General features: G+C 45.6%; 59 protein-coding genes and 10 tRNA genes (1 of these 69 running past the window's edge). 21 read left to right on the forward strand and 48 right to left on the reverse strand.

Translation table 11 applies throughout. The features are described from left to right. Nucleotides 1-14 precede the first annotated feature (14 nt). Nucleotides 15-91, forward strand: a tRNA-Asp gene (locus tag AC5O63_RS14785). Nucleotides 92-478: 387 nt separating this feature from the next. Here AC5O63_RS14785 and AC5O63_RS14790 read toward each other — a convergent pair. Next, nucleotides 479-655 (reverse strand): hypothetical protein, encoded by a 177-nt coding sequence (locus AC5O63_RS14790; RefSeq protein ID WP_494505459.1) that lies wholly within the window; start codon nt 653-655, stop codon nt 479-481. Nucleotides 656-859: 204 nt separating this feature from the next. Next, nucleotides 860-2,167 (reverse strand): cation:proton antiporter, encoded by a 1,308-nt coding sequence (locus tag AC5O63_RS14795; protein WP_494505460.1) that lies wholly within the window; start codon nt 2,165-2,167, stop codon nt 860-862. Between the two features lie 169 nt (nt 2,168-2,336). Here AC5O63_RS14795 and metH point away from each other — a divergent pair, with 169 nt between their 5' ends. Then, on the forward strand, nt 2,337-6,014 hold the full coding sequence (metH, locus tag AC5O63_RS14800) for a methionine synthase (RefSeq protein ID WP_494505461.1): 3,678 nt from the start codon (nt 2,337-2,339) through the stop codon (nt 6,012-6,014). A gap of 62 nt (nt 6,015-6,076) precedes the next feature. On the opposite strand, the gene mgtE is transcribed toward metH, so the two are convergent. From mgtE to AC5O63_RS14860, 12 genes are all read right to left on the reverse strand, one after another. Beyond that, the gene (mgtE, locus tag AC5O63_RS14805) at nt 6,077-7,432 is read right to left on the reverse strand and encodes a magnesium transporter (RefSeq protein WP_494505462.1); all 1,356 of its coding nucleotides are present in this window, start codon (nt 7,430-7,432) and stop codon (nt 6,077-6,079) included. Between the two features lie 111 nt (nt 7,433-7,543). Next, nucleotides 7,544-7,822, reverse strand: a complete 279-nt coding sequence (locus tag AC5O63_RS14810; RefSeq protein ID WP_004409805.1) for an HPr family phosphocarrier protein — start codon at nt 7,820-7,822, stop codon at nt 7,544-7,546. Between the two features lie 3 nt (nt 7,823-7,825). Continuing rightward, complete coding sequence (gene rapZ / locus AC5O63_RS14815) at nt 7,826-8,689, reverse strand: RNase adapter RapZ (protein ID WP_171326057.1); 864 nt, start codon at nt 8,687-8,689, stop codon at nt 7,826-7,828. Then, entirely contained in the window at nt 8,689-9,135 is a 447-nt protein-coding gene (ptsN, locus tag AC5O63_RS14820; protein WP_004748606.1) for a PTS IIA-like nitrogen regulatory protein PtsN, read from the reverse strand. The genes rapZ and ptsN overlap by 1 nt, the downstream gene beginning before the upstream one ends. Nucleotides 9,136-9,139: 4 nt before the next feature. Then, nucleotides 9,140-9,427, reverse strand: a complete 288-nt coding sequence (hpf, locus tag AC5O63_RS14825; protein WP_004748604.1) for a ribosome hibernation promoting factor — start codon at nt 9,425-9,427, stop codon at nt 9,140-9,142. Between the two features lie 24 nt (nt 9,428-9,451). Next, a complete protein-coding gene (locus tag AC5O63_RS14830; protein ID WP_494505463.1) occupies nt 9,452-10,918 on the reverse strand; it encodes an RNA polymerase factor sigma-54 in 1,467 nt (488 codons plus the stop codon). Between the two features lie 50 nt (nt 10,919-10,968). Next, entirely contained in the window at nt 10,969-11,694 is a 726-nt protein-coding gene (lptB, locus tag AC5O63_RS14835) for an LPS export ABC transporter ATP-binding protein (protein WP_004748600.1), read from the reverse strand. Nucleotides 11,695-11,696: 2 nt separating this feature from the next. Beyond that, nucleotides 11,697-12,194: a lipopolysaccharide transport periplasmic protein LptA gene (gene lptA, locus AC5O63_RS14840; RefSeq protein WP_171382701.1), complete on the reverse strand. Its 498-nt coding sequence runs from the start codon at nt 12,192-12,194 to the stop codon at nt 11,697-11,699. Beyond that, nucleotides 12,175-12,738 carry an LPS export ABC transporter periplasmic protein LptC gene (gene lptC / locus AC5O63_RS14845; protein WP_494505464.1) on the reverse strand — a complete coding sequence of 188 codons (564 nt, stop codon included), beginning with the start codon at nt 12,736-12,738 and terminating at the stop codon, nt 12,175-12,177. The genes lptA and lptC overlap by 20 nt, the downstream gene beginning before the upstream one ends. After that, a complete protein-coding gene (gene kdsC / locus AC5O63_RS14850; protein WP_494505465.1) occupies nt 12,735-13,292 on the reverse strand; it encodes a 3-deoxy-manno-octulosonate-8-phosphatase KdsC in 558 nt (185 codons plus the stop codon). Before kdsC ends, lptC begins: the two co-directional genes overlap by 4 nt. Then, nucleotides 13,292-14,257, reverse strand: a complete 966-nt coding sequence (locus tag AC5O63_RS14855) for a KpsF/GutQ family sugar-phosphate isomerase (protein ID WP_494505466.1) — start codon at nt 14,255-14,257, stop codon at nt 13,292-13,294. The genes kdsC and AC5O63_RS14855 overlap by 1 nt, the downstream gene beginning before the upstream one ends. Nucleotides 14,258-14,275: 18 nt before the next feature. Continuing rightward, nucleotides 14,276-15,241, reverse strand: a complete 966-nt coding sequence (locus AC5O63_RS14860) for a calcium/sodium antiporter (protein WP_494505467.1) — start codon at nt 15,239-15,241, stop codon at nt 14,276-14,278. Between the two features lie 243 nt (nt 15,242-15,484). On the opposite strand from AC5O63_RS14860, the gene mlaF reads away from it, so the two are divergent. The 8 genes from mlaF to AC5O63_RS14900 all read left to right on the forward strand — a co-directional run bounded on the left by mlaF (nt 15,485) and on the right by AC5O63_RS14900 (nt 20,914). After that, on the forward strand, nt 15,485-16,282 hold the full coding sequence (mlaF, locus tag AC5O63_RS14865) for a phospholipid ABC transporter ATP-binding protein MlaF (RefSeq protein WP_171326073.1): 798 nt from the start codon (nt 15,485-15,487) through the stop codon (nt 16,280-16,282). Then, entirely contained in the window at nt 16,282-17,067 is a 786-nt protein-coding gene (gene mlaE, locus AC5O63_RS14870) for a lipid asymmetry maintenance ABC transporter permease subunit MlaE (protein WP_486794739.1), read from the forward strand. Before mlaF ends, mlaE begins: the two co-directional genes overlap by 1 nt. Before the next feature lie 20 nt (nt 17,068-17,087). After that, complete coding sequence (gene mlaD, locus AC5O63_RS14875) at nt 17,088-17,564, forward strand: outer membrane lipid asymmetry maintenance protein MlaD (RefSeq protein WP_004748590.1); 477 nt, start codon at nt 17,088-17,090, stop codon at nt 17,562-17,564. 10 nt (nt 17,565-17,574) lie between these two features. Continuing rightward, nucleotides 17,575-18,216, forward strand: coding sequence for a phospholipid-binding protein MlaC (gene mlaC / locus AC5O63_RS14880; protein WP_494505468.1), 642 nt, complete (start codon nt 17,575-17,577; stop codon nt 18,214-18,216). After that, the gene (locus AC5O63_RS14885; protein ID WP_494505469.1) at nt 18,213-18,542 is read left to right on the forward strand and encodes an STAS domain-containing protein; all 330 of its coding nucleotides are present in this window, start codon (nt 18,213-18,215) and stop codon (nt 18,540-18,542) included. Before mlaC ends, AC5O63_RS14885 begins: the two co-directional genes overlap by 4 nt. After that, the gene (gene ibaG, locus AC5O63_RS14890) at nt 18,535-18,789 is read left to right on the forward strand and encodes a BolA family iron metabolism protein IbaG (RefSeq protein WP_004748587.1); all 255 of its coding nucleotides are present in this window, start codon (nt 18,535-18,537) and stop codon (nt 18,787-18,789) included. The genes AC5O63_RS14885 and ibaG overlap by 8 nt, the downstream gene beginning before the upstream one ends. Before the next feature lie 9 nt (nt 18,790-18,798). Further along, nucleotides 18,799-20,058 (forward strand): UDP-N-acetylglucosamine 1-carboxyvinyltransferase, encoded by a 1,260-nt coding sequence (murA, locus tag AC5O63_RS14895; protein WP_004748585.1) that lies wholly within the window; start codon nt 18,799-18,801, stop codon nt 20,056-20,058. Between the two features lie 115 nt (nt 20,059-20,173). Continuing rightward, nucleotides 20,174-20,914 (forward strand): 1-acylglycerol-3-phosphate O-acyltransferase, encoded by a 741-nt coding sequence (locus AC5O63_RS14900; protein ID WP_494505470.1) that lies wholly within the window; start codon nt 20,174-20,176, stop codon nt 20,912-20,914. Between the two features lie 63 nt (nt 20,915-20,977). On the opposite strand, the gene AC5O63_RS14905 is transcribed toward AC5O63_RS14900, so the two are convergent. The 15 genes from AC5O63_RS14905 to mutY form a co-directional block, all read right to left on the reverse strand. After that, nucleotides 20,978-21,709 carry an oxygen-binding di-iron domain-containing protein gene (locus AC5O63_RS14905; protein WP_494505471.1) on the reverse strand — a complete coding sequence of 244 codons (732 nt, stop codon included), beginning with the start codon at nt 21,707-21,709 and terminating at the stop codon, nt 20,978-20,980. Between the two features lie 9 nt (nt 21,710-21,718). Next, nucleotides 21,719-22,318: a chemotaxis protein gene (locus tag AC5O63_RS14910; RefSeq protein ID WP_171326086.1), complete on the reverse strand. Its 600-nt coding sequence runs from the start codon at nt 22,316-22,318 to the stop codon at nt 21,719-21,721. A 145-nt stretch (nt 22,319-22,463) separates the two neighbouring features. Beyond that, a tRNA-Asn gene (locus AC5O63_RS14915) sits at nt 22,464-22,539 on the reverse strand. Between the two features lie 36 nt (nt 22,540-22,575). Then, nucleotides 22,576-22,651, reverse strand: a tRNA-Thr gene (locus AC5O63_RS14920). 10 nt (nt 22,652-22,661) lie between these two features. After that, nucleotides 22,662-22,737, reverse strand: a tRNA-Asn gene (locus AC5O63_RS14925). A 21-nt stretch (nt 22,738-22,758) separates the two neighbouring features. Further along, nucleotides 22,759-22,834: transfer RNA gene (locus tag AC5O63_RS14930), tRNA-Thr, on the reverse strand. Nucleotides 22,835-22,888: 54 nt separating this feature from the next. Further along, nucleotides 22,889-22,964 (reverse strand) — tRNA-Phe (locus AC5O63_RS14935). 221 nt (nt 22,965-23,185) lie between these two features. Beyond that, nucleotides 23,186-24,811, reverse strand: a complete 1,626-nt coding sequence (locus AC5O63_RS14940) for a methyl-accepting chemotaxis protein (RefSeq protein WP_494505472.1) — start codon at nt 24,809-24,811, stop codon at nt 23,186-23,188. 454 nt (nt 24,812-25,265) lie between these two features. Next, nucleotides 25,266-25,341, reverse strand: a tRNA-Asn gene (locus AC5O63_RS14945). Between the two features lie 55 nt (nt 25,342-25,396). After that, nucleotides 25,397-25,472: transfer RNA gene (locus tag AC5O63_RS14950), tRNA-Phe, on the reverse strand. Nucleotides 25,473-25,479: 7 nt separating this feature from the next. Beyond that, nucleotides 25,480-25,555: transfer RNA gene (locus AC5O63_RS14955), tRNA-Thr, on the reverse strand. A 56-nt stretch (nt 25,556-25,611) separates the two neighbouring features. Continuing rightward, nucleotides 25,612-25,687: transfer RNA gene (locus tag AC5O63_RS14960), tRNA-Phe, on the reverse strand. 103 nt (nt 25,688-25,790) lie between these two features. Next, on the reverse strand, nt 25,791-26,927 hold the full coding sequence (gene mltC / locus AC5O63_RS14965; protein ID WP_494505473.1) for a membrane-bound lytic murein transglycosylase MltC: 1,137 nt from the start codon (nt 26,925-26,927) through the stop codon (nt 25,791-25,793). 69 nt (nt 26,928-26,996) lie between these two features. Continuing rightward, nucleotides 26,997-27,269: an oxidative damage protection protein gene (locus tag AC5O63_RS14970; RefSeq protein ID WP_004742501.1), complete on the reverse strand. Its 273-nt coding sequence runs from the start codon at nt 27,267-27,269 to the stop codon at nt 26,997-26,999. Between the two features lie 19 nt (nt 27,270-27,288). Continuing rightward, on the reverse strand, nt 27,289-28,344 hold the full coding sequence (gene mutY, locus AC5O63_RS14975) for an A/G-specific adenine glycosylase (protein ID WP_494505474.1): 1,056 nt from the start codon (nt 28,342-28,344) through the stop codon (nt 27,289-27,291). Between the two features lie 189 nt (nt 28,345-28,533). Here mutY and trmB point away from each other — a divergent pair, with 189 nt between their 5' ends. Together trmB and glsB are read left to right on the forward strand one after the other, a co-directional pair. Then, nucleotides 28,534-29,253, forward strand: coding sequence for a tRNA (guanosine(46)-N7)-methyltransferase TrmB (trmB, locus tag AC5O63_RS14980; protein WP_367938072.1), 720 nt, complete (start codon nt 28,534-28,536; stop codon nt 29,251-29,253). A 135-nt stretch (nt 29,254-29,388) separates the two neighbouring features. Next, a complete protein-coding gene (gene glsB, locus AC5O63_RS14985) occupies nt 29,389-30,309 on the forward strand; it encodes a glutaminase B (protein WP_004742504.1) in 921 nt (306 codons plus the stop codon). 286 nt (nt 30,310-30,595) lie between these two features. Here glsB and hemW read toward each other — a convergent pair whose 3' ends face one another. From hemW to AC5O63_RS15020, 7 genes are read right to left on the reverse strand one after another with little or no spacing between them, the layout of a single operon-like run. Then, nucleotides 30,596-31,771 (reverse strand): radical SAM family heme chaperone HemW, encoded by a 1,176-nt coding sequence (hemW, locus tag AC5O63_RS14990; protein WP_494505475.1) that lies wholly within the window; start codon nt 31,769-31,771, stop codon nt 30,596-30,598. Nucleotides 31,772-31,789: 18 nt separating this feature from the next. Beyond that, nucleotides 31,790-32,395 (reverse strand): XTP/dITP diphosphatase, encoded by a 606-nt coding sequence (locus AC5O63_RS14995; protein ID WP_494505476.1) that lies wholly within the window; start codon nt 32,393-32,395, stop codon nt 31,790-31,792. 34 nt (nt 32,396-32,429) lie between these two features. Then, nucleotides 32,430-32,861: a DUF4426 domain-containing protein gene (locus tag AC5O63_RS15000; RefSeq protein ID WP_049845523.1), complete on the reverse strand. Its 432-nt coding sequence runs from the start codon at nt 32,859-32,861 to the stop codon at nt 32,430-32,432. A 53-nt stretch (nt 32,862-32,914) separates the two neighbouring features. Then, nucleotides 32,915-33,205: a DUF167 family protein YggU gene (gene yggU / locus AC5O63_RS15005; protein ID WP_004742508.1), complete on the reverse strand. Its 291-nt coding sequence runs from the start codon at nt 33,203-33,205 to the stop codon at nt 32,915-32,917. Next, entirely contained in the window at nt 33,205-33,762 is a 558-nt protein-coding gene (locus AC5O63_RS15010) for a YggT family protein (RefSeq protein WP_069667662.1), read from the reverse strand. The genes yggU and AC5O63_RS15010 overlap by 1 nt, the downstream gene beginning before the upstream one ends. A 39-nt stretch (nt 33,763-33,801) precedes the next feature. Next, nucleotides 33,802-34,620: a pyrroline-5-carboxylate reductase gene (gene proC / locus AC5O63_RS15015; RefSeq protein WP_494505477.1), complete on the reverse strand. Its 819-nt coding sequence runs from the start codon at nt 34,618-34,620 to the stop codon at nt 33,802-33,804. Between the two features lie 25 nt (nt 34,621-34,645). Further along, nucleotides 34,646-35,362 carry a YggS family pyridoxal phosphate-dependent enzyme gene (locus AC5O63_RS15020; protein WP_494505478.1) on the reverse strand — a complete coding sequence of 239 codons (717 nt, stop codon included), beginning with the start codon at nt 35,360-35,362 and terminating at the stop codon, nt 34,646-34,648. Nucleotides 35,363-35,387: 25 nt separating this feature from the next. Here AC5O63_RS15020 and AC5O63_RS15025 point away from each other — a divergent pair, with 25 nt between their 5' ends. Both AC5O63_RS15025 and AC5O63_RS15030 read left to right on the forward strand, forming a co-directional pair. Beyond that, nucleotides 35,388-36,425: a type IV pilus twitching motility protein PilT gene (locus AC5O63_RS15025; protein ID WP_004742512.1), complete on the forward strand. Its 1,038-nt coding sequence runs from the start codon at nt 35,388-35,390 to the stop codon at nt 36,423-36,425. Between the two features lie 10 nt (nt 36,426-36,435). Further along, nucleotides 36,436-37,542, forward strand: a complete 1,107-nt coding sequence (locus AC5O63_RS15030; RefSeq protein WP_239854254.1) for a PilT/PilU family type 4a pilus ATPase — start codon at nt 36,436-36,438, stop codon at nt 37,540-37,542. 87 nt (nt 37,543-37,629) lie between these two features. Here AC5O63_RS15030 and AC5O63_RS15035 read toward each other — a convergent pair whose 3' ends face one another. Genes AC5O63_RS15035 through AC5O63_RS15045 form a run of 3 tightly spaced genes read right to left on the reverse strand, consistent with a single transcriptional unit; the run spans nt 37,630 to nt 40,542 of the window. Beyond that, nucleotides 37,630-37,785, reverse strand: a complete 156-nt coding sequence (locus AC5O63_RS15035; RefSeq protein WP_494505479.1) for a FeoB-associated Cys-rich membrane protein — start codon at nt 37,783-37,785, stop codon at nt 37,630-37,632. Between the two features lie 2 nt (nt 37,786-37,787). Further along, nucleotides 37,788-40,289 carry a ferrous iron transport protein B gene (feoB, locus tag AC5O63_RS15040; protein ID WP_494505480.1) on the reverse strand — a complete coding sequence of 834 codons (2,502 nt, stop codon included), beginning with the start codon at nt 40,287-40,289 and terminating at the stop codon, nt 37,788-37,790. 22 nt (nt 40,290-40,311) lie between these two features. Further along, complete coding sequence (locus tag AC5O63_RS15045; protein ID WP_494505481.1) at nt 40,312-40,542, reverse strand: FeoA family protein; 231 nt, start codon at nt 40,540-40,542, stop codon at nt 40,312-40,314. Nucleotides 40,543-40,760: 218 nt separating this feature from the next. Between AC5O63_RS15045 and AC5O63_RS15050 the strand changes: the two genes are divergently transcribed. Together AC5O63_RS15050 and AC5O63_RS15055 are read left to right on the forward strand one after the other, a co-directional pair. Then, nucleotides 40,761-41,072, forward strand: a complete 312-nt coding sequence (locus AC5O63_RS15050) for a hypothetical protein (protein WP_494505482.1) — start codon at nt 40,761-40,763, stop codon at nt 41,070-41,072. Between the two features lie 25 nt (nt 41,073-41,097). Beyond that, a complete protein-coding gene (locus tag AC5O63_RS15055) occupies nt 41,098-41,883 on the forward strand; it encodes a DUF4198 domain-containing protein (protein WP_171326114.1) in 786 nt (261 codons plus the stop codon). Between the two features lie 72 nt (nt 41,884-41,955). On the opposite strand, the gene ruvX is transcribed toward AC5O63_RS15055, so the two are convergent. From ruvX to metK, 8 genes are all read right to left on the reverse strand, one after another. Then, a complete protein-coding gene (ruvX, locus tag AC5O63_RS15060; RefSeq protein WP_004742519.1) occupies nt 41,956-42,381 on the reverse strand; it encodes a Holliday junction resolvase RuvX in 426 nt (141 codons plus the stop codon). 18 nt (nt 42,382-42,399) lie between these two features. After that, a complete protein-coding gene (locus tag AC5O63_RS15065) occupies nt 42,400-42,963 on the reverse strand; it encodes a YqgE/AlgH family protein (RefSeq protein WP_004742520.1) in 564 nt (187 codons plus the stop codon). Between the two features lie 52 nt (nt 42,964-43,015). Further along, nucleotides 43,016-43,963, reverse strand: coding sequence for a glutathione synthase (gshB, locus tag AC5O63_RS15070; RefSeq protein WP_069667652.1), 948 nt, complete (start codon nt 43,961-43,963; stop codon nt 43,016-43,018). A 13-nt stretch (nt 43,964-43,976) separates the two neighbouring features. Next, on the reverse strand, nt 43,977-44,708 hold the full coding sequence (gene rsmE / locus AC5O63_RS15075; RefSeq protein ID WP_494505483.1) for a 16S rRNA (uracil(1498)-N(3))-methyltransferase: 732 nt from the start codon (nt 44,706-44,708) through the stop codon (nt 43,977-43,979). A gap of 92 nt (nt 44,709-44,800) precedes the next feature. Next, complete coding sequence (locus tag AC5O63_RS15080; protein ID WP_494505484.1) at nt 44,801-45,526, reverse strand: endonuclease; 726 nt, start codon at nt 45,524-45,526, stop codon at nt 44,801-44,803. A 77-nt stretch (nt 45,527-45,603) separates the two neighbouring features. Then, on the reverse strand, nt 45,604-46,101 hold the full coding sequence (locus tag AC5O63_RS15085; protein ID WP_494505485.1) for a SprT family zinc-dependent metalloprotease: 498 nt from the start codon (nt 46,099-46,101) through the stop codon (nt 45,604-45,606). Between the two features lie 69 nt (nt 46,102-46,170). Beyond that, nucleotides 46,171-46,968 carry a DUF2189 domain-containing protein gene (locus AC5O63_RS15090; RefSeq protein ID WP_171326131.1) on the reverse strand — a complete coding sequence of 266 codons (798 nt, stop codon included), beginning with the start codon at nt 46,966-46,968 and terminating at the stop codon, nt 46,171-46,173. 271 nt (nt 46,969-47,239) lie between these two features. Then, entirely contained in the window at nt 47,240-48,394 is a 1,155-nt protein-coding gene (metK, locus tag AC5O63_RS15095) for a methionine adenosyltransferase (protein ID WP_069667647.1), read from the reverse strand. A gap of 322 nt (nt 48,395-48,716) precedes the next feature. On the opposite strand from metK, the gene tkt reads away from it, so the two are divergent. After that, nucleotides 48,717-50,711, forward strand: a complete 1,995-nt coding sequence (gene tkt, locus AC5O63_RS15100) for a transketolase (RefSeq protein WP_494505486.1) — start codon at nt 48,717-48,719, stop codon at nt 50,709-50,711. 80 nt (nt 50,712-50,791) lie between these two features. Here tkt and AC5O63_RS15105 read toward each other — a convergent pair whose 3' ends face one another. Then, nucleotides 50,792-51,028 carry a hypothetical protein gene (locus AC5O63_RS15105; protein WP_171382726.1) on the reverse strand — a complete coding sequence of 79 codons (237 nt, stop codon included), beginning with the start codon at nt 51,026-51,028 and terminating at the stop codon, nt 50,792-50,794. A 198-nt stretch (nt 51,029-51,226) separates the two neighbouring features. On the opposite strand from AC5O63_RS15105, the gene epd reads away from it, so the two are divergent. The 4 genes from epd to mscS all read left to right on the forward strand — a co-directional run. Continuing rightward, nucleotides 51,227-52,267 (forward strand): erythrose-4-phosphate dehydrogenase, encoded by a 1,041-nt coding sequence (gene epd / locus AC5O63_RS15110; protein WP_171324795.1) that lies wholly within the window; start codon nt 51,227-51,229, stop codon nt 52,265-52,267. A gap of 150 nt (nt 52,268-52,417) precedes the next feature. Then, nucleotides 52,418-53,578, forward strand: a complete 1,161-nt coding sequence (locus tag AC5O63_RS15115; protein ID WP_171324792.1) for a phosphoglycerate kinase — start codon at nt 52,418-52,420, stop codon at nt 53,576-53,578. Nucleotides 53,579-53,731: 153 nt separating this feature from the next. Beyond that, nucleotides 53,732-54,808, forward strand: coding sequence for a class II fructose-bisphosphate aldolase (gene fbaA / locus AC5O63_RS15120; RefSeq protein ID WP_239854243.1), 1,077 nt, complete (start codon nt 53,732-53,734; stop codon nt 54,806-54,808). A gap of 325 nt (nt 54,809-55,133) precedes the next feature. Continuing rightward, on the forward strand, nt 55,134-55,796 hold the 5' portion of the coding sequence (gene mscS, locus AC5O63_RS15125; protein WP_272786227.1) for a small-conductance mechanosensitive channel MscS. It continues 204 nt past the right edge of the window; the window shows 663 of its 867 coding nt (coding positions 1-663); its start codon is at nt 55,134-55,136; its stop codon lies off the right edge, out of view.

A 55,796-nucleotide genomic window follows, 5' to 3' on the forward strand; every position in this document is an offset into this window, starting at 1 on the left:
AGTCTAACCAGTGCGGAGCGGTAGTTCAGTTGGTTAGAATACCGGCCTGTCACGCCGGGGGTCGCGGGTTCGAGTCCCGTCCGCTCCGCCACTTATTCCAGACCTCAGCAGCAATGCTGGGGTCTTTTTGTATCTGCGGCCTTATTTTGGTCCGCGACCAACGAGTCCCGCTTGAGCGCAAGCCCGGCCGACCCGCCACTTATTTAGAAAGCCCGTTGCTGACGCAACGGGCTTCTTTCGTTTAAGGGGGAGGTGGAACGGGCTATGCCCTATGGAACACTTCGTTTCGGGAAAACGGGAGTGGGCTTCGCCCTGCTGGAATGTTACGCGTTGAGAACCTTAGGTGGATAGCGTCCTTTGAGAGGTAAACTGTCATTCCATAGACTGACGAAGGAAGGAGTAGGGAATCTCATAGAGCCTTCGGCTTGCTGTAAGAGATCCCCAACTCGCTCGTGCCTCGCTCTCGGGGATGACAACGTTATGTATTGAAAACAATAAGGTTTGACACGATATGCCAACCCTCAAAAACTTTCCAGTTTTCCAGTTTTCCAGTTTTCCAGTTTTCCAGTTTTCCAGTTTTCCAGTTTTCTGCACGACGAAGTCCGTTTCCGCATCCTAGTATCGTTGTCCAACATAGCTGCTGCTCTTCTATCATTGCGACACCTGTTACTTCACAGCGGGGATCATGGCTGCATCACTGCACTTTCAAGCATTATTGTCATCAAGCTGCGTAAATCGATGATGAAACCTGTTACGGAAAATGCTCAAAAATAGCTTTAGGTTACCTATGATCCAAAAGCTTTAGATACTAAAAAGGCAGCTTGGTTAGCTGCCTTTGCGTTATAGATGTTTCCAACCCCTATTCTTGCTCTGCTTCTCTATTTTCAGAGTCCATCTCTTTTTGGGCAAGCTTAGCTTTTTCGATCATTGGCGTAATGGTAGAGCCTTGAATTAAGATTGAGAACACTACTACTGAGTAGGTCATGACTAGGACAATCTCTTTTACATCGATCAGTTTATCTTGAATAACCCAGATACCAGATGGAATTGACAGCGCCATGGCTAATGCCAATCCGCCTCTTAACCCACCCCAAGTAAGAATCTTGACTGACCAAGGGTTATATTGACGAAAGCGCTTAAAGCCAATGTAAGACAAGAAAACACTGAGGTAGCGGGCTGATAAGACTAGAGGTACTGAGAAAGCCATTAGAATCCAGTCTTCCTTATGGAATTCAAATAGTAGCATCGACATACCAATCAACAGGAATAGGACACCGTTAAGGAATTCGTCAACGAGTTCCCAGAAGTGATCGAGGTGATCTTCACTCTCTTTGGAGAAACCAATAAATCTGGTCCAGTTACCAATCATAATGCCAGATACGACCATAGCTAATGGTCCAGAAACATGCAGAACTTCGGCGAAGGCATAGCCTGCTGTTGGTATACCTATGGTTAGTAGGAGCTCCATTGAGTGATCGTCGGTAGCACTGATTAAATAGTGGAACAGTAACCCTAAAGCAAAACCATATAAGATGCCGCCAAGCGCTTCTTGGATAAACAGCATAGTAACACTGCCGACGGTAGGAGCTTCGGTACCAAAGGCGATGGTAAAGATAGTGACAAAGATAACGAGACCAAAGCCATCGTTAAATAGAGATTCACCTTCGATTTGAGTTGAGATTCGTTTAGGAGCGTCGAGCTTTTTAACGATGGCCAGTACAGCAATTGGATCGGTTGGTGAGATAAGTGCACCAAACAGTAAGCAGTAGACTAGGTCGAACTGAATGCCGATAAACTGACAGAAACCATAAAGGACAAAGCCAATAAAGAAAGTCGAGAATAGAGTCGCGCCCAGAGCTAAGGCAGTGATCTCCCATTTTTGATCTTTGAGGTTGGGCAGTTTGATACCAAGACCACCGGCAAAGAGAAGAAAACCCAATATCCCTTTTAGTAGGAAATCTTCAAAGTTAATGCTCGCCACTGTGTTTGAAGCGATTTCTGTTAAATGAAACCAATCGTTTTGACCTGCTACAAGAATCAACAGCGACAGCATCATCGAGCCTGCAGTAATCGCGATGGTGGTTTGCATTTTACCTATCTTGCTGTTTACAAACGCAATCAACATAGCGGCAGCTGATAGGAAACAGAGCGTGTAATAGACCGACATTAGAATCTCAACATGTAACAAATTATGAATGGGAATTTTCTGCCTACTATGTACAAATAGCAAACATTTTTTTGTCATAACTAAGTCATCAATTAAGTCTTTTAGACGTCTAGACTCCTTTTTAATGTGTGATAGGATGGAGTGATAACTAAAGGAATGAGGCTGTACCGTGGGAAGTAATGTAAGGCAACAGATTGAAGCTCAATTAAAACAACGTATCTTGCTGATCGATGGTGGTATGGGCACCATGATTCAAGATTACAAACTAGAAGAGCAAGACTATCGAGGTGAGCGCTTTGCTGACTGGCATTGCGATTTAAAAGGCAACAACGACTTACTTGTTCTTTCTCAGCCTCAACTTATTAAAGATATCCATTCTGCTTATCTAGAAGCAGGTGCAGATATCCTCGAAACCAACACCTTCAACGCAACCACTATTGCAATGGCTGACTATGAAATGGAAAGCCTAAGCGAAGAGATCAACTTCGCTGCTGCCAAACTCGCACGTGAAGCGGCTGATGAGTGGACGGCAAAAACGCCAGAAAAACCTCGTTACGTTGCAGGTGTATTGGGCCCAACTAACCGCACATGTTCTATTTCACCTGATGTAAACGATCCTGGTTATCGAAACGTTAGCTTTGATGAGCTTGTCGAAGCGTATTCAGAGTCGACGCGCGCTCTGATCAAAGGTGGCTCAGATTTAATTTTGATTGAGACCATCTTCGATACTTTGAACGCTAAAGCGTGTGCCTTTGCAGTTGAAACTGTATTTGAAGAATTGGGACTCAAACTGCCAGTGATGATATCGGGCACCATTACCGATGCGTCAGGTCGAACGCTTTCCGGTCAAACAACCGAAGCTTTCTACAACTCCCTTCGTCACGTTAATCCAATCTCATTTGGTTTGAACTGTGCGCTTGGCCCTGACGAGCTACGTCCGTATGTAGAAGAGCTCTCACGTATCTCAGAGACATTTGTTTCGACTCACCCTAATGCGGGTTTACCTAACGCCTTTGGTGAGTATGATTTATCACCTGAAGATATGGCGGTGCATGTTAAAGAGTGGGCTGAGAGTGGTTTCTTAAACCTGATTGGCGGTTGTTGTGGTACGACTCCAGAGCATATCCGCCAAATGGCTATCGCGGTAGAAGGAGTAAAACCGCGCGCATTACCAGAGCTTATTACGGCTTGTCGTCTATCTGGTCTTGAACCACTTACGATTGAAAAAGAAACCCTGTTTGTTAACGTTGGTGAACGAACTAACGTAACGGGTTCTGCGCGCTTTAAACGTCTGATCAAAGAAGAGCTTTATGATGAGGCGTTAGAGGTTGCACGCCAGCAAGTCGAGAATGGTGCGCAAATCATCGATATCAACATGGATGAAGGCATGCTTGATGCTGAAGCATGTATGGTGCGTTTCCTCAACCTGTGTGCCTCTGAGCCAGAAATTTCCAAAGTGCCTATCATGGTCGACTCCTCTAAGTGGGAGGTTATCGAAGCTGGCTTGAAGTGTATTCAGGGTAAAGGCATCGTGAATTCCATCTCACTCAAGGAAGGTAAAGAGAAGTTTGTTGAGCAAGCTAAGCTGATTCGTCGCTATGGTGCGGCTGTTATCGTGATGGCGTTTGATGAAGTTGGTCAGGCAGAAACGCGTGAACGAAAACTGGAAATCTGTACTAATGCCTACAATATCTTGGTTGATGAAATTGGTTTCCCACCTGAAGATATCATCTTCGACCCGAACATTTTTGCTGTTGCCACTGGTATCGAAGAACATAACAACTATGCAGTAGACTTTATTGAAGCGGTTGCGGACATCAAGCGTGACCTACCTTACGCAATGATCTCTGGCGGTGTCTCGAACGTTTCGTTCTCATTCCGCGGCAATAACTACGTCCGCGAAGCGATTCACGCGGTGTTCTTATACCACTGTTTCAAGAACGGTATGGACATGGGCATCGTTAACGCAGGTCAGCTTGAAATTTACGACAACGTACCCGACAAGTTGCGTGAAGCGGTAGAAGATGTCGTTCTCAACCGACGCGATGATGGGACGGAGCGACTGCTCGATATTGCCGCTGAATATGCAGGTAAAGGCGTCGGAAAAGAAGAAGATGCCTCGGCGCTTGAATGGCGTACTTGGTCAGTTGAGAAGCGTTTAGAGCATGCGCTAGTTAAAGGTATCACCGAGTTTATTGTTGAAGACACCGAAGAGGCGCGAGTTAATGCCAGCAAGCCGTTAGAGGTGATTGAAGGTCCACTAATGGACGGCATGAACGTGGTAGGTGACCTGTTTGGCGAAGGTAAGATGTTCTTACCTCAGGTGGTTAAGTCAGCTCGCGTGATGAAGCAGGCGGTTGCTCACTTAGAACCTTTTATTAATGCCTCTAAGCAAGCGGGTTCGTCGAACGGTAAAATTCTGCTAGCGACAGTAAAAGGTGATGTTCATGATATTGGTAAGAACATTGTTGGCGTTGTTCTACAGTGTAATAACTACGAGATCATCGATCTTGGTGTAATGGTGCCGTGTGAGCAGATCCTCAAAGTCGCCAAAGAAGAGAATGTCGATATTATTGGTCTGTCCGGCCTGATTACTCCTTCATTGGATGAAATGGTTCATGTGGCAAAAGAGATGGAGCGTCTCGACTTTGACTTGCCGCTGCTTATTGGTGGCGCGACGACATCGAAAGCCCACACTGCGGTTAAGATTGAGCAAAACTACAAACATCCCGTGGTGTATGTAAACAATGCTTCGAGAGCTGTAGGTGTGTGTACTTCACTACTGTCAGATGAGCTGCGTCCTGCTTTCGTCGAGAAGTTAGATGCTGACTACGTCCGTGTTCGTGACCAACACAATCGTAAGAAGCCAAGAACTAAGCCTGTGACTCTTGAACAAGCGCGTGCTAACAAAGTGGCGATTGACTGGGAGAGCTATACGCCTCCAGAGCCTGCTAAGCTGGGTGTCCATGTGTTCGATGATTTTGATGTTGCTACATTGCGTAACTACATTGACTGGACGCCTTTCTTTATGACTTGGTCGCTTGTCGGTAAGTACCCAACGATCTTAGACCATGAAGAAGTCGGCGAAGAGGCGAAGCGTCTATTTAAAGATGCCAATGATCTGCTAGACCGAGTAGAGAAAGAAGGGCTACTTAAAGCTCGCGGTATGTGTGCGCTGTTCCCTGCTGCAAGTGTTGGTGATGATATTGAAGTTTACACCGATGAGTCGCGTACAGAAGTGGCCAAAGTGTTGTATAACCTGCGTCAGCAAACAGAGAAACCAAAAGGCTTTAACTACTGTTTATCAGATTACATTGCTCCTAAACAGTCAGGTAAGAAGGACTGGATTGGTGCGTTTGCAGTCACGGGCGGTATAGGTGAGCGCGAACTTGCTGACCAATATAAAGCGGCCGGTGACGACTATAACGCCATCATGATTCAGGCGGTGGCCGATCGTTTAGCTGAAGCGTTTGCCGAGTACTTACATGAACAGGTACGTAAAGACATCTGGGGCTATTCTGCCGATGAGAACTTATCGAATGATGAGTTGATCCGTGAGAAATATCAGGGGATTCGTCCTGCTCCGGGTTACCCTGCTTGTCCTGAACATACTGAGAAAGGCTCTCTATGGGAGCTGCTTAAAGTTGAAGAGACCATCGATATGTCACTGACGACAAGTTATGCGATGTGGCCAGGCGCGTCTGTTTCCGGTTGGTATTTCTCTCACCCAGACTCCCGCTACTTTGCGATCGCTCAGATCCAACAGGATCAAGCGCAAAGCTACGCGGATCGCAAAGGTTGGGATATGCTTGAAGCAGAGAAATGGTTAGGGCCAAACCTTAACTAGTTCTAAATTAGCAACAAAAAGCGCAGCTTATAAGCTGCGCTTTTTAGTCTCTGAGAGTCTGATTAAATCATGATGGTTGCTAAGCCAAGGAAGACAGATAGGCCGATAACGTCGGTCACGGTTGTGAGCGCCATGCCTCCTGCCAGTGCAGGGTCGATGTTCATCTTCTTGAGCAGAATAGGGATGGTTACCCCAGCCACACCAGCGACCAGTAAATTGGTCAGCATTGAGGCGGAAATAATGCCACCTAACATCCAATTTCCTTTCCAAGCGACAACGATACCGCCAATAATCAATGCCCACATGATGCCATTGAGCAGGCCGATTGCAGCCTCTTTCATCAGCAGTTCACGTTTGTTGGCATCACCGATATGACCAAGGGCTAAACCACGGATCACAAGAGCGACAGTTTGGTTACCCGCCACACCGCCCATAGAAGGGACTATGGTCATCAAGACAGCAATTGCCGCCATTTGGTCAAGCGTCGCTTCAAACATGTTTGATACGGATGCGGCAGCAAGGGCGGCGAGAACGTTAGCACCTAGCCATATACTGCGTTTACGCGCTGATTTTACTACGGGGGCGAAAGTATCTTCGTCATCATCCATACCCGCCATACTCATCATGGAGTGCTCAGCGTCTTCACGGATAACATCGACCACGTCATCGATAGTGATGCGACCGACCAAGTGTTGGTTCTCATCGATAACAGGTGCTGAGACCCAGTTACGACGCTCAAATAGGCTGGCAATATCAGAGTCGCTCATGGTGACATCAATGGCTTCATCGGCATCTTCCATGACATCGCTGATTTTAACGTCAGGCTGAGTGGTCAGAAGGGTTGTGATCGGCAGTTCGCCAATCAGGCGGCTTTCTTCATCAATCACGTACAAAGCATCGGTGGCTTCAGGAAGCTCTCCTTTCATACGCAAATAACGAAGCACAACATCGACGTCGACATCACCACGAATGGTGATAACGTCAGTGTTCATCAAGCTACCAGCCGTGTCTTCCGGATAAGAAAGGGCCGTTTCAACCAATAGACGCTCAGCAGCATCCATTTGGGATAAAACTTCGCGAGAGACGTCATCAGGAAGGCTTCGGAGTACGTAAGCAACGTCATCCGTTTCCATACCTTCAGTGGCTTCAGCAAGCATCTCCGGCGCCATCTTAGACACCAGATCATCTTTAACGTCTTCGTTTAATTCATCAAGAATTTCACCGTAATCTTCCGGATCGGTGAGTTGCCAAAGGACTTCACGACTTTTACGTGGAGAGGCTTCTAAGAGATGGGCAATATCTTCTGGTTCCATGTCCTGAAGTTGGCGACGGACATGGACAAAACGACCATTTTCTAGAGCTTCGGTAACTTCTTGGAGGGCTTGGTGAGCTTGATCGAATTCTATTTGCTCTGCCATTCATTCCCCCTGACTCTCTATGCTTACAATGCTGTGAATAGTAACTTAATTTTAGAATGTATTTAATAAGTTATTGTGAAGGAGGGTTATTTAGTGCTAATTGGTCGCGAATTACTCGTCTTCGTCAAACTTGTCTTCAATAAGATGACAAACGGCTTCAAGTGCAGGGTGCGCATCGCTACCTTCAGCGCTGATTGTGACATGTTCGCCTTGCGCTGATTCGAGCATTAACAGTCCCATCACGCTGTCTGCTGTCGCTTCTTTGCCTTCATGATTTTGAATGGTAAGGATGGCATCAAAGGATTGAGCCAGTTCGACCAGTTTTACAGCAGCACGAGCGTGAAGACCTAAACGATTTTGGATTAAGACAGTACGGCTTTGCTGCTGCATAAACTATTCCTTATGGTTTTTCTCTAGTGAAGCGTGACGAATCTGAACTTGATGCCCCATTTGTGCAAAGTATTCGCCGATTTGCTGAGTAAGGTAGACGGAGCGATGTTTTCCGCCAGTACAACCAATCGCGACGGTGAGATAGCTACGATTGTTTTTCTCCAGCATTGGCAACCAGTGTTCAATGAACTTTTGAATTTGCTGCTTGAGTTCCATCACTTCATGATGACCTTCCAAGAAGGATTTGATTGGCGCATCTAAGCCAGTTAATGGCCTTAAATCAGGTTCCCAGTGCGGGTTGGGTAAGAAGCGCACATCAAACACATAGTCGGCATCGCTTGGCAGACCGTACTTGAAACCAAAGGACTGAAAAACCATGACAAGATCTTTGCGTTCTCGCCCTTCAACGCGCATACGTACTGTTTCACTCAGTTCATGCAGAGATTGATTACTACTGTCGATCACTAAGTCAGCATGCTCTTTGAGAGGAGAGAGGATACAGCGCTCTTTCTCAATCGCCTGCTCTAACGAGGTGTTTTCAATACTGAGTGACAAAGGATGAATACGACGAGTTTCGCTATAGCGCTTTAATAGCGTTTCTTTGTTGGCATCCAAAAATAGCACGCTGACGTCAGAGCTTTTCTTAAGCTTAGTTAACACGGCTTCGACTAAGTTTGGTTCAGTCGGTAGGTTACGGATATCGATGCTAACGGCGACATTTTGTTTGCTGGTTTGTACAGATTGAACAAAGACTTCAAGCAGGTCGACTGGCAGATTATCTACGCAGTAGTAACCTAAGTCCTCCAGTACGCGTAATGCAACGCTTTTACCTGCACCGGACTGACCGCTAACAACGATAAGGCGCATTATTGATTAACCATGATGTCGTAGAGCTCTTGGTCTGACTGAGCTTTACGCAGTTGTTTGAGGATCTGTTTGTCGTTTAGACGTTCTGCCATGCTCGAAAGTGTTTTTAGGTGCTCTTTACATTGTGCGTCTGGCACGAGTAGAGCAAAAAGTAGGTCGACAGGGCGATTGTCAATGGCGTCAAACTCAACAGGTGATTCACACTGCAGCAATACTGCGACAGCTTTATCGCTTGCTTGCATACGAGCATGGGGAATGGCTATTCCATTTCCAATGCCAGTACTGCCCATTTTCTCGCGACTGAGCATACATTCAAAAAGTTCGGTTGAGTTTTGCCCCGTTTGTTCAGCGACAAGTTCACTGATCATTTCAAGGGCTCGTTTTTTACTAGTACATTGAACTGCACTTTTGGTGCAGTCCAATGTAAGGATTTCGCTTAATTGCATGGTTTTAGTGGGCGTTTAGCTTTTCTTTGTGCTTGTTGAGCTGTCGAACAAGTTTGTCGACGAGCGAATCTATCGCTGCATACATGTTTTCATCGTCTGAAGAGGCATGAATTTCAGCTTGATTTACGTGAAGGGTAGCTTCCGCGATTTGACGGAGTTTTTCAACTTTTAATACCACATGAATACTGTTGATATGGTCAAAAAAGCGTTCGAGCTTCTGAAACTTTTCGTTTACGTAGTCTTGCATTGAATCGGTTAGATCAACGTGGTGGCCATTAATATTGATTTGCATAGACTTTCCTTCTCGGTTGTAGGCCTAAAGCAGGCGTTTGCGCTGACTTGAAGGGGCTATTCCTAAAGACTCTCGGTATTTCGCTATCGTCCTACGAGCGACCTGAATCCCTTGGTCAGCGAGTAGAGCTGCAATCTTACTGTCACTGAGTGGTTTCGCACTGTTCTCTGCAGCGACGAGTTTTTTAATCAGTGCGCGGATTGCAGTTGATGAGCACTCTCCGCCATTGTCGGTGCTGACATGGCTTGAAAAGAAGTACTTCAGTTCAAAAATGCCACGAGGGGTATGCATATACTTCTGCGTTGTCACCCTAGAAATGGTGGACTCATGCATGTCGACAGCTAACGCAACATCATTAAGCACCATTGGTTTCATGGCTTCTTCACCATACTCAAAGAAATCGCGTTGATGTTCAACAATACACTTAGCAACTTTGAGTAACGTCTCATTTCTACTTTCTAAGCTTTTAATTAGCCATTTTGCTTCTTGCAGATTACTGCGAATGTACTGGCTATCCGCATTATTACCTTTACCCAGCGCGGCATATTGCTGGTTGACCTTCAGTCTTGGTACTGAATCTGGGTTGATGGTGACTACCCATTTTCCGTGGTCTTTAAATACGGACACATCTGGAATGACATATTCAGCATGGTCAGGGGCAATGCGACTTCCCGGTCTTGGGTCAAGCTGTTGAATTAGCTTGAGCACTTCACGTAGCTCTGCTTCTTTTAGCTTAGTCTCTTTTATGACCAGTTTGTAATCACGATTACCTAACTGATCAATATGGTTAGTCAGTACTAACTTAGCTTCTGTTAGCCAAGGTGTATCTTCTGGGAAGGTAGCTAACTGAAGCAACAAACAGTCTTGGAGATTATTAGAGGCAACGCCGAGTGGATCAAATTGTTGGATACGTTTACGTACCGCTTCAATCTCTTCGATCTCAATCTCTTCGCTATTGAAACTTTCGAGGATATCCTCAGTTGAGACGGTTAAGTAGCCATAATCATCAATGGCATCAATCAGTGCTAAGGCGATAGTACGGTCTGTTTCACTAAATGGCGTGAGGTCTAATTGCCAGATCAGGTAGTCTTGCAGAGATTGAGTGGTCTCACCTTGGTAAACAGGGGCGTCATCATCAAGAGCAATACCTGTACTGCCCGTGTTAGCACTGTAGACATCTTCCCAAGTGGTATCAATTTCGAGGTCGTTACTGATTTCAGATTTTTCAATCAGCTCTGAGCTGTCTTTAACATCAGGCTCTGCTGTTTCTGCAAGCTCAACGGTGGGCTCTTTCTCTTCATTGCGGCTTGTTTCTTCAGCAGACGGCTCATCACTGGTTTCTTCAACCTCTAGTAGAGGGTTTGAATCCAAAGCTTCTTGAATCTCTTGTTGAAGATCTAGCGTCGACAGCTGCAACAAACGAATCGCTTGCTGCAATTGAGGTGTCATCGCTAACTGCTGTCCTAGCTTGAGTTGTAATGAGGGTTTCATTCAGTATTACTTGCCTTAATGCTGGAGAATCTTACCGTTCTTCCCTTTAATCATAGACGGAATTGTTCGCCGAGATAAACTTGTTTCACTTGCTCGTTGTTTAGCACTTGATCTGGTGTACCTTCTGCGATGAGGTGACCTTGGCTTACAATGTAAGCTTTTTCACATACATCCAGTGTTTCACGAACGTTGTGGTCAGTAATCAGTACACCTAGTCCACGATCTCTTAAATGTTCAATGATCTTTTTAATGTCGATAACAGAGATCGGGTCAACACCTGCAAACGGCTCATCCAACAGAATGAATTGAGGGTTGGCTGCTAGTGCGCGTGCAATTTCTACACGGCGACGCTCACCCCCTGATAATGCCATACCCGCGCTGTGGCGTATGTGCTGAATGTGGAATTCTTCTAACAAATCTTCTAGCTTGTCTTGGCGCTCCTCGCGAGTCATCTCTTCACGAGTTTCCAAAACCGCCATAATGTTGTCTTCAACTGACAATTTACGGAAGATAGAAGCTTCCTGAGGAAGATAGCCAATACCCATACGTGACCGGCTATGCATAGGAAGGATACTGATGTCTTCGCCGTCGATAGTAATCGCACCTTGGTCACGAGCCACTAGGCCGACAATCATATAAAACGAGGTCGTTTTACCTGCCCCGTTTGGGCCTAAAAGGCCAACAATCTGCCCTGATTCCACTTGCAAACTTACATCGGTAACAACGGTACGGTTGCCGTAAGTTTTGGCTAAGTGTTCAGCTTTAAGTATTGCCATAATTATTCTTGTACTGCTTGTGGCTGAAGTACGGTAGAGACGCGATCGCCTTTCTGTTTACCGTCAGCAATCAGCTTCTGAGATGAAATTTTGTAGCGAATTTTCGTACCGCGAATCACGCTGTCATCTTGTGAAAGCATGGCTTCATCGATCATAGTCAATTGGTCATCAACCATAACGTAGTAAAGCTCTTTTGCTTCACCGTAAAGCGTTTTTCCATCATCCGTTAACTGAGAAAACGTTGCTAGGTCTCCGTACCCTTCAATCTCTTGGATTGAACCATCTTTGGGATCACGGATAACAATAACTTTGTCAGCATTGATATTGATACTGCCTTGTTTGAGTTTTACGTCACCAAGGAAAGTAACTTTATTGCTCTGCATATCTAGCTGTTGGCTATCTGAGTCGATATAAACCGGTTGATCTTGGTCGGTCGACAAAGCCATCGCTTGGCTAGACAGTAATAAACAAGAAATCAGACTAAGGTGTGAGAGTTTCATATCTACTTTGTACGTGATTGTAGAGGGTAGCGTGATTATCGGCGAAATTACCCGTCATCGCTTGCCCTACTGTTTCAAATTGAGGCCCAACCATGATTACTTGGTTGTCTGCCCAAAAGTCTCTGCTGTCTAGTTGGATGTTCATAACATCGGTAGACAGGGTGTCAAAGCCTGAATCAGGTAATAAGTTTGTCGCTAAAACATCTTCATAGAGCGTCAAAACATGATCTTGGCTTAAAACACCGCGGACTGCTGTCACTTCCCACTCTTGAGTGGTGCCTTCCTTATAAACTTTAAGGACTGGCTGATAAAAAATGGTATCGCCACTTCTTGCGAAGTGGTCAAGATTTACCGATGTGATTACGTAGCTGCGAATGCCTTCCTCATTGTATGAGGTATTGACTAGACCTTCACCACTGAACATCGGGAGCTCTGTATCTGGTTCTACCTGAATATCATAACCCTGCTGCTTATCGAAAAGATAGTAAGCAGACCAGCATATTATGAAAGTCAGGGTGAGATATCCAATACGAGATAGACTCATATACTTAGACCTTTATGAACATCGAGTTCGTTTCGTGCTTGTAGAATTAGGTCGCAGACTTCTCTTACTGCTCCATGTCCACCTCGAATAGAGGTCACGTAGTTTGCTCGACGTGCCAGTAGTGGGTGTCCATCAGCCACACATACTTTTAAAGCAACTTGCTCCATTACTGGCCAATCAATTAGGTCATCACCAATATAGCCAGTTTGTTCAGGTGCAATGTCGAGCTTGGTACAAATATCCTGATAGGCTTTGAGTTTGTCATCTTGGCCTTGGTAAATCAGGTTTATACCTAATGCCTTCATACGGTTTTCGACGATCTTAGAGCGTCGACCAGTAATAATGGCGATTTCAATCCCCGCATTCATTAGCGATTTTACGCCATAGCCATCACGGGTATGAAATGTTTTCAGTTCTTCACCATTATTGCCCATGTAAATCAGACCATCAGAGAAGACGCCATCTACATCACAGATCAACAGTTTAATGTCTTTGGCAATATCTAGAATGGATTGTTCCACTGGTTGATATAAAGTTTCAATCATTTTCGACATTACATCACTCCAGCTTTTAACAAATCGTGCATGTTGAGTGCGCCAACCACTTTGCCGTTGTCACATAGGATTAGGCCATTAATGCTTTTGTCTTGCATTAAGTTTAGCCCCTCAGCCGCGAGCATATTGGGTGCAGCGACGGTTGGGTTTACTGTCATTACATCACCAATCAGCGCAGTGTGAATATCAATGCGCTTATCTAATATTCTGCGTAAATCACCATCGGTAAAAATACCAACCAGTTGTTGGTGGTCGTCGACGACCGCCGTCATTCCAAGCCCTTTTTGACTGATTTCGAGCAGCGCATCACGAACAACAGTGTTTGGAGTGACGAGTGGTAAGGCCTCATCCACGTGCATGATATCAGACAGCTTAAGCAGCAATTTTCTTCCCAATGCACCACCTGGATGCGATAGGGCAAAATCTTCCGCTGTGAAACCGCGCGCCTGCATCAGTGCCATTGCTAACGCATCGCCCATTACTAAGGTTGCCGTGGTGCTAGATGTTGGCGCAAGTTGGATTGGACAAGCCTCTTTTGGCACTGTGATTTGCAGATGGATATCAGCCAGTTTTGCCATGTTCGACTTTGGCTTGCCAGTCATGCTGATGATCTTGATATTGAGGCGTTTCAACACTGGGAAAAGCCCAAGGATTTCTCCAGATTCACCTGAGTTGGAAATCGCTAGCACAATATCGCCTGGTTCAATCATGCCCAAATCACCGTGAGCCGCCTCGCCGGGATGAACAAAAAATGATGAGGTGCCGGTGCTGGCAAGTGTCGCAGCAATTTTGTTGCCGATATGACCTGATTTACCCATACCCATGACTACGACCTTGCCATCTTTATTAGCAAGGATAAGCTCACACGCTTTGATAAAGTCTTGGTTTAGATATTGGTCGAGCTGTTCTAGTGCTGCGATCTCGGTTTTTAATACTTCTAGTGCCGCAGAGCGATAGTCAAACATACAGAACTCCAACAGGGGTTAGGCGGTCATGTTCATAATTAAGTAGGCTTGGTAGCCAATAAAGCAGCAAGATAGAGCTGCGCCTTCAAAACGGTTAATGCTACGAGATTTACCTAGCGCCATCGCAACAAGCAGCAGTGATACGCCAAGCATGACCCAGAAATCACGCCCCATCGCATACTCACTCAAAATTGAAGGGTTTAGAATGCCAGGGATGCCCATAACCGCGAGAATATTGAATACGTTTGAGCCGATGATGTTACCGACTGCCATGTCATCTTCGCCTTTCATTACGCCAGCAAGAGAGGCCGCTAGTTCAGGTAAGCTAGTACCAACCGCAATGATCGTCAGACCAATCACTAGGTCGCTCATGCCGAAGTACTGAGCAATAATTACCGCATTGTCAACGAGTACATCAGCGGCCAGAGGCAAAACAATCAGGCCGATCACTACCCACATCGCCGCTTTGCCGTTACTTACGCCTTCCGGAACTTCGGATTCTTGCTCTTCAATGAATGCATCGCCGTTCTTTTTCTCGTTGCGGCTGATGCGCAGCATAGTGAGGATGAAAGCGCCAAAAAGAGCAAACAGCAATACGCCTTCATAGAAGCCTAAGTGGCTATCCCACAATAGAACACCTGCTAAAAGCGTCACCCCAATCATCAAAGGTAATTCACGGCGTAGTACGCCTGAACTGATTGAGAGTGGTTTGATTAGTGCAGTGATACCTAAGATTAACGCAATGTTGGCAATGTTTGAGCCTAAGACGTTACCCACTGCTGTATCGGTTTTACCATCGAGAGCTGCAGTGGCAGAAACCATCATTTCAGGCGCTGAAGAGCCCATAGCAAGGATGGTCATACCGATAACAAGAGGAGAAATACCTACGTTACGAGCCAGGGCAGCAGCACCAAATACCAGTTTGTCGGCACTCCAAACCAAAAATACCAATCCAATAATGAGAAACACAACGGCTTCAAGCATGATGATTCCTAATCAATATACAACGAGAGAATTTAACCGTTAATTTTGACGGTTTGGGGGTAAAAAGAAAAGCAGATCATTCAATTAATTGTTAACCAAATACGTAGTAAAGACGGATAAGGTAGAGTAGGCGGGCGTTAGAGTGATAATTCGAATAACTCACATTTAATTGAACGGTGCTTTAAATTCGATTTGAATGTGCTTATGATTGCCCATTCTTAAAGGAACAAATATGAGTCCAGCATGGAATCTGAAGACCTAGTTACCGTTAAGCAGCTAACGTTTTCTCGTGGCGAGCGCAAGATCTTTGATAACGTCAGTTTACGTGTGCCTAAAGGTAAAGTGACTGCGATCATGGGTCCATCAGGGATTGGTAAAACAACCTTGTTGCGTCTTATCGGCGGCCAAATCTACCCTGAAAGCGGCGATATTTGGTTTGATGGTAACAATATCCCCACTTTAGGCCGACGTAAGCTCTATCAAGAGCGCAAGAAAATGAGCATGCTGTTCCAATCTGGTGCCTTGTTTACCGACTTGTCAGTGTTTGACAATGTTGCCTTTCCATTGCGCGAACATACCGAGTTAGACGAGTCGATTATTCGCACTTTAGTTCTACTTAAATTAGAAGCGGTAGGTTTACGCGGCGCGGCTCAGCTAATGCCAAGCGAACTCTCTGGTGGAATGGCAAGACGTGCGGCGTTAGCTCGTGCGATCGCACTCGACCCAGAACTGATTATGTATGACGAACCTTTCGTTGGCCAAGACCCAATAACGATGGGCGTGCTGGTGGAGCTGATCCGTAACTTGAACCAAGCACTAGGGGTCACCTCTATCGTCGTGTCGCATGATGTCCCTGAAGTGATGAGTATTGCAGACTGGGTGTATATCTTGGCTAACGGCAAAGTGATTGCGAGCGGAACTCCACAAGAGTTGCGAGACAATATGGACCCACAAGTACAGCAGTTTCTTAAAGGGGATGCTGATGGTCCAGTGCCATTTCGCTTCCCGTCTCAACCATTAGCTAAGGAGCTGTTCTTATAATGGGCCTAGCGAATTTTGTAGCTTCGATTGGCCACCGTACTATGTCGGTGTGTGAAGCATTTGGTAGAGCAAGCTTGATGCTGTTTGGCGCATTGGCGAGTCGACCTCAGCCACTCAAGAACTTACCCCTACTGGTTAAACAGCTCTACAGTGTGGGTGTTCAGTCCCTGATTATTATTGTCTTGTCTGGTCTTTTCATCGGTATGGTGCTGAGCCTGCAAGGTTATGTCATCTTGGTCGACTTTGGCGCTGAAGGCGCTTTAGGCCAGATGGTTGCGCTCTCTTTGCTTCGAGAGCTAGGGCCTGTGGTAACAGCACTATTGTTTGCTGGGCGTGCAGGCTCTGCATTAACGGCTGAAATTGGCCTAATGAAAGCGACTGAGCAGCTGTCGAGCATGGAAATGATGGCGGTTGATCCACTCAAAAGAGTCATAGCGCCTCGGTTCTGGGCTGGGGTTATCTCTATGCCACTGCTAGCGATGATTTTTATGGCTGTCGGTATATGGGGTGGTCAATTAGTCGGGGTTGATTGGAAAGGGATTGACCACGGTAGCTTCTGGTCGGCAATGCAAGCTTCCGTCGAACTCGGACAAGATATTGGTAACAGTATGATTAAGAGCTTAGTGTTCGCGATAACTGTTACTTGGATAGCACTTTTTAATGGATACGATGCGATTCCTACTTCGGAAGGGATCAGTCGCGCGACGACTCGCACCGTTGTCCACTCTTCTTTGGCTGTACTTGGTCTAGACTTCGTACTAACTGCCTTGATGTTTGGTAATTAAATGATGTTTGGGAACTAATCATGCAACAAACTCGAAAGATAGAATTATGGGTTGGTAGCTTCGTTCTCGCTGGAATTTGCGCAATTCTGGTGATGATTTTTCAAGTTGCTGACGTAAAGGGGCTCGGCTCTAACGATACTTATACTCTTAAGGCCGAGTTCGATAACATTGGCAGCTTAAAAGTACGTTCCCCAGTTAAGGTAGGTGGTGTGGTCGTAGGGCGTGTGACAAGTATTGGTCTCAATAGTGAGTCTTTACTACCTGTGGTTTCTATGGCAATCAGCAGTACCTACAACCAGTTTCCAGAAACGTCGAGCGTGAAGATTTTAACTTCAGGTCTAATTGGCGAGCAGTACATTGGTTTAACGCCGGGCTTTGTATTTGAAGATGAGCAAATGCTGGTGGAAGGCGACTATATCGAAGATACCAAGTCCGCTTTGGTGCTAGAAGATTTGATTGGACAAGTTTTGTATAGCGTTGGTGGCTCTGAAGAGTAAGGAGAGAATGATGTTGAGAAAGTTAGTACTTACTCTGTTTTCAATGTTTTTGGCGTTTAATGCTTCTGCACAGCCAATTGATAAGACTCAACCTTATCAGATGATGAAACAAGTATCAGAGCATGCTTTCGCTCGCTTAAAAGCAGAGCAAGATCAGGTGCAACAAGATCCTAATCATCTCAAAGTAATTGTTGATGAAGAATTAATGCCTTACGTCAACGAAAAGTATGCTGCTTTGAAACTACTTGGCCCTAATTTAAAAGGGGCAAAACGTGAGGATGTAGGGAAGTTTATCGTCGCATTTCGAGCCTACTTAGTTAGCTCTTACGCGCAAGTATTGACCCAATATACTGATCAGACGATCGAGTTTGGTCCTGAGCCAAAGCTCGACCCTAAAAAAAGCATTACCAGCATCAAAGTCGACATCGTTGATACACCACGACCAAACATTAAGTTGGAATTTAAGCTACGTCGTGACAAGAAAAGTGGCGAGTGGCAAGCATTTGACATGATTGCCGAAGGGATCAGCCTTCTTTCTAGCAAACAGTCAGAGTGGAGTACTAAGCTTCGCCAAGAGGGCATTCTGTCAGTCGCTCAAGAGCTTGAAGAGCTCGCTAAGCAACCAATTCGGCTTGAGAGTAAAACTCAATGATGGAACCGAAATGGCAGAAAAATCATGACGGTCAGTACTCACTAACCGGTGACCTAAATCGAGATACCGTGCCTAAGCTGTGGCTGTCTCTTCAAACGTTACAGCTTGCTAGCGAGCGGGTTGAAGTCTCGCTTGAGGGCTTAACAAGAATAGACTCTGCTGGAATGGTGATGCTAATTCATCTAATTGAGAATGCAAAAAAACAAAACTGTCATATAATGCTCAGTTTCGTGCCGGAACAACTGCGCACATTATTTCAGTTGAGCAATGTCGATGAACTCATTGCAGGGCATTTAAAGAATACTACAGGGGTGAATTGTGGATAGCGCAAAAGTACAACAGATTTTAAACGAAGCACTTAAATTAGAAGAACTGCACGTGAAAGGCGAAGGCAGTCATTATGAAGTAGTTGCTGTTGATGCTTGTTTCGATGGAATGAGTCGCGTTAAAAAACAACAGCTAATTTATGCACCACTGATGGAATACATCCAAAGAAATGACATCCACGCTGTCTCTATCAAGGCATACACTCCTGAAGAGTGGGCTCGTGATAAGAAGTTGATGTCACTGTAAGGTTTAATAATGGAAAAGTTTCGAGTTACTGGTTCTAACAAGCCTCTTGTAGGTGAAGTAACCATTTCTGGTGCAAAAAACGCTGCACTGCCAATTTTATTTGCGTCTATCTTGGCTGAAGAGCCAGTTGAAGTGGCCAATGTGCCTCGCTTGCGTGATATCGACACAACGATGGAGCTACTAGAGCGACTCGGTGCTAAAGTCGAGCGTAATGGTTCTGTTCATGTTGATCCAAGCTGTATTAATGAATACTGCGCACCTTACGATTTAGTAAAAACGATGCGTGCTTCAATTTGGGCATTAGGTCCATTAGTGGCACGCTTCGGTCAAGGTCAGGTTTCATTGCCTGGTGGTTGTGCGATTGGCGCACGTCCGGTTGATTTGCACATTCATGGTCTAGAGCAGCTTGGTGCGACGATTACGCTTGAAGACGGCTACGTTAAAGCGAATGTTGATGGTCGCCTTAAAGGTGCTCACATTGTTATGGATAAAGTCAGTGTTGGTGCGACGATTACGATTATGTGCGCGGCCACTTTGGCGGAAGGTAAAACAGTTTTAGATAACGCTGCGCGTGAGCCTGAGATTGTTGATACTGCTGATTTCCTTAACAAGCTAGGTGCTAAGATCTCTGGTGCGGGTACAGATACCATCACTATTGAAGGCGTAGAGCGCTTAGGTGGTGGTAAGCACTCTGTGGTTGCAGACCGTATTGAAACAGGTACTTTCCTAGTCGCGGCAGCGGTCTCAGGCGGTAAAGTAACGTGTCGCAATACTAAAGCGCACTTACTTGAAGCGGTACTGGCTAAGTTAGAAGAAGCAGGCGCGATGGTTGAGACAGGTGAAGACTGGATCACTGTCGATATGACGGGCAGAGACCTAAAAGCGGTGACAGTTCGCACTGCACCACACCCTGGCTTCCCAACCGATATGCAGGCTCAGTTCACGCTGCTTAATCTAATGGCCAAAGGCGGTGGTGTTATCACCGAAAATATCTTCGAGAACCGCTTTATGCATGTGCCTGAGCTGATGCGTATGGGCGCTAAAGCAGAGATTGAAGGCAATACTGTTATTTGTGGTGACGTGGATGAGCTAAGCGGTGCACAAGTGATGGCAACCGATCTTCGTGCTTCAGCAAGTTTGGTCATCGCCGGTTGTATTGCGAATGGCGAAACCATTGTTGACCGTATCTACCACATTGATCGTGGTTACGACAAAATTGAAGACAAGCTGTCTGCCTTAGGCGCAAATATTGAACGTTTTCGCGATTAAAGATAGAATCAGCTAACGCTTGTAAGCCGAAACGCGAGTTTCGGCTTTTTTATGAATGATAGATCAGTTAGAGTCTGCTCAACTGATAAATGACTCTCTATTTTGGAGAACCACAATGATTGCACTATTACGTGTATTGGCTGTTGCGATATTTGCAATTGTGATGTTTATTTTTGGCTGTGGCTATTGCTTACTGAGCCCGCGTAATCCAAAGCACGTGTTTACCTTTGGTCGTCTATTTGGAAAGATGTCGAGAGTGTTCGGTATTAAGCTTGAGCTGCGCATTCCTGAAGACGCTTACAAACGCGGTCAGCATATTTACATTGCCAACCACCAAAACAACTGGGATTTGTTTACTGTCTCATCGGCGGTAACACCAAAGGTTGTGACAGTAGGTAAAAAGAGCCTAGCTTGGATGCCTCTATTTGGTCAGTTGTACTGGCTAACGGGTAATATTCTAATCGACCGTGCTAACCGCTCTAAAGCAAAAGGGACGATCGATCAGGTAGTGGATAGCCTAAACAACAGTGATGTGTCTGTATGGATGTTCCCAGAAGGGACGCGTTCACGAGGTCGTGGTCTACTGCCTTTCAAAACAGGAGCTTTCCATGCTGCCATTGGCGCCAAGCTACCCATCATTCCTATCGTATGTAGCTCAACAGGTGGCGTGAAGCTTAACCGCTGGAACAATGGCCACGTTATCATTGAAATGTTGCCTCCAGTAGAAGTCGAAGATTACGGCAAAGAGAATGTTCGTGAACTCGCGAATATATGTCGTGAGCAGATGAAAGCTAAGCTAGAGTCGCTTGATAAAGAGGTTGCAATGCTCAACCAACAGCAAGGTGTGGAAGCCTAGCCTAGAGCAAGCGAATAGAGAGAGCCAGTCCAGTGAGTGACTGGCTTTTTTGTCTCTAACCGTCTACACCGCAATACCCACATCGAGCTCATCAAGCCAAGCTAAGAAGCACTGGACATTATCACCTTTAAAAATCCCACCGTGCTGCGGACAAATCATATCGATATCTAGATTTCGCACTCGTTCTATCCAAGCACTCTTGGCCTTATTTGATGGCATCCAACGTCGATGGAAGTACTCCATCTTTGGAATATGAGCTTCAAAGTCTTCAACAAACAAGGGTGCATTGGGCACATCGAGCGCGGCTCCAATATCCCCTGACATTAAAATCTTGGCTTTACGATCATAGACGGAGAAATTACCGGATGAGTGCATGTAGTGCGCGGGAATAAATTCGATATCTATATCAGCAAGCGATAAGCGTCCACCTTCATCTTTGATCGGAGAAAAGGAGATAGACTCCATACCAAAGTGACGGATAAAGCCTTCCCATAGCCAAGGAGAGTATAGGGTCGCGCTTGGCAAAGCTCTATCCCATAAACCGAGAGACGAGATGATGTCCGGATCTTGGTGAGAAGCGAACAGATACTTAATCTGATCCGTCGGTACTTCCTTGACTACGCTGCTGAGCATGGAAGAAAACATCTCTATACCACCGGGATCAAGCAGAATCGCTTGCTGCTTGTTGACGATCATATATTGATTGGTATCGATGATCTTTTCCGGTTTATGAGGATCGCGGGCAAACATGATCCAACGGTGTTCATCATCTCTAAATAAGACTTTTGATTGCATAGTATTCCTTTACTCGAACAACGAGAATAATTTGAGGGATTGCAGAACATGGCTACGGATAGCTTCCGCAGACTCTTGGACACTGTCGGCAATGGAGTTCAGTTGCCCTTTAAAACGCTCTTCGACTTGGGAGGCTTCAACGCTTAGCAAGGTTGAAATAATCAAGGCAACCCTCAACTCACTATGAAGGGTATTAAGAAGCGTGCTGAGCTCTTTAGAATCTTGGACAAAGGTCTGACTGAGCTGCTCTGCTTCTTCAAAACATCGAGAGCGGGTAGCATCAAGGCTATGGAGGTAAACAGCGCCTTGTGAGCGCGTATAGACGGTTTCAAAATGGTTCAGGACAGTACGCGATCGCGCTTCAGCAGTGGCTATCTTGCTGAGCCTTTGCGCCTTTAAATTGATGCTGCTAGAAGCATTGAGAGTAAGGCGGACAAGTTCGTCAATGGAATCAGTGATAGGGTGGAAACCAGCCGCACTTTCTCCAGCACGTAAAGCCAAGGCGCGGGCATTGCTTGCAACAAGCTGGAGCTGTTTCGCAATAAGTACACCACGATTAAGTTCTGCAGAGATCTCCGCAGCAATGACAAACAGTTGCTTCCTAGCCATGATATTTCCTTATAAATATTATGGAGTAAATATAGGAAGCTAAGATGGCTTTTTCCAATGTGCTTGAGGAATTACCGACAATGGGGTAGGTGAGGGAAAGCTAAAAACGAAAAAAGCCAAGTCTTTCGACTTGGCTTCTTGAAAGTGGCTCCCCCTGCGGGACTCGAACCTGCGACATACGGATTAACAGTCCGCCGTTCTACCAACTGAACTAAGGGGGAATTATGCTTTAAGAACGAATTCTTAAAGATAATAAATGGTGCCGACTACCGGAATCGAACTGGTGACCTACTGATTACAAGTCAGTTGCTCTACCTACTGAGCTAAGTCGGCACACTAAAAGTGGCTCCTCCTGCTGGGCTCGAACCAGCGACCTGCGGATTAACAGTCCGTCGCTCTACCAACTGAGCTAAGGAGGAATTGTCCATTATGAAAAGAAATGGTGCCGACTACCGGAATCGAACTGGTGACCTACTGATTACAAGTCAGTTGCTCTACCTACTGAGCTAAGTCGGCGCACGTTATTTCTTTTCTTGTTGTTGTCTAGCTTAGACACCAACAAATAAATTGTGGTGCCCGGAGGCGGAATCGAACCACCGACACGAGGATTTTCAATCCTCTGCTCTACCGACTGAGCTATCCGGGCGACGAGGTGTATTAAACGGCTTTTCGTGCTTTAGGTCAACATTAAAATGCAAAAAAAATATCGTTTGTTGTTTTTCTATACTTAATGGGCTGTTTTTATCCATTTTGGATATTAAATGTATAGAGGACAATAGGCGCTATACGCTTTGATAGGTGAAATAGTCCAGTTTAGACAACAAAAAAGCACGCGAAGAGGCGTGCTTTTTGCTACTCCAAGCGGAATTAGTGCTTAACAGTAAACTTGCTTACCCAGTTTTCTAGCTCATTAGCCAATCTTGCTAGGCTTTGAGTACTGTTATGACTCTCGGTGACGACGCTACTTAACTGGTTGCCGCTCTCTTCGATCATATTGATTCGCTGAGAAATATCATCACTCACTTGAGTCTGTTCAGCCGCCGCAGTGGCAATTTGCTGGCTCATTTGGGTAATAGACTCTAGTGCGACAACGATTTGCTGCAATGCCTCAGAAGCATTTTGCGACTCTTGAACAGTGCTTTCACTGGTTTCTGCACAGACTTCCATAGTCTGGATTGCGTTGCGTGAGCCTTCTTGCAGGTTGCTAATCATCTGCTGAATTTCTTTAGTGCTGTCTTGGGTTCGACCCGCTAGGTTACGAACCTCATCGGCAACCACTGCGAAACCACGGCCTTGCTCACCAGCGCGGGCTGCTTCGATAGCCGCATTAAGCGCTAGCAGGTTAGTTTGCTCGGCAATATCACCAATAACATCGAGAACCTTAACGATATTATTTACATCGTTATCTAGATCTGCCACCGCTTGGCTCGCTGTACCTAATTGAGTGGCTAACCCTTGAATATTATCGACAGTATTATGAATCAGGTGCTGAGTATGTTGGCTTTGTTTGTCAGCTTCATCGGTGTTTCTTGCAGTATCACTGGCTGAATCGGCAACATTGCTTGCTGAAGAGGCCATTTCTGTCATTGCCGTAGCGATCATTGCAGTAGATTGTTGCTGAGAATCAGTTAGCTGGGCAATACTTCCTGCGCGATCTTCTACGCTCGCCAACTCGCTGCGTAAATCATGCATAGAACTTTCAAGGTTACCCACTAGCTGAGCTAAAGACTGGCTCATCTGCTGAACCGCTTGGTAAATACTGCCATCATCGGCTTGATTTTCAAACGTTGTCTGGATGTTGCCTTTCGCGACTTCTTGCACCGCTCGGCGTACTTCTTGTGGCTCTCCACCAAGAAGAGTGAGCATACGGCGGATTGACACAATTAATGTGGCTAAGATTGCGCCCGCAATACCCAAACAGAGTACCAGCTGCCATTGCGCCGTAGACCAGAAGCGAGCATTGACTTCATTAAAGCCGATACCTGTGCCTACCACCCAGCCCCAGTGAGGCGTTTTTTCTGCGATAGAAAGCTTCTCTTCGATGCTGCCATCTGGTTGTTTCTGCGTCCAAGTATACTCAACCATCTGTCCAGTTTTGCGTCCTAGTACGTCGAGAATGAGTTGCCCAACGCTGTTGCCGTCGCCATCTTTGAAGTCATGGAAACTCGTTCCATGGAGTTGTGGATCAAGAGGGGTGGCCACAAAGGTCATCTTCTCATCGGCAACGTAAACATACTCATTGTCTTTGTAGATGTTGTTGCGCAGTAAGCGCGTTGCTAGTGCTTTAGCTTGTTGCTCTTCAAGCGTGCCGTCGATCGCCATCTGTTCGACTTCAGTAAGGATACTGTAGGCGCTGCGGAACAATTCTGTTACGCGTGCCTTGTTGTCTAAGTTACTTGCCACGCGAAGAGTCCAGAGACCTGTTGCGGTTAACGCAAGCAAGGCGATCAAGATAATTCCTGATAATAAATAAGCTTGTGTCTTAAGTTTCATAAAAATTGCTCATCAATAGGTCGATTTCGAACGAAAACGAAGTTGGTGTCTTATTGTAATATTGTTGTCATCTTATTTGAGATGCTCTAAACCTAATAGCAGACTGAGTTCAAACTATGATTTAGATTAAATTTTTAGCGTGAAATAAGTCGTTTTTTACGACAGCACAAGCATAAACTCGACGTAGGTGGCAATTTTAATAGTAAGAGAATTGAGTAGAACGACAAGCAGGTGTACTCAGGACAGTGAATTTTCGCAATGGGAGATGAGTTTTTGGGATATATACGAAAAAGCCTCATCTTGCGACGAGGCTTTCTTTAATATGGCTCCCCTTGTTGGGACTCAACGCGGGCGGCTAGGACGGTCCGACGCTTCGGCTGAGACATTGGTTTGGAACAAACCAGGAGCAGTAGAAACGAAAAAGCCTCATCTTGCGATGAGGCTTTCTCTAATATGGCTCCCCCTGCGGGACTCGAACCTGCGACATACGGATTAACAGTCCGCCGTTCTACCAACTGAACTAAGGGGGAATTATTTGTGTTAACAACAGGTCTTTAAGACCATTATTTGTTAAGCACCAAATAATGGTGCCTCGAGGCGGAATCGAACCACCGACACGAGGATTTTCAATCCTCTGCTCTACCGACTGAGCTATCGAGGCAAAAGAATGGTGCCGACTACCGGAATCGAACTGGTGACCTACTGATTACAAGTCAGTTGCTCTACCTACTGAGCTAAGTCGGCACACTAATATTCTTTTTGCTAACTTATTGATGTCTTAGACACCAACAATCAAATTGTGGTGCCCGGAGGCGGAATCGAACCACCGACACGAGGATTTTCAATCCTCTGCTCTACCGACTGAGCTATCCGGGCGACGGAGCGCTATTAAACGGATTTTCGGTCTTGCCGTCAACTTGTTTTTAGAAAAAAATTCAAAAAAGTGGTTGAGTGCCGATTATTTAGGCGTTTTTGATGATTATGTTTTACCAGAGTTAAAATCCTTTTTGAATTTGGTAACTTTTTCTAGATAGCGACGTGCTTCCGCATTGGGGTGCTTTTTAGTAAGCGCCCAATAAACTTGATTGGGTTGCAGTGAGTTAAGATCGCGCATTGCACGTTTACGGTCTTTGCGATTGAAAGTATTGAGTACCCCACCTGTGCCTCCGTTGTAAGCAGAAATCATACTGTACTCCAATGAAAGGGGGTGGCTGACATCTTTCAGGTAGCGATTTTTGAGAATATAGAAATAGGCGGTACCGGTATCGATATTGTTCTCTGGATTAAACAGGTATTCCGGTGAAGGTTGTCCCGATTTTTTCTTTACTAACTTGAAGACGTCTTTTCCGGCTGTTTTTGGCACGACTTGCATCAAGCCATACGCATTCGCCCAGCTAACCGCATATGGATTGAAGCTACTTTCTGTTTTGATGATTGCGTAGATCAGGTCTTCTGGGATGTCATATTTACGTGAAGCGCGCTGAACAATGTCGGCGTATTTGTAACTACGAATCTCAAATTGTTCTTCGACCATCGGAATTTCGACGTAATACGCTTTCTTAAAGTCGACATTTTTCACTTTTAGCTTATTAGCGATCAAATAATCAGCGAAACGATTGGCGCGCCAAGACCATTGAATTGCCTTTTTGTCTTGATCGACCACTTGTCGGTAGAGAAAAGGTTGCCCTTCAAGTTTGACGTCTTTGGAAGAAAACAGATCGACGTTAGCGGGATCATCAGGAGTGAGAAGAGTGGTAACGATCGCGTTTTTAAGGTGTCTCTTGGGGTCAGTTGGGGAGACGGTTTCTATAGTAATCAAGCCTTTATCAAAGTTTACTTCGGAGCGGCTAAGATAGTTATCGATGTACTTTACGTAATTGCTTTTGCCAGCAAATTTAATTTCTCCTCGTCCCCAGCGTTTTTCAATGTTGCCAGAAAAGCTGCTGATGAGCGCATCGAGAGCTGCAGTATCTTTCTGAAATTGCCCCGGTAGCTCTGCAAGGTTCTTCGCAAACCTATTGGTCGGTTCATAATTGACATCATAAAGGCTTTCTACAAACTCGCGGCTACAGCCTGTCAGTGTCACTGCAATTAAAAAGTACGCTAACTTTCTCATAACTCTCCTAAAAAAATGACATCACTGCGGGCAATGATGTCATTTCTCTGTTTCAACTTGGGCTATTCGTTACTCGCTTGGTGGAGTGTAGCCTTCGATATGAACGTCTTTACCTTCAAACAGGAAGTTAACCATTTCGGTTTCGATCAACTTGCGGTGCTCAGGATCCATCATGTTGAGCTTCTTTTCATTGATCAACATGGTCTGCTTGTGTTGCCACTCAGCCCAAGCTTGCTTTGAAATGTTATCAAAAATACGTTTGCCTAGCTCGCCTGGATAAAGTTGGAAATCTAATCCATCGGCTTCTTTTTGTAGTCGAGCACAAAATACAGTGCGGCTCATAACGACTCCTTAACAATAATTAGCTTTGAAGTTCGAATGGTAAGCTTTCCAGTAACTGTTTTACTGGTGCGGCTAAGCCAATCTCTTCAGGTTGCGATAAGTTATACCAAAGACCTTTGCTTCCTTCCATTATCACATGAGGTTGCTTTGATAGGTCTACCAAAATTGGTGTGATATCGAGGTGGTAATGGCTAAAGGTATGGCGAAAGGCGATCAGCTGAGTTTGCTGCTCAATCATTTTCGAAGACACTCCTCGAATATCAAGCTGATGCGCAAGCTCTGAATCTGGATTTTCAGGGAAGCAGAACAAACCACCCCAAATACCGGATTGAGGGCGTTGTTCTAGCCAAACTTGCCCTTGGTAGTGCAGCATGACAAACCAAGTTTCTTTTATTGGCTTGTCTTTCTTAGGTTTTTTGCCTGGATAATCGAGTGGGTTACCTTGCCTATTCGCGATGCAATAAGATTCAACAGGGCACAATGTACATTTTGGTTTGCTGCGCGTGCAGACCATCGCCCCCATATCCATCATGGCTTGGTTATATTTATCGACATCGACATCCGGTGTATGTTCTTCTGCGTATTGCCAAAGTTGGTTTTCGACCTTCTTTTGCCCCGGCCAGCCTTCGACGGCAAAACTTCGCGCTAGGGTTCTTTTGACGTTACCATCTAAAATAGCGTGAGGCTGTTTGTAAACTGATGATAGGACAGCCGCAGCGGTAGAGCGGCCGATTCCCGGTAGGGCATTCATTTGCTCAATATCCAATGGAAACTGGCCATCATATTCTTGCGCGACAATTTTGGCGGCTTTGTGCAGGTTTCTAGCACGAGCGTAATAACCTAAACCTGTCCAGAGGTGAAGAACCTCATCTTGCTCTGCATTGGCAAGATCAACCACGGTCGGAAAGCGCTCTAGAAACCGTTGGTAATAGGGAATCACGGTCGCAACCTGAGTTTGTTGCAACATGATTTCTGATAGCCATACGCTATAAGCAGTTTTATCCTGCTGCCAAGGTAGGCTCTTACGTCCATAGTTTTCGTACCAATCTAAGATGGCACTGGCAAATGGGGTCACGATATGCTCAATATTGTTGTTGTGTAATTAGGCAAAATTGCACCATATAACGTGGGTAAAGTACAACCGATAAAGAGTAAGGATATAAGCGAACGAAGCTGAAATTCGCTAAAAAACTTGCACCGATAGCAATTCTTTGGATAATCACAATCCCTTTGAGGCGAGACCAATTTTTAAACAGGCAAAATCATGAGTGAAGTGACCACTAACGAGTACAACGAAGACGGTAAACTGATACGCAAAGTTCGCAGCTTTGTTCGACGCGAAGGTCGTTTGACCAAGGGTCAAGAAAACGCGATGAATGAGTGCTGGCCGACTATGGGTATTGATTACCAAGAACAGCTTCTTGATTGGAAAGAAGTGTTTGGTAATGACAACCCTGTCGTTCTAGAAATTGGTTTTGGCATGGGCGCGTCGCTAGTAGAAATGGCGAAAAACGCTCCTGAGAAGAACTTCATCGGTATTGAAGTGCATAGTCCAGGCGTTGGTGCATGTCTTTCAGATGCGCGTGACGCAGGCATTACTAACCTGCGCGTAATGTGTCACGATGCGGTAGAAGTTTTCGCTAACATGATTCCTGACAGCAGCTTAGCGACTCTACAGCTATTCTTCCCAGACCCATGGCACAAAAAGCGTCACCACAAGCGTCGTATCGTTCAGTTAGACTTTGCTGAAATGGTTCGCCAGAAGCTTATCGAAGGTGAAGGTATCTTCCACATGGCAACGGACTGGGAGAACTACGCTGAGCATATGATTGAAGTGATGAACGAAGCGCCGGGTTACGAAAATATCGCTAAAGAAGGCGACTTTGTCCCTCGCCCAGATGAGCGCCCGCTAACAAAATTTGAAGCACGTGGTCACCGTTTAGGTCACGGCGTTTGGGATATTAAGTTTAAGCGCGTAAAATAACCAAAACGAATGCATTGACTGTTTTCTGAAGACGAGAGCAGCGCATCGAATAGAATTTAAAAGCCAACATGCCTATGTTGGCTTTTTTGACCCTACAAGAAAATAATAATAACTGATTGATTTTTAAGGTTGCTGATGAAACCGACACAACAAATATTACAAGAGATTCTAGAAGAGGTTCGCCCACTTATCGGTCAAGGTAAGGTTGCTAACTACATTCCTGCCTTGGCGAAAGTACCCGCTTCAAAGTTTGGTATTGCTGTTTTTACCAATCAAGGTGAAGTGATCAAAGCGGGTGATGCTGATGAAGCATTTTCTATTCAATCAATCTCCAAAGCGCTCAGCCTGACGCTAGCGATGTGTTTGTATAAACCTGAAGAGATTTGGGCTCGTGTTGGTAAAGAGCCTTCTGGGCAAGCATTTAACTCTCTTATTCAGCTTGAAATGGAGCAGGGCATTCCACGCAATCCGTTTATCAATGCCGGAGCCATTGTGGTGGCGGATTTGCTCAATAGCCGCTTGTCGGCTCCTCGCCAGCGTTTATTGGAGTTTGTTCGCCAGTTGTCTGGTGATACTCATATCTGTTACGACAAGATTGTGGCCGCTTCAGAGATGATGCACAGCGACCGCAATGCGGCAATTGCCTATCTAATGCGCTCGTTTGGTAACTTTGAAAATGAAGTCATCCCTGTACTAAACAACTATTTCCACGCGTGTGCACTTAAGATGAGCTGTGTCGATTTGGCAAAAACCTTTAGCTACCTTGCTAACAAAGGAACTTCAGTTCAGACCGGAAAGCCAGTCATTACACCAACGCAAACCAAGCAGCTGAATGCTTTGCTCGCGACCTGTGGTCTATACGATGGTGCAGGTGAGTTTGCCTACCGAGTGGGTATGCCAGGAAAGTCGGGTGTTGGTGGCGGTATTATGGCAGTTGTACCGGGTGAAATGACGATTGCTGTTTGGTCACCAGAACTGGATCCATCAGGTAACTCTTTAGCAGGAACCAAAGCGCTAGAACTGTTAGCAGAACGTATTGGGCGATCTATTTTTTAGAGGTTTGAAGAACGCTTTGCTCCGAGATCGGGCTGCGCCCGCGAGAGTCGGGAACGGGCTTCGCCCTTCGAGAGAATCTCTGTCTTATTAATCGGTCATTCCATAGAGTGACGAAGGAGCGAGTAGGGAATCCCATTAAGATATCGATTCGTTTCAAGAGATCCCCAACTCACTCGTTCCTCGTTCTTGAGGATGACAAAAAATAAAGGGTTAGCGCAAAACGCCAACCCTTCAAACTCTTCCGCTCTCCATAGGACGAAGTCCGTTCCCGCATCCTATTTACGCTCTACTCTTCCACCATAAAGGCTTCTAGTAAATCGTTGAGGAACAGTTTGCCTTTCTCGGTGATTTGCCAGTGAGTGTCGCTCTCATCGATATAGCCCATTTCAATTGCCCAATCTATGGTCTCTTGAATGGCTGCAAAGCTAAGCCCAGTCGTATCTAAGAAGTCTTGTTTTGGGCACGCTTCTATCAGGCGGAAGCGGTTCATAAAAAACTCGAATGGGCGATCCTCAAAAGCGACTTCGTGTTCGCTGTTGAGATAAGGCTTAACCATATTGTCGTAAGCCGCAAGATAGCCTTTAGGATGCTTAATCTTGGTAGTACGTACAATGCGACCATCAGCAAAGCTTATTTTGCCGTGTGAGCCGCAGCCAATGCCGAGGTAGTCACCAAAGCGCCAGTAGTTGAGATTATGCTGACACTGATAACCGGGCTTGCTGTAGCCTGAGATCTCGTACTGCACATAGCCTGCGTCAGCTAACTTTTTATGCCCTAACTCAAAGATATCCCACAAATCATCGTCGTCAGGCAAAGTTGGCTGCTTGTAGTAGAACATGGTGTTTGGCTCGATCGTCAACTGATACCAAGATAAGTGTGGGGGATCGAGTTCGATCGCCTTTTCCAGATCGCTTAGTGCTTGATCAACAGACTGATCCGGTAGGCCATGCATAAGATCGAGGTTAAAGCTGTTGAGGCCAATTTTATGGGCAAGCTTAGCTGCATTTACCGCTTCATCTTGACCGTGAATGCGCCCAAGCCTTTCTAGTTTCTGCTGCTCAAAACTCTGTACACCCACAGATATTCGAGTCACTCCCGCTTTTTGGTAACCAGCAAAACGTTCCGCTTCTATGGTACCGGGATTGGCTTCCATTGTGATTTCGATGTCTGACTTGAATGGAATTCGCGCCTCGATACCTTGCAACAAGTTTGCGATCCCTTGGGCTGAAATCAGACTTGGTGTACCGCCACCAATAAAAATCGAGTGCAGTTGGCGCTGATTGTCGGCAATCTGGTAGCGCTCAATATCTGCATCTAAATCTTGTAACAGGGCAGCAATGTACTCTTGCTCTGGAATATCTGCTTTGAGCGCGTGCGAGTTAAAATCGCAATAAGGGCACTTTTGTACACACCACGGGATGTGTACATAAAGACTCAGTGCTGGTGGAATTAACTGATTCATAGTGGTGAAAAAGAAGACCTAGACCGCTTGCTCAGATAGCGTCGCAAAAAGCTGTTTCAATGCTTTTCCGCGGTGAGAAAGCTGTTTTTTACGTGTAGGTTCTAGTTCTGCTGAAGCACAGTTATCTTCAGGGACAAAGAATACAGGGTCGTAGCCAAAGCCATTCTCGCCGTGTGCTTTAGTTAAGATACGTCCTTCCCATTTACCGTGACAGACGATTGGGGTTGGGTCGTTTTCATGACGCATCAGTACTAGCACGCAGTGAAAGCGAGCAGTGCGTTGTTCTTCTGGGACATCTTTCATTGCTTCAAGCAGTTTTTCTAGGTTCTGCTGATCACTCGCATCTTCACCTGCATAACGAGCCGAGTAAATACCAGGAGCACCCTTTAGAAAATCAACTTCGAGACCGGAATCATCGGCGATAGCGGCAAGCCCAGTTTCTTTAGCAGCATGACGCGCTTTGATGATAGCGTTTTCAATGAATGTTGTTCCTGTCTCTGCTACTTCAGACACATTGAACTCGCTTTGAGCAACAACATCAAAACCAAAGTCAGACAGTAAATCCGCCATTTCGCGAACTTTGCCTTGGTTACCGGTCGCTAGAACAATCTTATTGCTTTTCATCGTATCGCCTTATCTATTTCTCGACTGTCGATTTCTATTCTTCGACATAAAATTTTTGGGTGAACTTTAATGCCCCTGCGCCTTTATTACCAGCGCTAACGTCAATGTTGAAGGTGAGTCGCTCTTCGTCTGAGATCGGAAACTCAGCAAGATAGTAAATAGCACTGCCTTCTTTCACTTCGCGGAAGCTGAGTTCGCGCGTTTGACCAATCAGGTTTTTTGCGCTGCCAGAAAGCTCTGCGGTGATCGCAGGTTTGCCCACTTGAGAGTTATCTAACACGCTTATATTGAGAATAGCTGAGTAACCGTTACGCTTGAGTTTGTAGCTGCGCGCGACTTGAGGGGTTAAAAAGGTTGAGTTAAAGGCTGAATAATGTACTTCAACATCTTTAATGGTTTTAAACTGACCTGCCCATGCAGGTAGGGCTAAGGCTGTAGCAAGAATAAGAGTGATCCACTGTTTCATAGTGCTTCCTTTGTATTGGGCATGTGCTCTACATGAACACAAATAAAAAGCCATCACAGGATGGCTTCTATCTCGTTAGGTATTTGGGATGGAGAGCTGATTCGGACTTGTTTATGTCTGCCCAGCTCGCCTTTTTCTATTGTTATTAATCCCTTTGCCACCTTAAATTGCTTGGCGAGATACTTACTCAGATGAGCGTTGGCTTTACCATCGACAGGAGGCGCTGTAATCGCTATTTTCAGCTCCTCGCCGTGTTGACCTACAATCTTATCTCGACTTGCTTTCGGCTGAATATAGAGCCGAATAACAAGGTCTTCACCATCAAACCAAGCTGCTTGTGACATTATAGTTGGAACCAGATAGGGCCGATCAGGTCACCCATCAAGAAATTGGCAAACTGTAGCGCAATAAACAGCACCAGTACGCTTAGGTCAAAGCCACCCATCGCAGGAATAATACGACGAATCGGCGCTAGCATAGGCTCTGTTAGCTGATGGAAAACATACTCAATCGGGCTACGGCCTTGGCTCACCCAGCTTAGAATTGCGCGGATTAATAGCACCCAGAACAATAAGCCGCCTGCTGCTTTAGCCAATGACAATAGGCCTAAGAATAGGAAGTCAGCACTGAATGAAACGGAGCCATTTGAAGCGACTAGAATAAGCGCGACAAATTTAAGCACACAAAGCACATAGGCAAATAGCAGAGTCGCTAAATCAATGCTGCCGACAGAAGGGATTACACGACGCAGCGGTGCGATCACTGGTTGAGTAGCCTTGACGATAAATTGCGAAAACGGGTTATAGAAGTCTGCACGGGCAGCTTGTAACCAAATACGTAAGATCACCACCATGATGTAGAGATCAAACAGGGTGGAAATCAGAAAACTCATTGAATTCATAGGTTACCCTTATTGTCTAGAGACTATTGCTCTGGTCATTTAAAATAATTTTTCCATCTCTTCAGCGCGTGAAACCGCCGCTTGCATCGCTTTGGCTACTATATCTGAAAGTTGATGTTGGTTGAATGTTCGCAGTGCTTCTGCGGTGGTGCCACCTTTTGAAGTCACGTTCTCACGCAGGGTTGAAAGTTCAGTATCGGGATTACCTTCAACCATACTCGCAGCGCCAAGAGCCGATTGTTGCACCAGCAAGCGAGCCGTTTGCTTATCAAAACCTTGAGCGATGGCTTCAGCTTGCATCGCTTCCATAAACAAGAAGAAATACGCAGGCGCACTACCAGCTGCCGCAATAATATTGTTGATGCCAGATTCTTGTTCAACCCAGCATACTTTGCCGCATGATTCCATCAGCGCGGCGGCGAAGGTTTTATCTCGCTGCGATACTTTTTCTGGCGCATAAAGACCACTCATACCTAGCCCGAGTTGCGAAGGTGTGTTCGGCATGACGCGAACAAGGTTAAGTTCACAATCAAGCATTTGGTCAAAGCGGGCACTTTGAATACCAGCAGCAATGGAAATCACCAGTTTTTGTGACCAATCGATGTCTTGCAGTGGTTTGCACACTTGTTCCATCATTTGAGGTTTTACCGACAGTACGACAACGTCTGCTTGCTGCGCCGCTTGAAGGTTGTCATCGGTGGTACGAATACCAAACTCTTGCTCTAAAGGCACTCGGCGTGTCTCTGACGGCGCAGTCGCTGTAATGAGCTCCGCTGGATAACCATCAGCCACTAAGCCCGACACTATGGCTTTAACCATGTTTCCTGCGCCGATAAAGGCAATTTTCTTATGTTCCATTACTGTTGTGATCCTTGTGAACCGCTTACGCTTTGTTACTGTAATCTCGTGCGCCAAATATCGCTGTGCCGATGCGTACCATAGTACTGCCAGCTTCAATTGCTGCTTGCATATCGCCGCTCATCCCCATTGATAAGGTATCGATGTTTTGCTCTGGAAAACGCTGCGCAAGCTTCTCTTTTAGTTGAGCTAGTTGAGTAAAGGCGTCTAGCTGAGAGGCATAGTCTGAGACGTTAGCCGGAATTGACATCAATCCTCTTAAAGTGAGGTTGGGCAGGCTAGAAATCAACTCTGCTAGCTCAAAGATTTCATCATCATTGATGCCTGATTTCGAATCTTCGCCGCTGGTGTTGACTTGGATCAGCACTTGTATTGGTGCCATACCATCTGGCCTTTGTTCGTTGAGGCGCTTAGCAATCTTGGCTCTATCAACGGTATGAACCCAAGCAAAGTTCTCAGCAACATGGCGTGATTTATTGGACTGGATTGGACCGATAAAGTGCCACTCAAGCTCTAACTGTGGATGGTGCTCGGCAAAATACTCGACTTTGTTTGCGCCTTCCTGCACATAGTTCTCGCCAAAAGAGACTTGCCCGGCTTGAGCTGCCTCTAAAATTGCCTCGACTGGCTTAGTTTTACTTACTGCCAGAAGTTGCACTGTGTCTCGACCGCGTCCACACTTTTGTTGTGCGCCCTCAATCTGTGAGGTGATCTGTTCAATGTTTTGTTGAATACTAGTCATAGCAGATTTTACTTAAGGATTTTAAATGGATATCGCCGAATTACTGGATTTTAGTGTAAAGCATAATGCTTCAGATCTACATCTTTCTGCAGGAGTATCTCCAATGGTACGGATAGATGGTGAAGTAAGAAAGCTTGGCGTACCTGCTTTTAGCCATGCAGATGTGCATCGTTTAGTATTCGAAATTATGAATGATGGTCAACGCAGTGAATTTGAAGAGCGCCTTGAGGTCGACTTTTCTTTTGAGCTGCCGAATGTTGGTCGCTTCCGTGTTAATGCATTTAACCAAGCGCGTGGTTGCGCAGCGGTATTTCGCACCATTCCGACCGAGATTCCGACCTTAGAGCAATTGTCAGCCCCGCAAATCTTCGAAAGCATCTCCAATATGGAAAAAGGCTTGGTACTGGTGACGGGCCCTACAGGCTCGGGTAAGTCCACTACTTTGGCGGCGATGGTTGACCATATCAACCGCAACCACAATAAACATATTCTGACGATTGAAGACCCAATTGAATTTGTTCATAGCAATAATAAGTGCTTAATCAACCAACGCGAAGTTCATCGAGATACGCATAGTTTTAATAATGCGCTGCGCAGTGCACTGCGTGAAGATCCAGACGTGATATTAGTGGGTGAGTTGCGTGACCAAGAGACAATCAGCCTAGCACTGACAGCGGCAGAAACCGGGCACTTGGTGTTTGGTACTTTGCATACCAGTTCAGCGGCAAAAACCATCGACCGTATTATCGATGTTTTCCCGGGGAGTGATAAGGACATGGTTCGCTCCATGCTGTCTGAGTCATTACGCGCAGTCATTGCACAAAAGTTGCTGAAGCGTATTGGTGGTGGCCGTACCGCTTGTCATGAGATCATGATGGCGACACCGGCGATCCGTAACTTGATCCGTGAAGACAAGGTTGCTCAGATGTTTTCTGTGATTCAAACCGGTGCGGCACATGGCATGCAAACCATGGAGCAAAATGCCAAGCAGTTGATTGCGCAAGGTCTTGTTGATCAAGATGAAGTAGCGAAGAAGATCGAACTTGAAACTTCAATGTTCTAGGGAAAAAGTTATGGATATTGATGTTTTTTTGCAACAGATGATCGACCAGAATGCGTCTGATCTTTACATCACAGTTGATGCACCAATTCTTTACCGTGTTGATGGAGAATTGCGTGCACACGGGGACAAACTATCGCACGCTGTTGTGAGCTCTTTGTTGGATGGGATTATGGATCATGATCGCCAACACGAGTTTCATTCGAGCAAGGAAGCGAATTTTGCCATTGTGCGTCACTTTGGTCGATTCCGTGTCTCTGCATTCTATCAGCGCGAATTGCCTGGGGCGGTGATTCGCCGAATTGAAACCAAGATTCCTACCTTTGATGAGCTTAAGTTACCAGATGTTTTGCAAGACTTATCGATTGCGAAACGGGGTTTGGTGCTGGTGGTTGGAGCAACGGGATCGGGTAAGTCGACAACCATGGCTGCAATGACAGGGTTTCGTAATAGCCACCGGACAGGGCATATTTTGACTGTTGAAGACCCGATAGAGTTTGTCCATGAGCATCAGCGTTGTATTGTTACGCAACGTGAGGTGGGGTTAGATACCGAAAGTTATGAAGTGGCGTTGAAGAACTCACTGCGCCAAGCTCCAGATATGATTTTAATAGGTGAGATTCGTACACGTGAGACGATGGAATACGCAATGACCTTTGCTGAAACTGGGCATCTGTGTATGGCGACCCTTCATGCAAACAATGCTAACCAAGCGTTAGAGCGGATCCTTCATTTGGTGCCTAAGGAGCAAAAAGAACAGTTCCTATTTGATTTATCAATGAACCTACGTGGTGTAATAGGCCAGCAACTTATTCGAGATAAAAATGGCCAAGGTCGGCACGGCGTGTTTGAAGTTTTACTCAACAGCCCACGTGTGTCGGATCTGATTCGCCGCGGTGATCTGCATGAGCTTAAAGCGACCATGGCTAAATCGAAAGAGGTTGGCATGCAAACTTTTGATCAGGCGCTTTATCAGCTAGTAGTGGAAGACAAGATCAGTGAAGAAGATGCCATGCACAGTGCGGATTCAGCTAATGATTTACGCCTAATGCTTAAAACACAACGTGGTGATGTATCTAGCTCAGGATCACTCAGTGGAGTGAAGATTGATATGGACTAGCCTTCTAGCCTCTAGCGATTACTATTTTTAACTCTGCGATATTAAAATAAACCCAGCCGTATTGGCTGGGTTTTCTCGTTTATGTTGTTACTTCTTTTTAGTTTGAGAGGCGCAGTCACCGCCACATCCATTGCCACAACTGCCTTTCTTTTTCACCAAACGGGAGTAGAGGTAAACTACGGCGATAGCGACAACGACCACTAGGGTCAGGATGTCCCACATTTCTACGTTTTGTTGATACATGGCTATTTCTCAATCATCTGAATTGGGATCGGCTTACCCTGCTTTTTCTGTTGCGCACTATCGCGTAAACCTACCATGAGTAATGCCAATAGAGCGGAGAAGTAAGTCAGCGACATGACTTGAATGCCACTGAGTGCGAAGCGAGTCCCAATGGTGTACACCGCTGTTGCGACTGTAAAACCGAGTAAAGTGGGCAAGAAAATCGATAGCAGCAGCCATCTGTACTGACCGGTTTGGACCTTAATCATCATCACGGTCGCTAGGCAAGGCGGGTAAAGAATGAAGAACAGAATAAGTGCCACTGCCGCAACCTCACCATGTCCCGCTAGTTCATCTGATTCTGCCATTCGTTGCTCAAGCTTTTGATTACTGTCCTCTTCTGGTTGGAACAGCACCCCTAAGGTTGCGACACTACTTTCGCGCGCTGCAAAGGAAGAGAACAGCGCGACGTTGATTTTCCAATCAAAACCAGCAAATTGCGTCACAGGTTCAATGGAGCGACCAAAGCTACCTAGTAATGAAGCTTCTAAGCGTCGTTCTTTCATTTCACGACGAATTTTCTTACGTGCGGAAGCAAGCTTGCGCAGCGGTTTGTTAAGCTTCTTAGCATCTTTGTCACCCTTACGAGCAGTAATCGCGAAGTAGAGCTCATTGCGAGCTTGAAAATCGGCGTTTACCTTCTGCGAGGCTTGTGCGCCTTTGGCATTCAGTTTTGCTTGACGATAGTCGGTGTAGAAGTTGACCAGATCCGTCAAAGTCTGTTGATTAAAAGCATCAGCATATTGCGTTTTGTTGGCTGCTTTTTGGAATTGAGCCACTGCTTTTTCTGCGCGTAGTTGATAATCATTGAGTTCCTGTTGAGGAATACCCGGGAACTGGAGCAGAACGAAGATGACGGTTGAAACCGCAAGCACTATGGTCCCGACTTTGCGAACGTACATCCAAGTTCGCTCCATCGCACGAGTCACGACACTGCGAGCTGTAGGCAGGTTGTAGCGCGGCAGTTCCATGACAAATGGTGCTTGTTCAGTACGTCGCAGCACCGATTTCGTCAGTAGTTTAGCGACCAGTAGGGCGGCAATAATAGAAATGGTTGAAATATAAAATGTCATCAACGACTTATCTTCAACAAAGAAGATCCCGAGCAGTAGTGTATACAGGGGAACTTTAGCCAAACAGTTCATATAAGGAACCGTTAAGATGGTCGCGATACGGGCTCGGTTATCCGGTATCCCTTTGGTTGCCATAACGCCGGGTACTGCGCACCCTCCGGCGAATACGCCGGCTAAAATCATCGGTAGGGTGCTTTGTCCATGGAGGCCGAATCGGTTCAAGACTCGATCAGAAATAAACGCGATTCGAGCCATATATCCCGAGTCTTCCAATATTGCGATTAGGGCAAAAAGGATCAAAAAGATCGGGATGTAGTTGAGTAGAGTGTTGGCTGAGTCGACGATCCATAGCCCTAGTGAGCGAACATAAGGGTCGTGCAAGAAGCCCGCTTCGGGAAGTAAGCTTGCCACCAACTCACGTAATGCAGCAAGGTAAGGCCACCAATAGTTGGTCAGCTCATAGCCGTAGACAATAGAGCTCTGGTAAATGATAAACACAGTGGCAATTAAGAACAGCGGGGCACCGAACTTGTTCAGAACCACCCTATCGATTTTATCAGTGAGTGAAAGCTGATTACTTTGGTGTAGGGATTGAGTTGTGCAGCGCTCAATAATTGTTGATACACGCTGATGGCGCTGAGCGACGATATAATCGCTGACGGTCCCACTCAATGTCTGTGTAATTTTGTCTAAGTGTTGTTCAACTCTAGTACTTAGCTGCTTAAGCTGTGGCTCGGGCATCAAATCTTCTAACCACTTTCCGATGTGGCTATCACCTTCAAGTAGTCGTAGAGCAAGCCAGCGGTTACTGTAGGTCTGTGGCTCAATATAGGTATCTATCCACTGGGTTAAAGAGGTAAGTTCTGGCTCTAAGAGAGGATATTCAACAGGTGTTGAGCCAATTTGGGCCTCTACTAATGCAGTGGTGATGCCTTCAACTCCTTTGCCTTTTCGGCCTATACTCTCCACGACAGGGACTCCGAGTTCCAAGCTTAAAGAGTGTGAGTCGATAGTAATTCCTTCGGCTTGTGCGACGTCCATCATGTTGAGAGCGAGGGCGAGTGGGAGTTCCATCTCAAGTAACTGCATGGTGAGATGTAAAGAGCGATTAAGGTTGGCGGAATCAACAACATTCAAGACCACATCCGCGGCCTCGTTTCTTAATGCGTCGCGAGCGACTCTTTCTTCTAGCGAAAAGCAGCTTAAGCTGTAGGTGCCTGGCAAATCGATGAGTTGATAGGCACCATTATCGTTAGAGAAGTAGCCAGTTTTCTTGTCTACGGTCACTCCAGGGTAATTGGCGACATGCTGCCTTGCTCCTGTCAGCATGTTGAAAATGGTCGATTTTCCGGCATTTTGTTGGCCAGCTAATAATACTTTTTTCCGTTGCATTACTCTTCCTCACTACCAGCGCTTAATCTAAACGCACGATTACAGTGTCTGCTTCTGTTTTTCTGATCACGACGCTGGTGGCTCCGACGCGAAACTCTAGTGGGTCGCCTAGAGGTGCTTTACGCACAAACTCAATAGTGGTTTGTGGAATTAGTCCTAAATCGAGTAAGCGTTGACGAATCGCTCCACCGGACTGGTGAGCAGTGATAGTTGCATGCGCCTTAATGGGTAGTCGGCTTAGAGTGGTTTCCATAAACGTTATTTTTTATTAGTTTCATTTCAATATTGTAATTCAGGTGGCTGTCATTAAATCAAAAATAAACCTCAAAAACATGATTTAAATCAAAGAAGGTGAGTTTAAGAATTATTCTCACTTTCATTTAAAGGGTTAGATCGTTAGTCTTCACTCAATCAAGCTGAGAGTTAGTCTCAATATTTGTCTATTTGCGTAAGCTTAAAGTGGAATTAACAATGAAAAAATCGACCCTGCTATTACTGATTAGTGCAGCTGTACCTAGCATGGCACTTGCACATACTCCTTTATTTTCCTGTTATGACTTCGGAGATAACACCATTCTTTGTGAAGGTGGCTTCTCCGATGGTTCCTCTGCTGCTGGTGTAGAGATCCTAGTTGTTGATGGCTCAGGTACAGAGTTAATCAAAACTGAAATTAACCAAGATGGTGAAATTGAATTTGATAAGCCTGAAGGCGCTTACAAAGTGCTGTTTAATGCAGGTCCAGGACACTCCATCGAAGTCGATGGCAAAGATATTGTTGAATAGTTATTGATATTTAGGGAAATAAAAAATGAAAAAGCTATCTTTAGCTGTTGGTATGGCAGCACTCTCTTTATCCGCAGTTTCTCAAGCACACTTTCAATTGATGTATACACCCACTTCTCAGCTTGAAAAACCAGCAACTGTCGACATGAAACTTGTGTTTGGTCACCCGATGGAAAATGGTCACGTGATGGACATGGGTCAACCAGAAGAGTTCTTTGTAAGCTTCAAAGGTGAAAAGACAGATCTACTAAAAGATTTGAAGAAAATCTCTTGGGCTGGTCACGATAACAAAGCAGATGCGTACAAGGTAGACTACAAAATCCGTCGTAACGGCGATTACATCTTTGGTCTAGTACCAGCGCCTTATTATGAAGGTGGCGAAGACATTTATATCCAACAGATCACTAAACGCTACATCAACAAAGGTGCAATGCCAACAGGTTGGGAAGAGCCTCTAGGCCTTAAGACAGAAATCGTTCCTAAGAACAAGCCTTACCAGGTGTTTGCAGGCAGCACATTCACTGGTCAACTTCTATCTGAGGGTAAGCCAGCAGCTGGCGTTGAGTGTGAGATTGAATTCCTAAACACTGATATCGATACTAAAGCCAATGCGTTTGGTAAAGACACTCACCGTGCGACTCCAGCTTCTGCTATCGTTGCGATTACAGACGACAACGGTATGTTCACTTTCGGCATCCCAACAGCTGGCAAGTGGGGCTTCGCTTGTCTAGGTTCTGGTCCAGATACCGAGTTTAAAGGTAAAGAACTGTCGCAAGACGCAGTACTTTGGATTGAAGCACAAGATCTATAAGCCACTCGATATAAAAACAAAGCTGGCAGTGGTGCCAGCTTTTTTCGTTTAGTCTCAACTAAGTGTAAGTGATTACTCACCCCATTGGGCTTCAAACCAACTTTCTAAAATGACTACCGCAGATTGGCAATCAACATTGCCTTTGCTCAAGGCTTTATAGCCGCCCATCTCGAACAGATCAGCGCGTGCTTCCATGGTAGAAAGCCTTTCATCATGGAGTTCAACAGGCAGACCAAATCGTCCATGCAGGCGGTTGGCGAACTTTTTTGCTCTTGGCGTAATGGTTTCTAAATCTTTGCCATACAGATCGGTGGGTAAGCCAACAACCAGTAAATTAGGTTGCCACTCTTTAATCTGTTTCTCGATATCATCCCAGTTTGGAATGCCATCATTGGCTTTAAATGCTTTTAGTGGTGAAGCTGTGCCTGTGATCTCTTGTCCAATAGCACTACCAATGCTTTTGGTGCCGAAATCAAAGGCCATAATTGTTTTAGACATAAACAGGTATCTTATTTGTTATGCGTGGCCGATATCACTTGAGAGCTGCGAGACGTCAATACCAAGCATTTGTACCGCTTTCTGCCAGCGTTCATTGATTGGTGTATCGAACATCACGTTTGGATCCGCTTCTACGGTTAACCAAGAGTTTTCAGAGAGCTCGATTTCTAGCTGACCTGCTTCCCAACCTGAATAACCTAAAGCGACGATATAGTGGTTTGGCTCAGCCTCTGTCCCAAGTACGCCAAGAATATCTTTAGAGGTGGTGACAGAGATGTTATCCGTCATCTTGATGCTTGATTCATATTCATCTTTAGGCTGATGAAGAATGAAACCGCGATCTTCAGAGACAGGGCCGCCGTTAAGCACTGGCTTGTCTAAACTCTCGGTCACAAGTTTCGGGTGAGAGGGCTCTACATCGACTCGTTCCAACATTTTACCTATGGTGATATCGATTGGAGCATTAATCATTAAACCCATCGCGCCATCTTCATTGTGCTCGCACACATAGATAACACTGCGCTGGAAGTAGGGGTCTTTCATCCCCGGCATTGCCACTAAAAAATGGTTGGTTAAATTCATAAAGACTCCCACTTACAAAAGAAGGGCAACCAATAGCGTTGCCCAAATATGATTAGGCCTTTAAGCGGCGCTCAATGGCATCCATTAGCTTGCCTGTAATTGACACATCGAATGCAGCCTCGATTTCACGAATACATGTTGGGCTTGTTACATTGATTTCTGTCAGCTTGTCACCAATAACGTCGAGACCAACAAAGATCAGTCCTTTTTCTTTAAGTGTAGGCGCTACAGCCTCAGCGATCTTTTTATCTGTCTCACTAAGTGGTCGAGCTTCACCTGTGCCACCTGCCGCTAAGTTACCGCGAGTTTCACCTTTGGCTGGAATTCGCGCTAAGCAGTAAGGCATTGGTTCGCCGTCAACGACAAGAATACGCTTGTCGCCGTTGCTGATATCAGGAACGAAAGTCTGTGCCATTGCGTAGTTTTGACCATGATTGGTCAAGGTTTCAATGATCACCGAAACGTTAGGATCGTTCTCTTTAACGCGGAAGATCGAAGCGCCACCCATGCCATCAAGAGGTTTTAGGATCACATCACCGTGCTCTTCACGGAAAGCTTTAATCTTATCTGCTTTACGCGTCACAATCGTGGTCGGAGTGAGCTCAGGGAACCAAGCCGTGAATAGCTTTTCATTACAGTCACGTAGGCTTTGCGGTTTGTTGACGATCAATGTGCCTTGCTCTTCAGCGCGCTCTAGAATGTATGTCGCGTAGATGTACTCAGTATCAAACGGAGGATCTTTACGCATCAAAACGGCATCTAACTCAGACAGTTCAATAGTTTGCTCCGACTTGAACTCATACCAACCGTTTGGATCTTCTTTAAGTTCAACAACTTTGGTATCTGCAATAGCTACACCTTGATCTAGATGTAGGTCGTGCATTTCCATGTAGTGAATTTCGTAGCCGCGGCGCTGCGCTTCAAGCATCATGGCAAAGCTAGAGTCTTTTTTGATGTTAATGGACGAGATTGGGTCCATTACGATACCTAATTTGATCATGTATTTTCTCCGTTTAACCAAGATCGCCGAAACGAACTTGCAAGGCTGTAATTGCAGTGAGAGCCGCTGTTTCTGTACGTAATACGCGTGGGCCAAGCAGCGTCTCTTCAAATTTGTATTCTTCAGTCATGCCGATTTCTTCTACGGATAGCCCGCCTTCAGGGCCAATCAACAGACGCACTTTTTCAACTGGTGCGGGTAGGGTATTGATTGAGTATTTTGCGCGAGGATGAAGATTGAGTTTCAAGCCGTCATACTTTTCAGCACACCACTCTTCAAGCGGCATAATTGGGCGAATTTCAGGTACGGTGTTACGTCCGCATTGCTCGCAAGCACTAATAGCAATTTTTTGCCATTGAGCGAGCTTTTTTTCAAAACGCTTTTGATCAAGCTTAACGCCACAACGTTCTGATATGAGGGGAGTAATGGTGTTTACACCCAGCTCAACCGATTTTTGAATGGTGAACTCCATTTTGTCACCACGTGAAATGACTTGACCAAGGTGTAGGTCGAGCGGTGATTCAGAGCTACGTTCGATACGCTCCGTGACGTCGACTTCTACTGATTTCTTCGACACATTCGCAATGGTTGCTGGAAACTCAGCCCCACTACCATCAAACAGTAAAATATCTTGTCCTTCCTTCATGCGCAGCACGCGACCGATATGGCCAGCAGCGTCATCACTGAGCATCAAAGAGCCTAACTGAGAAATGGCTTCTGGGTGGTAAATTCGTGGGATTCGCATGGTGTCTCGATTTCCAGCAAGAGATTTGAAGTTCTCTCTAACATGGATGCTTTAGGTTTAAAAAACAAGGGTTAGAAAGAGTTTCCAATAAATTACCAGAAACTCTTTTGAGCTAATTTATAACGCTGGCAAGCTTGATACACAAATGGGTTGTGATTACCTTGAACCTTGAAGATACGTTGTTCACGCTCGCATTCCCAAAGGTCGACGGGGAATTGCTTGTTCCATGCGTTCATTAACTGTGTTTGCTGCTTAGAGAGGCGAAAGCCATACTCTTGGCTCATGTACAGATAAGTACGGGCAATGGAACCTTTAGCGCGATCCGGTGGCATCACCTTACGCTGCTTAAAGTTGACCTGCATCTCACAGCGACCATAGCTTACGCCATCGACACCATTCCACTGACTGAAGTTATAGTTAGAACGGTCTCCGTTAACTTCACCAATCGCAGGAGTCAGGTTGTGTAAATCAGCTTCCATCATACGGAAGGCTTTATCATTCTTAGTGCAGTTCTTACGTCCACCATTTTGCCAGCATTGACGTTGGTGACCAAACTGCCAAGCCGGAACAACATGTTCCCATTCAATGCGTGACGCTCGTTTTTGCTGTTTACGAACCTGATAACCACATGACTCTAAGTCAGGAACTCCTTTGCGACCTTGCCATGAAATATTGCAGCCGCAATAAAAACTGGTTGGATGGTCAGCGTATATCTTTACTGCTTCTTTTTTGGCCTTAGAGAAAGATGAAGGGGGCGCTGAATGTACAACAGCAGTGCACAACAAGCCGATAGCAGATAACCACAGAGATTTGTTCATGATTAAGTGTTAGAAAAGTAGTAATAACTGCAGTTTAACACGCAAATCTAGCTATAAATTAATGACGCTCTACTTAATTATGACAGTTGCTTGCCGGTAAAGTTGAGTGGTTGCTGGCACTGCTGGCAGCGATAACTTGCTTGATTACGTAATACTTTATTATGGCGACGAATGGATAACGGATAAGTGCTACAGCCACAGTCGTACTCAAAGGTTTTCCCTTGCACTGATGTTGTTTCGAAGCTGTGGGTGGTGCGGGCTGGCACGTTAAATACTGATTCCATGACCCCTTGCCACTCTTTACCATGTGGTCGAACGCGGCCATAGACTTGGTAGGTAATCAGATGAGCAACTTCATGAGGAATAACTTCCGCTAAAAATGCCTGCTGATTCTCTGTGAACAAAACTGGGTTGAGGCGAATCTCATTCAGTTGCAAGTAGGCTTTACCCGCCGCTTTGCCGCGTAGATTGAAGCTCAATTGCGGGAGAGGAAATGAGCGCTTAAATGTATGTGAGGCGATCTGGATGCAGTCAGCCATGACCTTTTTTGCTCGGTATTCAAGTTCCAAGTCCAACGCACACTCCAAATAAAACGCCTCTATAATTAGAGGCGAATCATATACTGGTTCAGCGTAGAGCGCGACTTATGGGTGATGCTTTTTCTTGATCGTTTCGTGATAAGCGTGCCAAGTACCATAACCAAGAATTGGCATGGTAAACAGCATTCCGATTCCATAGGTCGCAAAGCCGACGAGAATACCGCCACAAATGAGTGCTGCCCAGACAATCATGGCTGGTATATTCGATTTCACTGCATTAAAGCTTGAGAAAACTGCAGTCATCATATCAACGCGACGTTCCATCATTAATGGAATGGAAAACGCTGAGATACTGAATACGACACATGCTAGAACGAAACCGACCAGTGAACCTATGACTAAGAAAGGCATAAATTCTGTTAGCGGCGCACCTTGGACGGATGGATATAGAGCGTGTAGAAGTGCTGCTATTCTCATCCAGAAGATCATACATACCGCTAGCAACACGGCAAATGCCCATTGGGAAGTGGAGTTACGGCCAATTGCTTTCATTGAGTGAAGTAGGCTCGCGTGGTGGCCTTTTTCTCTTTCCCAGCTCGCATCATAAAGACCAAGTGCCAAGAAAGGACCAATAAGCATATAGACAACGAGACTTGGCATCACGACTAAGTGAGTGCCCTGCCATTGGACAAGTAAAACAATACCTATCGCGGCGGCCATAAAGCACAAACCGTAAAAGGCGCTGATAAGTGGCATACGGACAAAGTCATGCAGACCGAGCGACAACCAGTGGAACGGGGCAGAAATACTGACCTGATTACACGGAATCGTGCGGGCGTATTCTGAGTCTTTGACTTCTTTGTTCTTGTCATCGAAGTCGTGTGGATTCACCGTACGAGGCATACATCCTCCTTGATCGATTCTCTACCTACACTGTGCTCTTGAGCGACAGTGAACGAAACTCGATGCCCGGCTTGGCGACCTCTAATAATGTAAGCGGCGCATCAGTTAAACAGTTTACGAAGCAAAGTCGTTATGCGATTTGTTCGTTAACATATTTTTAACTATTGACCGCATGGCAAAAAAATACAAATTTCTTGATGTTTTTTTGCGCATAAAAAAAGAACGTCTGGTAATCCAGACGTTCTTAATATTTTTATAGTGTAATCAAAGATTACTTCAGACCAGCGAACTCGCGCAGTAGAGCGGCTTTATCTGTCGCTTCCCATGGGAACTCTTCGCGACCGAAGTGGCCGTATGCCGCAGTTTTCTTGTAGATAGGCTGAAGCAGGTTCAGCATCTCTTGCAGGCCGTATGGGCGAAGGTCGAAGTTTTGACGAACTGCTTCAACAATAACGTCTTGCGATACTTTTTCAGTACCGAAGGTTTCAACCATGATAGACGTTGGATCTGCAACACCGATCGCGTAAGAAAGTTGGATTTCACAACGATCCGCTAGACCAGCAGCAACGATGTTTTTCGCAACGTAGCGTGCTGCGTATGCTGCAGAACGGTCAACTTTTGATGGATCTTTACCAGAGAAAGCACCACCACCGTGACGAGCCGCACCGCCGTAGGTATCAACGATGATCTTACGACCAGTTAGACCACAGTCACCCATAGGACCACCGATTACAAAACGACCGGTTGGGTTGATGAAGAAGTTTGTCTCTTTGTTGATCCACTCAGAAGGCAGTACAGGTTTGATGATCTCTTCCATAACTGCTTCACGTAGGTCAGGAGTCGAGATTGAATCACAGTGCTGGGTAGAAAGAACAACTGCATCAATACCAACGATCTTACCTTGGTCGTACTGGAAAGTTACCTGAGATTTAGCGTCAGGGCGTAACCATGGCAGTGTACCGTTTTTACGTACTTCAGCTTGCTTCTGAACAAGAAGGTGAGAGTAAGTAATCGGAGCTGGCATTAGGATGTCAGTTTCGTTGGTTGCGTAACCGAACATGATACCTTGGTCACCAGCGCCTTGCTCTTTAGGGTCAGCTTTATCAACGCCTTGGTTGATGTCTGGTGATTGCTTACCGATTGTGTTTAGAACCGCACAAGAGTCAGCATCGAAACCCATGTCAGAGTGAACGTAACCAATTTCACGAACCGTCTGGCGAGTTAGCTCTTCAATATCAACCCATGCTGAAGTTGTGATTTCACCACCAACCATCACCATGCCGGTTTTTACGTAAGTTTCACAAGCAACACGTGCTTTTGGGTCTTGCTCTAGAATCGCATCAAGGACTGCATCAGAAATTTGGTCTGCAATTTTATCTGGATGACCTTCTGAAACAGACTCAGAAGTAAACAGGTGCTTAGCCATGTGAGCTCCACTTTAAATTTTTAGAGAGCGCTCCGTTATCAAAAGGGGAGCACTAATAAATAATACTGATATCTGTAGGTGTATCTACATCTAGACGTCTATTTTAGTTTTGAATGCTCGGATTACAAGCTCTTTTTTGTTATTTACTAAAACCAAACGTTTGCGTTAATCGGTCGAAATATTAGTAACTTTTATCGATTTGTTGCGAAAGCGAGGAAATTTGTGAGCTTTTGTCTTGGAAAACGATTGCAGTGCTGGTGGTGCTTTGAGAGAATTATCGCTCATTTTATATTTGATTCGCTTAATGCATTCAGGAGCTGACATGTCTTCTCGTCAACATCTCGCTAACGCAATTCGTGCTCTAAGCATGGATGGAGTTCAACAAGCTAACTCTGGTCACCCAGGTGCACCTATGGGTATGGCTGATATCGCTGAAGTTCTTTGGCGTTCTCACCTAAACCACAACCCTTCAAACCCTGAGTGGGCTGACCGCGACCGTTTCGTTCTTTCAAACGGCCACGGCTCTATGCTGATTTACTCTTTGCTACACCTTTCTGGTTATGAGCTATCAATTGACGATTTGAAAAACTTCCGTCAGCTACACTCTAAGACTCCAGGTCACCCAGAGTATGGTTATGCACCAGGTGTTGAAACTACAACGGGTCCTCTAGGTCAAGGTATCACTAACGCTGTTGGTATGGCGCTAGCTGAGAAGACACTTGCAGCACAGTTCAACAAAGAAGGCCACGACATCGTTGACCACTTCACTTATGCATTCATGGGTGACGGCTGTCTGATGGAAGGTATCTCGCACGAAGCATGTTCTCTAGCAGGTACGCTAGGTCTTGGTAAGCTTATCGCGTTCTGGGATGACAACGGCATTTCTATCGACGGTGAAGTAGAAGGTTGGTTCTCTGACGACACACCTAAGCGTTTTGAAGCGTACGGCTGGCACGTAATCCCTGCAGTAGATGGTCACGATCCAGAAGCGATCAATGCCGCTATTGTTGCAGCGAAAGCTGACCCACGCCCAACTCTAATCTGTACTAAGACTATCATCGGTTTTGGTTCTCCAAACAAATCAGGTTCACACGACTGTCACGGTGCTCCACTAGGTGCTGAAGAAATCGCAGCAACTCGCAAAGAACTTGGTTGGGAACATGGTCCATTTGAAATCCCAGCAGACATCTATGCAGAGTGGGATGCGAAAGAAGCAGGCGCAGCTAAGGAAGCAGCGTGGAACGCTAAGTTTGATACATACGCAGCAGCTTACCCAGCTGAAGCGGCTGAGCTCAAACGTCGCCTAAACGGTGAACTACCTGCCGAGTGGGAAGAGAAAGCCAATGCAATTATTGCTGATCTTCAAGCTAACCCTGCCAACATTGCATCACGTAAAGCGTCGCAAAACGCACTAGAAGCGTTCGGTGCTATGCTCCCTGAATTCTTAGGTGGCTCTGCTGACCTTGCACCTTCTAACCTAACTATGTGGTCTGGTTCTAAGTCGGTTTCTGCTGAAGATGCAGCGGGTAACTACATCCACTACGGTGTACGTGAATTCGGTATGACAGCGATCATGAACGGTATTGCACTACACGGTGGTTTCGTACCATACGGTGCAACTTTCCTAATGTTCATGGAATACGCGCGTAACGCGATGCGTATGGCTGCGCTGATGAAAGTTCAGAACATCCAAGTTTACACGCACGACTCTATTGGTCTTGGCGAAGATGGCCCAACTCACCAACCAGTTGAGCAAATGGCATCGCTACGTCTAACGCCAAACATGAGCACATGGCGTCCATGTGACCAAGTGGAATCTGCAGTAGCTTGGAAACTGGCTATCGAGCGTAAAGACGGTCCAACGTCTCTAATCTTCTCTCGTCAAAACCTTGCACAGCAAGAGCGTAACGAAGAGCAAGTTGCAAACATCGCTCGCGGTGGTTACATCCTGAAAGATTGTGCAGGCAAGCCAGAGCTAATCCTTATCGCTACAGGTTCTGAAGTTGAGCTAGCAGTAGAAGCAGCAGCGCAACTAACGGCTGAAGGTAAGAAGGTACGTGTAGTATCTATGCCTGCTACTGACGCATTCGACAAGCAAGACGCTGAGTACCGTGAATCTGTACTTCCATCTGACGTTACAGCTCGTATCGCTGTAGAAGCTGGCATCGCTGACTTCTGGTACAAGTACGTTGGCTTCGACGGTCGTATCATCGGTATGACAACATTTGGTGAATCTGCACCAGCAGGTGAGCTATTCAAGATGTTCGGTTTCACTACAGAAAACGTAGTAAACACAGCAAAAGAGCTACTAGCATAAGATTTGCTGAAGTCATGAAGTAGAAAACCGAGCCTAGTGGCTCGGTTTTTTTATGCGTTCAATCTGAGGTCAAGTAGCGACTACTCAAACTCGTTACCCCAGTTATCCTTCTCTTTGTGGCCGCAGACTTTACACGTGACATATCTGTCCATGTCATAGTAGTGACCGCCATTAATAAAGGCATGAGCCATCAGTTTGACTCTACCTAACAAAGAAGTGTCCGTGTCGTAGCTGCTGGTCTTTCTTACAAGCACTTCACTATGGGGTGTTTCTTGTTCGCACTGTTTACAAAAGTGAGTGGCTGGGTACCCAGACATAGTCATTTCCTTTGGTTGATGAAACTAGATAAGAAACAGCCATAAGGAAAACAATCTCACACAGCGACTATCTATATTGCTGGCTTATTAATCAAGTTCTACAGTTTCAATTGTTCGGCACACATCACTAACTTAATGCGCTTTGGCCTACTATCGGGTAGTATTTGTGACACGAAAATGATGTAGGGCGATGGAGTTATGCTGAAAGTTGCGATCAACGGGTTTGGACGTATTGGCCGTAATGTTTTGCGAGCGGTATATGAAAGTGGCAAAAACCAACAAATAAAGGTAGTGGCGGTGAATGAACTGGCGCAACCGGATGCGATGGCCCATCTACTTCAATATGATACTAGTCATGGTCGTTTTGGTAGAAAAGTGACCAACGATCAAGAGCACATCTATATCCACCATGATACTCCTCATCAAGGCACTGGTGAGTTTGATTCCATCCGTATCCTTCATCTTAATGATATTGAGCTACTGCCTTGGCGTGATCTCGAAGTGGATTTAGTTCTCGACTGCACAGGTGTATTTGGCACCCAAGCGGATGGTCAAGAGCATATCAAAGCAGGAGCCAAGAAAGTCCTGTTCTCGCATCCTGGTGCCAGCGACCTTGATAACACCATCATCTATGGTGTTAACCACGAAACGCTCAAAGCGGAACACAATGTGGTTTCTAATGGCTCTTGTACCACCAACTGTATTGTGCCGATCATTAAAGCACTTGATGACGCGTTTGAAATCGAATCCGGCACTATCACTACCATTCACTCTTCAATGAACGACCAGCAAGTCATAGACGCTTACCATTCGGACCTAAGACGTACCCGAGCAGCGAGCCAGTCGATCATTCCTGTGGACACCAAGTTGCATAAAGGTATTGAAAGAATCTTCCCGAAATTTTCCAACAAGTTTGAAGCGATTTCTGTAAGAGTTCCGACGGTAAACGTCACAGCAATGGATTTAAGTGTCACAATTAATACAAATGTGAAAGTTAATGACGTAAATCAAACCATTGTTAACGCATCTCAGTGTACATTACAGGGCATTGTTGACTATACTGAAGCGCCGCTCGTTTCGATCGACTTTAATCATGATCCCCATAGCGCGATTGTCGATGGTACACAGACACGAGTGAGTAATGGGCACTTAGTAAAAATGCTCGTTTGGTGCGATAACGAATGGGGCTTTGCGAACCGTATGTTGGATACAGCGCTCGCAATGCAGAGTGCGAAATAACCACTCTTTTAATGGAGAATATTTATTTTAACCCTTGAAATAAATATTGAGCATCTCCACTATACCAACAGCGTTTGAAGAATTAATAGGTCTGGCAGGGTTGCCGGGCTACTGAAAACTTTACTTATTGAAAATTTGAGAGGACACATCATGTCTGTAATCAAGATGACTGACCTGGATCTAGCAGGTAAACGTGTATTTATCCGTGCGGACCTAAACGTACCAGTAAAAGAAGGCAAAGTGACTTCTGATGCACGTATTCTAGCATCTCTACCAACAATCAAGCACTGTCTAGAAGCAGGCGCGAAAGTTATGGTTACTTCTCACCTAGGTCGTCCGACTGAAGGTGAATACGCAGAAGAGTTCTCTCTACAACCCGTTGTTAACTACCTAAACGACGCACTAGATTGCGAAGTTAAGCTAGCAAAAGACTACCTAGAAGGCCTAGAGCTAAACACTGGTGAGCTAGTTGTTCTTGAGAACGTTCGCTTCAATAAAGGCGAAAAGAAGAATGAAGAAGAGCTATCTAAGAAATACGCTGCCCTATGTGACATCTTTGTAATGGATGCATTCGGTACTGCTCACCGTGCACAAGCATCTACTCACGGTGTTGGCATGAATGCACCTGTAGCGTGTGCTGGTCCTCTACTTGCTGCTGAACTGGAAGCACTAGGTAAAGCAATGGACAACCCAGAGCGTCCACTTGTTGCTATCGTTGGTGGTTCTAAAGTTTCTACTAAGCTAACAGTTCTAGAATCTCTATCTAAAGTTGCTGACCAACTTGTTGTTGGTGGTGGTATCGCAAACACGTTCATCGCAGCTGATGGCCACAACGTAGGTAAGTCTCTATACGAAGCAGACCTAGTTGAAACAGCTCAAAAGCTAATGAAAGAGTGTTCTATCCCAGTAGCGACTGACGTTGCATGTGCGAAAGCATTCGATGAAAACGCAGAAGCTGAAATCAAGCACGTTTCAGAAGTAGCTGACGACGACATGATCTTCGACCTAGGTCCAGAGTCAACAGCGGCTCTAGCTGAAATCATCGGCAACGCAAAAACTATCCTTTGGAACGGTCCTGTAGGCGTATTTGAATTCAAGAACTTCGAAGCAGGTACTAAAGGTATCTCTGAAGCAATCGCTCAGTCTGCAGGTTTCTCTGTAGCAGGTGGTGGTGACACGCTAGCGGCTATCGACAAGTTCGGTATTAAAGCTGACGTTTCTTACATCTCTACGGGTGGCGGTGCATTCCTTGAATTCGTTGAAGGTAAAGTACTACCAGCAGTTGCGATGCTTGAAGAGCGCGCTAAGTAATTAAGTGAAAGCGGGGGAGTTAATCTCCCGCTTTCTTGTTTGCTGCACATCACACTTTTTTGCTAGAATAGCGCGAGTTGTGAGCAAACGTTTGCAAGAATTTAAACTTAACAAGTTTTATTTTTAAAACGACAGATAAATAGGATTAAATCCATGTCTAAGATCTTCGATTTCGTAAAACCAGGTGTTATCTCTGGCGACGACGTACAGAAAGTTTTTGAAGTTGCTAAGGAAAACAACTTCGCTCTACCTGCAGTAAACGTAGTAGGTACTGACTCTGTAAACGCAGTACTAGAAGCAGCTGCTAAAGTTAAAGCTCCAGTTGTTGTTCAGTTCTCTAACGGCGGTGCAGCTTTCTTCGCTGGTAAAGGCGTTAAACTTGAAGGTCAAGGTGCTCAAATCCTTGGTGCTGTAGCGGGTGCTAAATACGTTCACGCTGTAGCTGAAGCTTACGGTGTGCCAGTAATCCTACACACTGACCACGCTGCTAAGAAACTTCTTCCTTGGATCGACGGTCTACTAGACGCAGGTGAAGAGTTCTTCGCTCAAACTGGTAAGCCTCTATTCTCTTCTCACATGCTAGACCTTTCTGAAGAGTCTCTAGAAGAGAACATCGAAACATGTGCTAAGTACCTAGAGCGCATGGCTAAAATGAACATGACAATCGAGATCGAACTTGGTTGTACTGGTGGTGAAGAAGACGGCGTAGATAACTCTCACATGGACGCATCTGAGCTATACACTTCTCCAGAAGACGTTGCATACGCTTACGAGAAACTAAACGCTGTTTCACACCGTTTCACTATCGCAGCTTCTTTCGGTAACGTACACGGTGTATACAAGCCAGGTAACGTTGTACTAACTCCAACTATCCTACGTGACTCTCAAGCATACTGTGCAGAGAAGTTCGGTATTGCACCTAACGCTCTAAACTTCGTATTCCACGGTGGTTCTGGTTCTACTGAAGCAGAGATCCAAGAATCTATCGGCTACGGTGTTATCAAAATGAACATCGATACTGATACACAGTGGGCAACTTGGGATGGTATCCGTCAGTACGAAGCGGACAACCGTGATTACCTACAAGGCCAAATCGGTAACCCAACTGGCGAAGATGCGCCAAACAAGAAGTACTACGATCCACGCGTATGGCTACGTGCTGGTCAAGCTTCTATGGTTGCTCGTCTTGAGAAAGCATTCGCTGACCTGAACGCAGTAGACGTACTATAATTCGTCCTTACTAAGTTAAATGAAAAACCGCTCACCTTGAGCGGTTTTTTTATGTCTGTCATTCAGCTCAGCTATTCGCTAGTGAAATGAAAGTGATGGCGAAATCGAGATTTGTTGCGTAACCTGTAATGTGCCGATATCAGAGAATTCTGATAAGTTTTTGTTTTTGCTCTCTTTGCAAAAACATAACTTTGAGATTAGTCAAAAATGAGATATCGTGCCAAAAAGCTGACATTGCTTCAGTGAATGTATAGGGATGTTGTTTCTGATTGGTAATTAAAAGCAGTTTGGTTCATAGAATCATTTTATTGAGAGGATAGAAATTATGGCGGGTGAATCAGCAGGGATTGAAACTCCTTTGGTTGATGGTTTAAGTCATGCCGAGCAGTGGTTGACTAACAATTCCGATCTTTTAGTACAGTATGGCGTGAATATTATTTCCGCAGTTCTGATCCTATTTATCGGTAACATTATCGTGAAAGCGGTAGCTAACAGTGTCGCTAAGGTACTGAACAAGAAAAAAATGGATAAGGCCGTCGTCGAATTTATCCATGGTCTAGTTCGTTACCTTCTATTTGTTATTGTGCTGATCGCAGCACTGGGCCGCTTAGGTGTGCAAACCGCGTCTGTGGTTGCTGTTATCGGTGCGGCTGGCTTAGCAGTAGGTTTAGCTCTACAGGGCTCACTTTCTAACTTTGCTGCTGGTGTGCTTATTGTTGCTTTCCGTCCATTTAAGTCAGGTGACTACGTGGAAATTGGCGGTGTGGCAGGCTCGGTAGATTCAATCCAGATTTTCCAAACCGTGTTAACTACGCCAGACAACAAAATGGTCGTAGTGCCGAATGGTAGTGTAATTGGTAGCCCAATCACTAACTACTCACGTCATGAAACACGCCGAATTGATCTGATGATTGGTGTTTCGTACAGCGCAGATCTACAGAAGACCAAAGAGCTACTGACAAAGATTTGTGAATCAGATGAGCGCATT

The sequence above is a fragment of the Vibrio sp. SCP2 genome, from assembly GCF_059295395.1.

Excerpts from the sequence above, each read along its gene's own strand:
- AC5O63_RS14790 (WP_494505459.1), bottom strand. The coding sequence starts at position 655 with ATGATAGAAGAGCAGCAGCTATGTTGGACAACGATACTAGGATGCGGA.
- AC5O63_RS14795 (WP_494505460.1), bottom strand. The coding sequence starts at position 2,167 with ATGTCGGTCTATTACACGCTCTGTTTCCTATCAGCTGCCGCTATGTTG.
- mgtE (WP_494505462.1), bottom strand. The coding sequence starts at position 7,432 with ATGGCAGAGCAAATAGAATTCGATCAAGCTCACCAAGCCCTCCAAGAA.
- AC5O63_RS14810 (WP_004409805.1), bottom strand. The coding sequence starts at position 7,822 with ATGCAGCAGCAAAGCCGTACTGTCTTAATCCAAAATCGTTTAGGTCTT.
- rapZ (WP_171326057.1), bottom strand. The coding sequence starts at position 8,689 with ATGCGCCTTATCGTTGTTAGCGGTCAGTCCGGTGCAGGTAAAAGCGTT.
- ptsN (WP_004748606.1), bottom strand. The coding sequence starts at position 9,135 with ATGCAATTAAGCGAAATCCTTACATTGGACTGCACCAAAAGTGCAGTT.
- hpf (WP_004748604.1), bottom strand. The coding sequence starts at position 9,427 with ATGCAAATCAATATTAATGGCCACCACGTTGATCTAACCGATTCAATG.
- AC5O63_RS14830 (WP_494505463.1), bottom strand. The coding sequence starts at position 10,918 with ATGAAACCCTCATTACAACTCAAGCTAGGACAGCAGTTAGCGATGACA.
- lptB (WP_004748600.1), bottom strand. The coding sequence starts at position 11,694 with ATGGCAATACTTAAAGCTGAACACTTAGCCAAAACTTACGGCAACCGT.
- lptA (WP_171382701.1), bottom strand. The coding sequence starts at position 12,194 with ATGAAACTCTCACACCTTAGTCTGATTTCTTGTTTATTACTGTCTAGC.
- lptC (WP_494505464.1), bottom strand. The coding sequence starts at position 12,738 with ATGAGTCTATCTCGTATTGGATATCTCACCCTGACTTTCATAATATGC.
- kdsC (WP_494505465.1), bottom strand. The coding sequence starts at position 13,292 with ATGTCGAAAATGATTGAAACTTTATATCAACCAGTGGAACAATCCATT.
- AC5O63_RS14855 (WP_494505466.1), bottom strand. The coding sequence starts at position 14,257 with ATGTTTGACTATCGCTCTGCGGCACTAGAAGTATTAAAAACCGAGATC.
- AC5O63_RS14860 (WP_494505467.1), bottom strand. The coding sequence starts at position 15,241 with ATGCTTGAAGCCGTTGTGTTTCTCATTATTGGATTGGTATTTTTGGTT.
- mlaF (WP_171326073.1), top strand. The coding sequence starts at position 15,485 with ATGGAATCTGAAGACCTAGTTACCGTTAAGCAGCTAACGTTTTCTCGT.
- mlaE (WP_486794739.1), top strand. The coding sequence starts at position 16,282 with ATGGGCCTAGCGAATTTTGTAGCTTCGATTGGCCACCGTACTATGTCG.
- mlaD (WP_004748590.1), top strand. The coding sequence starts at position 17,088 with ATGCAACAAACTCGAAAGATAGAATTATGGGTTGGTAGCTTCGTTCTC.
- mlaC (WP_494505468.1), top strand. The coding sequence starts at position 17,575 with ATGTTGAGAAAGTTAGTACTTACTCTGTTTTCAATGTTTTTGGCGTTT.
- AC5O63_RS14885 (WP_494505469.1), top strand. The coding sequence starts at position 18,213 with ATGATGGAACCGAAATGGCAGAAAAATCATGACGGTCAGTACTCACTA.
- murA (WP_004748585.1), top strand. The coding sequence starts at position 18,799 with ATGGAAAAGTTTCGAGTTACTGGTTCTAACAAGCCTCTTGTAGGTGAA.
- AC5O63_RS14900 (WP_494505470.1), top strand. The coding sequence starts at position 20,174 with ATGATTGCACTATTACGTGTATTGGCTGTTGCGATATTTGCAATTGTG.
- AC5O63_RS14905 (WP_494505471.1), bottom strand. The coding sequence starts at position 21,709 with ATGCAATCAAAAGTCTTATTTAGAGATGATGAACACCGTTGGATCATG.
- AC5O63_RS14910 (WP_171326086.1), bottom strand. The coding sequence starts at position 22,318 with ATGGCTAGGAAGCAACTGTTTGTCATTGCTGCGGAGATCTCTGCAGAA.
- AC5O63_RS14940 (WP_494505472.1), bottom strand. The coding sequence starts at position 24,811 with ATGAAACTTAAGACACAAGCTTATTTATTATCAGGAATTATCTTGATC.
- mltC (WP_494505473.1), bottom strand. The coding sequence starts at position 26,927 with ATGAGAAAGTTAGCGTACTTTTTAATTGCAGTGACACTGACAGGCTGT.
- AC5O63_RS14970 (WP_004742501.1), bottom strand. The coding sequence starts at position 27,269 with ATGAGCCGCACTGTATTTTGTGCTCGACTACAAAAAGAAGCCGATGGA.
- trmB (WP_367938072.1), top strand. The coding sequence starts at position 28,534 with ATGAGTGAAGTGACCACTAACGAGTACAACGAAGACGGTAAACTGATA.
- glsB (WP_004742504.1), top strand. The coding sequence starts at position 29,389 with ATGAAACCGACACAACAAATATTACAAGAGATTCTAGAAGAGGTTCGC.
- hemW (WP_494505475.1), bottom strand. The coding sequence starts at position 31,771 with ATGAATCAGTTAATTCCACCAGCACTGAGTCTTTATGTACACATCCCG.
- AC5O63_RS14995 (WP_494505476.1), bottom strand. The coding sequence starts at position 32,395 with ATGAAAAGCAATAAGATTGTTCTAGCGACCGGTAACCAAGGCAAAGTT.
- AC5O63_RS15000 (WP_049845523.1), bottom strand. The coding sequence starts at position 32,861 with ATGAAACAGTGGATCACTCTTATTCTTGCTACAGCCTTAGCCCTACCT.
- yggU (WP_004742508.1), bottom strand. The coding sequence starts at position 33,205 with ATGTCACAAGCAGCTTGGTTTGATGGTGAAGACCTTGTTATTCGGCTC.
- AC5O63_RS15010 (WP_069667662.1), bottom strand. The coding sequence starts at position 33,762 with ATGAATTCAATGAGTTTTCTGATTTCCACCCTGTTTGATCTCTACATC.
- proC (WP_494505477.1), bottom strand. The coding sequence starts at position 34,620 with ATGGAACATAAGAAAATTGCCTTTATCGGCGCAGGAAACATGGTTAAA.
- AC5O63_RS15020 (WP_494505478.1), bottom strand. The coding sequence starts at position 35,362 with ATGACTAGTATTCAACAAAACATTGAACAGATCACCTCACAGATTGAG.
- AC5O63_RS15025 (WP_004742512.1), top strand. The coding sequence starts at position 35,388 with ATGGATATCGCCGAATTACTGGATTTTAGTGTAAAGCATAATGCTTCA.
- AC5O63_RS15030 (WP_239854254.1), top strand. The coding sequence starts at position 36,436 with ATGGATATTGATGTTTTTTTGCAACAGATGATCGACCAGAATGCGTCT.
- AC5O63_RS15035 (WP_494505479.1), bottom strand. The coding sequence starts at position 37,785 with ATGTATCAACAAAACGTAGAAATGTGGGACATCCTGACCCTAGTGGTC.
- feoB (WP_494505480.1), bottom strand. The coding sequence starts at position 40,289 with ATGCAACGGAAAAAAGTATTATTAGCTGGCCAACAAAATGCCGGAAAA.
- AC5O63_RS15045 (WP_494505481.1), bottom strand. The coding sequence starts at position 40,542 with ATGGAAACCACTCTAAGCCGACTACCCATTAAGGCGCATGCAACTATC.
- AC5O63_RS15050 (WP_494505482.1), top strand. The coding sequence starts at position 40,761 with ATGAAAAAATCGACCCTGCTATTACTGATTAGTGCAGCTGTACCTAGC.
- AC5O63_RS15055 (WP_171326114.1), top strand. The coding sequence starts at position 41,098 with ATGAAAAAGCTATCTTTAGCTGTTGGTATGGCAGCACTCTCTTTATCC.
- ruvX (WP_004742519.1), bottom strand. The coding sequence starts at position 42,381 with ATGTCTAAAACAATTATGGCCTTTGATTTCGGCACCAAAAGCATTGGT.
- AC5O63_RS15065 (WP_004742520.1), bottom strand. The coding sequence starts at position 42,963 with ATGAATTTAACCAACCATTTTTTAGTGGCAATGCCGGGGATGAAAGAC.
- gshB (WP_069667652.1), bottom strand. The coding sequence starts at position 43,963 with ATGATCAAATTAGGTATCGTAATGGACCCAATCTCGTCCATTAACATC.
- rsmE (WP_494505483.1), bottom strand. The coding sequence starts at position 44,708 with ATGCGAATCCCACGAATTTACCACCCAGAAGCCATTTCTCAGTTAGGC.
- AC5O63_RS15080 (WP_494505484.1), bottom strand. The coding sequence starts at position 45,526 with ATGAACAAATCTCTGTGGTTATCTGCTATCGGCTTGTTGTGCACTGCT.
- AC5O63_RS15090 (WP_171326131.1), bottom strand. The coding sequence starts at position 46,968 with ATGCCTCGTACGGTGAATCCACACGACTTCGATGACAAGAACAAAGAA.
- metK (WP_069667647.1), bottom strand. The coding sequence starts at position 48,394 with ATGGCTAAGCACCTGTTTACTTCTGAGTCTGTTTCAGAAGGTCATCCA.
- tkt (WP_494505486.1), top strand. The coding sequence starts at position 48,717 with ATGTCTTCTCGTCAACATCTCGCTAACGCAATTCGTGCTCTAAGCATG.
- AC5O63_RS15105 (WP_171382726.1), bottom strand. The coding sequence starts at position 51,028 with ATGTCTGGGTACCCAGCCACTCACTTTTGTAAACAGTGCGAACAAGAA.
- epd (WP_171324795.1), top strand. The coding sequence starts at position 51,227 with ATGCTGAAAGTTGCGATCAACGGGTTTGGACGTATTGGCCGTAATGTT.
- AC5O63_RS15115 (WP_171324792.1), top strand. The coding sequence starts at position 52,418 with ATGTCTGTAATCAAGATGACTGACCTGGATCTAGCAGGTAAACGTGTA.
- fbaA (WP_239854243.1), top strand. The coding sequence starts at position 53,732 with ATGTCTAAGATCTTCGATTTCGTAAAACCAGGTGTTATCTCTGGCGAC.